General features: G+C 62.2%; 52 protein-coding genes and 1 riboswitch (1 of these 53 running past the window's edge). Of the genes, 25 read left to right on the plus strand and 27 right to left on the minus strand.

The features are described from left to right. A partial coding sequence (locus D0550_RS08725; RefSeq protein ID WP_206606165.1) for a patatin-like phospholipase family protein occupies window positions 1–1,071 on the minus strand: 1,071 nt, incomplete at its 3' end. Window positions 1,072–1,233: 162 nt separating this feature from the next. On the opposite strand from D0550_RS08725, the gene D0550_RS08730 reads away from it, so the two are divergent. After that, window positions 1,234–2,127: a hypothetical protein gene (locus D0550_RS08730; protein ID WP_116808739.1), complete on the plus strand. Its 894-nt coding sequence runs from the start codon at window positions 1,234–1,236 to the stop codon at window positions 2,125–2,127. Next, window positions 2,120–2,275, plus strand: a complete 156-nt coding sequence (locus D0550_RS34855; RefSeq protein ID WP_161965718.1) for a hypothetical protein — start codon at window positions 2,120–2,122, stop codon at window positions 2,273–2,275. Before D0550_RS08730 ends, D0550_RS34855 begins: the two co-directional genes overlap by 8 nt. On the opposite strand, the gene D0550_RS08735 is transcribed toward D0550_RS34855, so the two are convergent. The 7 genes from D0550_RS08735 to D0550_RS08765 form a co-directional block, all read right to left on the minus strand. Next, window positions 2,272–3,282 (minus strand): PstS family phosphate ABC transporter substrate-binding protein, encoded by a 1,011-nt coding sequence (locus D0550_RS08735; RefSeq protein ID WP_116808740.1) that lies wholly within the window; start codon window positions 3,280–3,282, stop codon window positions 2,272–2,274. The two genes, D0550_RS34855 and D0550_RS08735, sit on opposite strands and share 4 nt — an antisense overlap. Before the next feature lie 94 nt (window positions 3,283–3,376). Further along, entirely contained in the window at window positions 3,377–4,744 is a 1,368-nt protein-coding gene (locus tag D0550_RS08740) for an FGGY-family carbohydrate kinase (protein WP_116808741.1), read from the minus strand. Between the two features lie 2 nt (window positions 4,745–4,746). Continuing rightward, window positions 4,747–5,718, minus strand: coding sequence for an ABC transporter permease (locus tag D0550_RS08745; protein ID WP_116808742.1), 972 nt, complete (start codon window positions 5,716–5,718; stop codon window positions 4,747–4,749). Further along, window positions 5,715–6,689: an ABC transporter permease gene (locus tag D0550_RS08750; protein ID WP_116808856.1), complete on the minus strand. Its 975-nt coding sequence runs from the start codon at window positions 6,687–6,689 to the stop codon at window positions 5,715–5,717. The genes D0550_RS08745 and D0550_RS08750 overlap by 4 nt, the downstream gene beginning before the upstream one ends. Window positions 6,690–6,694: 5 nt before the next feature. Next, complete coding sequence (locus D0550_RS08755; RefSeq protein WP_116808743.1) at window positions 6,695–8,203, minus strand: sugar ABC transporter ATP-binding protein; 1,509 nt, start codon at window positions 8,201–8,203, stop codon at window positions 6,695–6,697. A 1-nt stretch (window position 8,204) separates the two neighbouring features. Further along, a complete protein-coding gene (gene rhaS, locus D0550_RS08760) occupies window positions 8,205–9,224 on the minus strand; it encodes a rhamnose ABC transporter substrate-binding protein (protein ID WP_116808744.1) in 1,020 nt (339 codons plus the stop codon). A 55-nt stretch (window positions 9,225–9,279) separates the two neighbouring features. Continuing rightward, complete coding sequence (locus D0550_RS08765; RefSeq protein WP_116808745.1) at window positions 9,280–10,083, minus strand: DeoR/GlpR family DNA-binding transcription regulator; 804 nt, start codon at window positions 10,081–10,083, stop codon at window positions 9,280–9,282. A 163-nt stretch (window positions 10,084–10,246) separates the two neighbouring features. On the opposite strand from D0550_RS08765, the gene D0550_RS08770 reads away from it, so the two are divergent. The 6 genes from D0550_RS08770 to D0550_RS08795 all read left to right on the plus strand — a co-directional run bounded on the left by D0550_RS08770 (window position 10,247) and on the right by D0550_RS08795 (window position 18,854). Continuing rightward, window positions 10,247–12,367: a bifunctional rhamnulose-1-phosphate aldolase/short-chain dehydrogenase gene (locus D0550_RS08770; protein WP_116808746.1), complete on the plus strand. Its 2,121-nt coding sequence runs from the start codon at window positions 10,247–10,249 to the stop codon at window positions 12,365–12,367. 25 nt (window positions 12,368–12,392) lie between these two features. Further along, complete coding sequence (gene rhaI / locus D0550_RS08775; protein WP_116808747.1) at window positions 12,393–13,697, plus strand: L-rhamnose catabolism isomerase; 1,305 nt, start codon at window positions 12,393–12,395, stop codon at window positions 13,695–13,697. Between the two features lie 132 nt (window positions 13,698–13,829). Continuing rightward, on the plus strand, window positions 13,830–14,606 hold the full coding sequence (locus tag D0550_RS08780) for a HipA family kinase (protein WP_116808857.1): 777 nt from the start codon (window positions 13,830–13,832) through the stop codon (window positions 14,604–14,606). Beyond that, complete coding sequence (locus D0550_RS08785) at window positions 14,584–14,970, plus strand: DUF3037 domain-containing protein (protein WP_116808748.1); 387 nt, start codon at window positions 14,584–14,586, stop codon at window positions 14,968–14,970. Before D0550_RS08780 ends, D0550_RS08785 begins: the two co-directional genes overlap by 23 nt. A gap of 138 nt (window positions 14,971–15,108) precedes the next feature. Further along, the gene (locus tag D0550_RS08790; protein WP_241520764.1) at window positions 15,109–17,394 is read left to right on the plus strand and encodes a DEAD/DEAH box helicase; all 2,286 of its coding nucleotides are present in this window, start codon (window positions 15,109–15,111) and stop codon (window positions 17,392–17,394) included. A gap of 461 nt (window positions 17,395–17,855) precedes the next feature. Beyond that, window positions 17,856–17,943: riboswitch (cyclic di-GMP riboswitch) on the plus strand. Window positions 17,944–17,963: 20 nt separating this feature from the next. Beyond that, the gene (locus D0550_RS08795) at window positions 17,964–18,854 is read left to right on the plus strand and encodes a fibronectin type III domain-containing protein (protein WP_153067096.1); all 891 of its coding nucleotides are present in this window, start codon (window positions 17,964–17,966) and stop codon (window positions 18,852–18,854) included. 47 nt (window positions 18,855–18,901) lie between these two features. On the opposite strand, the gene D0550_RS08800 is transcribed toward D0550_RS08795, so the two are convergent. Continuing rightward, entirely contained in the window at window positions 18,902–20,692 is a 1,791-nt protein-coding gene (locus D0550_RS08800) for a DUF885 domain-containing protein (RefSeq protein WP_161965719.1), read from the minus strand. A gap of 169 nt (window positions 20,693–20,861) precedes the next feature. Between D0550_RS08800 and D0550_RS08805 the strand changes: the two genes are divergently transcribed. From D0550_RS08805 to D0550_RS08845, 9 genes are all read left to right on the plus strand, one after another. Then, a complete protein-coding gene (locus D0550_RS08805) occupies window positions 20,862–21,746 on the plus strand; it encodes an RNA polymerase sigma-70 factor (protein WP_116808752.1) in 885 nt (294 codons plus the stop codon). Window positions 21,747–21,828: 82 nt separating this feature from the next. Continuing rightward, on the plus strand, window positions 21,829–22,317 hold the full coding sequence (locus tag D0550_RS08810) for a carboxymuconolactone decarboxylase family protein (RefSeq protein ID WP_116808753.1): 489 nt from the start codon (window positions 21,829–21,831) through the stop codon (window positions 22,315–22,317). A gap of 59 nt (window positions 22,318–22,376) precedes the next feature. Further along, window positions 22,377–23,474, plus strand: a complete 1,098-nt coding sequence (locus D0550_RS08815) for a sensor histidine kinase (protein ID WP_116808754.1) — start codon at window positions 22,377–22,379, stop codon at window positions 23,472–23,474. Next, on the plus strand, window positions 23,471–24,211 hold the full coding sequence (locus D0550_RS08820; RefSeq protein WP_116808755.1) for a LytR/AlgR family response regulator transcription factor: 741 nt from the start codon (window positions 23,471–23,473) through the stop codon (window positions 24,209–24,211). The genes D0550_RS08815 and D0550_RS08820 overlap by 4 nt, the downstream gene beginning before the upstream one ends. A 102-nt stretch (window positions 24,212–24,313) precedes the next feature. Continuing rightward, window positions 24,314–25,510: an acyltransferase family protein gene (locus tag D0550_RS08825; RefSeq protein WP_116808756.1), complete on the plus strand. Its 1,197-nt coding sequence runs from the start codon at window positions 24,314–24,316 to the stop codon at window positions 25,508–25,510. Between the two features lie 51 nt (window positions 25,511–25,561). Further along, window positions 25,562–26,443: a peptidylprolyl isomerase gene (locus D0550_RS08830; RefSeq protein WP_241520766.1), complete on the plus strand. Its 882-nt coding sequence runs from the start codon at window positions 25,562–25,564 to the stop codon at window positions 26,441–26,443. Window positions 26,444–26,456: 13 nt separating this feature from the next. Beyond that, on the plus strand, window positions 26,457–26,852 hold the full coding sequence (locus tag D0550_RS08835) for a hypothetical protein (protein ID WP_206606166.1): 396 nt from the start codon (window positions 26,457–26,459) through the stop codon (window positions 26,850–26,852). 10 nt (window positions 26,853–26,862) lie between these two features. After that, on the plus strand, window positions 26,863–27,342 hold the full coding sequence (locus D0550_RS08840; RefSeq protein WP_161965720.1) for a glutathione peroxidase: 480 nt from the start codon (window positions 26,863–26,865) through the stop codon (window positions 27,340–27,342). Then, on the plus strand, window positions 27,343–28,203 hold the full coding sequence (locus D0550_RS08845; RefSeq protein WP_116808758.1) for a MipA/OmpV family protein: 861 nt from the start codon (window positions 27,343–27,345) through the stop codon (window positions 28,201–28,203). It begins immediately after the preceding gene. Window positions 28,204–28,255: 52 nt separating this feature from the next. Here the strand turns inward: D0550_RS08845 and D0550_RS08850 are convergent, their stop codons facing one another. Continuing rightward, complete coding sequence (locus tag D0550_RS08850; protein WP_116808759.1) at window positions 28,256–28,702, minus strand: CBS domain-containing protein; 447 nt, start codon at window positions 28,700–28,702, stop codon at window positions 28,256–28,258. 129 nt (window positions 28,703–28,831) lie between these two features. Here D0550_RS08850 and D0550_RS08855 point away from each other — a divergent pair, with 129 nt between their 5' ends. After that, a complete protein-coding gene (locus D0550_RS08855; RefSeq protein WP_161965721.1) occupies window positions 28,832–32,182 on the plus strand; it encodes a GH36-type glycosyl hydrolase domain-containing protein in 3,351 nt (1,116 codons plus the stop codon). 91 nt (window positions 32,183–32,273) lie between these two features. Further along, window positions 32,274–33,692 carry a short-chain fatty acid transporter gene (locus tag D0550_RS08860; RefSeq protein WP_116808860.1) on the plus strand — a complete coding sequence of 473 codons (1,419 nt, stop codon included), beginning with the start codon at window positions 32,274–32,276 and terminating at the stop codon, window positions 33,690–33,692. Between the two features lie 9 nt (window positions 33,693–33,701). On the opposite strand, the gene D0550_RS08865 is transcribed toward D0550_RS08860, so the two are convergent. Together D0550_RS08865 and D0550_RS08870 are read right to left on the minus strand one after the other, a co-directional pair. After that, a complete protein-coding gene (locus tag D0550_RS08865; RefSeq protein ID WP_116808761.1) occupies window positions 33,702–34,502 on the minus strand; it encodes a tyrosine-protein phosphatase in 801 nt (266 codons plus the stop codon). A gap of 103 nt (window positions 34,503–34,605) precedes the next feature. Further along, the gene (locus D0550_RS08870; RefSeq protein ID WP_116808762.1) at window positions 34,606–35,049 is read right to left on the minus strand and encodes a hypothetical protein; all 444 of its coding nucleotides are present in this window, start codon (window positions 35,047–35,049) and stop codon (window positions 34,606–34,608) included. 108 nt (window positions 35,050–35,157) lie between these two features. Between D0550_RS08870 and D0550_RS08875 the strand changes: the two genes are divergently transcribed. Continuing rightward, on the plus strand, window positions 35,158–36,414 hold the full coding sequence (locus tag D0550_RS08875) for a CaiB/BaiF CoA transferase family protein (RefSeq protein ID WP_116808763.1): 1,257 nt from the start codon (window positions 35,158–35,160) through the stop codon (window positions 36,412–36,414). Window positions 36,415–36,469: 55 nt separating this feature from the next. Here the strand turns inward: D0550_RS08875 and D0550_RS08880 are convergent, their stop codons facing one another. Next, window positions 36,470–36,820, minus strand: coding sequence for an energy transducer TonB (locus D0550_RS08880; RefSeq protein ID WP_153067097.1), 351 nt, complete (start codon window positions 36,818–36,820; stop codon window positions 36,470–36,472). Window positions 36,821–36,987: 167 nt separating this feature from the next. Between D0550_RS08880 and D0550_RS08885 the strand changes: the two genes are divergently transcribed. After that, a complete protein-coding gene (locus D0550_RS08885) occupies window positions 36,988–37,605 on the plus strand; it encodes a TetR/AcrR family transcriptional regulator (protein WP_116808765.1) in 618 nt (205 codons plus the stop codon). A gap of 67 nt (window positions 37,606–37,672) precedes the next feature. Here D0550_RS08885 and D0550_RS08890 read toward each other — a convergent pair whose 3' ends face one another. The 3 genes from D0550_RS08890 to D0550_RS08900 form a co-directional block, all read right to left on the minus strand. Next, a complete protein-coding gene (locus D0550_RS08890) occupies window positions 37,673–39,586 on the minus strand; it encodes an ATP-binding cassette domain-containing protein (RefSeq protein WP_116808766.1) in 1,914 nt (637 codons plus the stop codon). Between the two features lie 50 nt (window positions 39,587–39,636). Beyond that, window positions 39,637–40,392, minus strand: coding sequence for an NYN domain-containing protein (locus D0550_RS08895; RefSeq protein ID WP_206606167.1), 756 nt, complete (start codon window positions 40,390–40,392; stop codon window positions 39,637–39,639). Between the two features lie 319 nt (window positions 40,393–40,711). Beyond that, the gene (locus tag D0550_RS08900) at window positions 40,712–43,102 is read right to left on the minus strand and encodes a putative bifunctional diguanylate cyclase/phosphodiesterase (protein WP_116808768.1); all 2,391 of its coding nucleotides are present in this window, start codon (window positions 43,100–43,102) and stop codon (window positions 40,712–40,714) included. Here D0550_RS08900 and D0550_RS08905 point away from each other — a divergent pair. Then, window positions 43,095–43,346: a hypothetical protein gene (locus tag D0550_RS08905; protein WP_116808769.1), complete on the plus strand. Its 252-nt coding sequence runs from the start codon at window positions 43,095–43,097 to the stop codon at window positions 43,344–43,346. The genes D0550_RS08900 and D0550_RS08905 overlap by 8 nt on opposite strands. Window positions 43,347–43,387: 41 nt before the next feature. Then, on the plus strand, window positions 43,388–44,065 hold the full coding sequence (locus tag D0550_RS08910; protein ID WP_116808770.1) for a M15 family metallopeptidase: 678 nt from the start codon (window positions 43,388–43,390) through the stop codon (window positions 44,063–44,065). On the opposite strand, the gene D0550_RS08915 is transcribed toward D0550_RS08910, so the two are convergent. The 7 genes from D0550_RS08915 to D0550_RS08945 form a co-directional block, all read right to left on the minus strand. After that, window positions 44,066–44,899 (minus strand): SDR family NAD(P)-dependent oxidoreductase, encoded by an 834-nt coding sequence (locus D0550_RS08915; RefSeq protein WP_116808771.1) that lies wholly within the window; start codon window positions 44,897–44,899, stop codon window positions 44,066–44,068. A gap of 19 nt (window positions 44,900–44,918) precedes the next feature. Next, window positions 44,919–46,181, minus strand: a complete 1,263-nt coding sequence (locus D0550_RS08920; RefSeq protein ID WP_116808772.1) for an MgtC/SapB family protein — start codon at window positions 46,179–46,181, stop codon at window positions 44,919–44,921. A gap of 44 nt (window positions 46,182–46,225) precedes the next feature. Then, the gene (locus tag D0550_RS08925; RefSeq protein WP_116808773.1) at window positions 46,226–47,224 is read right to left on the minus strand and encodes a hypothetical protein; all 999 of its coding nucleotides are present in this window, start codon (window positions 47,222–47,224) and stop codon (window positions 46,226–46,228) included. 291 nt (window positions 47,225–47,515) lie between these two features. Next, on the minus strand, window positions 47,516–47,698 hold the full coding sequence (locus D0550_RS08930) for an SRPBCC family protein (RefSeq protein WP_116808774.1): 183 nt from the start codon (window positions 47,696–47,698) through the stop codon (window positions 47,516–47,518). Window positions 47,699–47,932: 234 nt separating this feature from the next. Next, complete coding sequence (locus D0550_RS08935) at window positions 47,933–48,367, minus strand: hypothetical protein (protein ID WP_116808775.1); 435 nt, start codon at window positions 48,365–48,367, stop codon at window positions 47,933–47,935. A 46-nt stretch (window positions 48,368–48,413) separates the two neighbouring features. Then, the gene (locus tag D0550_RS08940; protein WP_116808776.1) at window positions 48,414–49,826 is read right to left on the minus strand and encodes a M16 family metallopeptidase; all 1,413 of its coding nucleotides are present in this window, start codon (window positions 49,824–49,826) and stop codon (window positions 48,414–48,416) included. Then, on the minus strand, window positions 49,823–51,193 hold the full coding sequence (locus D0550_RS08945) for a M16 family metallopeptidase (protein WP_116808777.1): 1,371 nt from the start codon (window positions 51,191–51,193) through the stop codon (window positions 49,823–49,825). The genes D0550_RS08940 and D0550_RS08945 overlap by 4 nt, the downstream gene beginning before the upstream one ends. 411 nt (window positions 51,194–51,604) lie before the next feature. Here D0550_RS08945 and D0550_RS08950 point away from each other — a divergent pair, with 411 nt between their 5' ends. Next, window positions 51,605–52,009: a bactofilin family protein gene (locus tag D0550_RS08950; RefSeq protein ID WP_161965722.1), complete on the plus strand. Its 405-nt coding sequence runs from the start codon at window positions 51,605–51,607 to the stop codon at window positions 52,007–52,009. A 5-nt stretch (window positions 52,010–52,014) separates the two neighbouring features. Here D0550_RS08950 and D0550_RS08955 read toward each other — a convergent pair whose 3' ends face one another. Next, window positions 52,015–54,222 (minus strand): PQQ-dependent sugar dehydrogenase, encoded by a 2,208-nt coding sequence (locus D0550_RS08955; protein ID WP_161965723.1) that lies wholly within the window; start codon window positions 54,220–54,222, stop codon window positions 52,015–52,017. 150 nt (window positions 54,223–54,372) lie between these two features. Between D0550_RS08955 and D0550_RS08960 the strand changes: the two genes are divergently transcribed. Continuing rightward, window positions 54,373–55,137, plus strand: coding sequence for a glycerophosphodiester phosphodiesterase family protein (locus D0550_RS08960; RefSeq protein ID WP_161965724.1), 765 nt, complete (start codon window positions 54,373–54,375; stop codon window positions 55,135–55,137). Between the two features lies 1 nt (window position 55,138). On the opposite strand, the gene D0550_RS08965 is transcribed toward D0550_RS08960, so the two are convergent. The 3 genes in view from D0550_RS08965 to D0550_RS08975 are tightly spaced (at most 37 nt apart) and all read right to left on the minus strand, a layout consistent with a single transcriptional unit that may run on beyond the window. Beyond that, window positions 55,139–56,194 (minus strand): YheT family hydrolase, encoded by a 1,056-nt coding sequence (locus D0550_RS08965; RefSeq protein ID WP_116808781.1) that lies wholly within the window; start codon window positions 56,192–56,194, stop codon window positions 55,139–55,141. Then, complete coding sequence (locus D0550_RS08970; protein WP_116808782.1) at window positions 56,191–57,255, minus strand: saccharopine dehydrogenase family protein; 1,065 nt, start codon at window positions 57,253–57,255, stop codon at window positions 56,191–56,193. The genes D0550_RS08965 and D0550_RS08970 overlap by 4 nt, the downstream gene beginning before the upstream one ends. A gap of 37 nt (window positions 57,256–57,292) precedes the next feature. Continuing rightward, a protein-coding gene (locus D0550_RS08975) for a response regulator (RefSeq protein ID WP_116808783.1) crosses the window boundary here: on the minus strand, window positions 57,293–57,359 show its 3' end. It continues 1,283 nt past the right edge of the window; 67 of the gene's 1,350 nt are visible here — the last part of the coding sequence; its start codon lies off the right edge, out of view; it ends in the stop codon at window positions 57,293–57,295.

The following is a 57,359-nucleotide window of genomic DNA, read 5'->3' on the forward strand; positions in this document are numbered from 1 at the left end:
GAGGCCGGAAATCAGCAACGCAGCCAACTCGAACTTGCCGGTGTGCACGCACTCGGACGGGATGTTGTGACGCAGCCGATACAACAGCTCGACCACGAGCCAGCCCGCCAAAGGAATCACCGTGCACCAAAGCACGGAGAACATCAGGATGGGATGGTTGCCCGCCGACCAAAACGGTGCATCGAGCACGACCGCTGGACCATTCGCGTAGCCGAGCCCGGTAAATGACAGCAACGCGGCCGCGGCGATCACGGGCAGTACGCACAACAATGAATAGCGCGACGAGGGCGTGTCTGGAGCGCGCACGAACCGACGGTGGTAATAAATAGAGAAGCTCGCCAACAACTCAACGATCACCGAGGCATACAACAGAGTTCTTCCCAGGCCAGGGCTGACCGTGCTCTGCACCAGCAGGTAAACCCCTTGAGGAATGACGACCAGCGCGGCCAGCAGCGGCAGTATCACCAGCCAGTTCAACAGCAGATTGCGCACGATGATGGCCGCGGCGGTCCACGTGTCGGCCGAGAAAAGACCGAGGCGCGGTGTCAGATAGTTGCTGAACTGACGCAAATGATCGAGCGGCTTCGGCTCGGGCGCGAGCGGATTGACCGGCTGCTCCGGCCGCCCGCCGAGATCCTGAAACACTTCCTGAGCGCTGCCGGTGTCCTGCTGTTGCCGATGGACCCAGGCTTGCAGCCAGCTGGCGATGTAGCCGCCGCCGGATACGCTGGACAGATAGTCGAACTCGGGCAGCAGCTTGTTCTTTGCCAGGGCCTGCAACACGCCCAGGTTGAACGTGGCGCTGCGGATGCCCCCGCCCGACAAGCACAGCGCGGACAACTGCGGTTGCGCCTTGGTGCTGTCGGTCTCGGCATCGAGCGTGCCAATCATCTGAAACAACTCTCGCAAGTTGTCCTGATAGCACGCATCGGTGCCAGCGTCCTCCGGCTGCTGCGGATCGAATTTTGCCGGTTCGAACGATTTCGACGCGCAGTACTCCGGGCGCAACGCCTGCAGCTCGCGCCATAACACTTCGTTGAATGATGCGCGCTCGGCATTCGGGTCTGGCATAGCGGGTTCCTTCGCTGCTTGCTTGTTTGTTTTGCTCTGCGGTGCAGACTGTATCACGCAGGTGCTTTTGCCCGTGCTCCGCATTTGCGTCGAAGCACGGCGGAGATCTATTTTATGCGAGCGCGATGGACGAGGCCCTGATTGACGCAGAAGGGGTGAGTCATGAGCGAACGCGGTGGCAGGCGGCGCATCAGCGACTGCGGCCTGTTTTTCATCACCATGGTGGTCACGGCCCTGTTGTGTGCCCTGTGGGTAGTAGCGTCCGCCGAGGCGGCCGATGCATGGCAGGTGCCTCGCACCGCCGATGGGCAGCCGGATCTGCAAGGGATCTGGACCAACGCGACCATCACGCCGCTGGAACGACCCAAGGAATTCGGCGACCGGCTGGTCATCAGCGCCGCGGAGGCCAGCGCCATCGAAGCGCAGAACCAACAATTCAATGACGAGGCCGATGCACCGACCGATCCCAATACCCGCACGCAGGATTTACCGAACAGCTGCGGCCTGGGATTCACCGGCGCCGACTGCGGCTACAACAATTTCTGGATCGATCGCGGCCGCAGTGTGGTCGAAGTGAATGGCGAACGGCGCAGCTCGCTGATCGTCGAGCCCAAGGACGGGCGGGTGCCGCTGACGCCGGAACGGCAGAAGCTGCTGACCGAGCGCTACATGACGATGCGGACCAATTTCGATGGCCCGGAGGTACGGCCGCTGGCCGAGCGGTGTCTGCTGGCGTTCGGCTCGAGCTCGGGGCCGCCGATGCTGCCGGTTCTTTATAACAACCATTATCAGATCGTGCAGAGCCGGGACTCGATCATGATCCTGGTGGAGATGGTGCATGACGCACGCATCATCCGGTTGAATGCCAGGCCGAGCGGCGTGCCGAAATGGATGGGCGATTCGGTCGGTCACTGGGGAAGGCGACACGCTGGTCGTCGAGACCAGCAACTTCACCGACAAGGAATCATTCCGCGGCTCGACGCCGAAGCTCAAGATCACCGAACGTTTCACGCGTGTCGGGCCGGACAAGATCGACTATCGAGTGACGTTGGATGATCCGGCTGCGTTCTCGCAGCCGTGGACCGCGGAATATCCGTTCTACGCGACCAACGAGCCGATCTACGAGTACGCCTGCCACGAAGGCAACTACGCGTTGCCCGGCATCCTTGCCGGGGCGCGTGAAGGCGAAAAAATGAAGGATTAGAGCTTGGCGTCCCGCTTGAGCAACTCTTCGATGGTGACGCCCACTTCCGGCACGCCGCCAAACACCGTGCCGACGCGGCCGTCGTTGAAATGCTTGAGCGCGGTCTGCGCCGCCTCCTCGGGGAGTGCCACGAAGCCGACCTGATTCGCCAGTTCCGGGCCTTCGGTGAGATAGAACTCGATCAGCTTGCGCACTTCGGGGCGCTGCGCCGACTTGTCGCTCACATAAATGAACAACGGTCGCGACAGCGGCTGATAGGTGCCGTCGACCACGGTCGCATTGCTCGGCAGCACTTGCGTGCCGTCGTCCCTCTCGATGGGTATCGGGCGCATCCGATCCTTGTGGCCGATGTAATAAGCGAAGCCGAAGTAGCCGAGCGCGTTCTTGTTGTTCTCTACGCCTTGCACCAGCACGTTGTCATCTTCGCTCGCGGTGTAATCGCCCCGGCTGGATTTGGCTTTGTGGGTCACGGCTTCGGTGAAGTAATCGAACGTGCCCGAATCCGCGCCGGGGCCGAACAGCATGAGCGGAGCATTCGGCCACTCGGGGCGTACCTGGTTCCAGGTCGTGATCTGGCCTTGTGCGGCCGGCTCCCACATCTTCTTCAGGTCGGCGACGGTGAGCGACTTCACCCAATCGTTCTTGGGATTGACCACGACGGTGATGGCATCGAACGCGACCGGCAGCTCGATGAAGTTGATGCCGGCTTTGCGACACATCTCCATCTCCTCGGTCAGGATGGGGCGAGACGCATTCGAGATATCGATATCGCCGCGACACAGCTTCTTGAAGCCACCGCCCGTGCCGGACAGGCCGACGGTCACCCGAACGGCACCGCGCTCACCGACCTGAAATTCTTCGGCGACCGCTTCGGCGATCGGGAACACCGTGCTCGAGCCGTCGATGCGGATCACCGGCGCGTCGCGCCCGCCTCCCTGCTTGCCACAGCCGGCCAATACGCCGAGCTGAGCGGCGAGCGCCAATACCGCCAGACGCCGTGCATTCATGGGAGGACCTCGTCATCGTAAAACCAGCGATTTTGCGGGAAAGGGGCGCCAAAGTCTTGCGGCCCGTGTCGTTGGCGCCAGCGTTGCGTCCTGGTCAGCCCAGAACCCGCTTGCGCCAGGCCTCGCGGTAGGCCGGCAATGATGTGAGCGTCACTGCAGCGGCCGGCGTCATCGCCTGACTCGGAGCCTCAAGAAAACCCGCGAGATAACAGGCTGCGCGCGTGTTTCCACCATCTCCAGAGCTCAGCTCGACTGAGCGTGACGGCAGCAGTGCGCCGAGAATCGCGCCAAACAGCGGATTCGTCGCGAGCGGGCCATCGATCAACACCGTACCGTCCGCGCCCAGCATTTCGATCAGCAGCTCGCACATCAGCGCGAGGTATAGCGTCGCAACGCTGGCTCGCTCCGATCCAGACAGGCTGTCGGCGTTGACCAGGCGCCCCTCGCGTCCGGCAAACGGGCCGCCGCTCGCAAACGCTGGCAATGCCATCGATTGCCGCTCGATCACATTGAGTAGGGCAGGCAGATTCGGGCGGGCTTCCGTCCCTGCGATCGCTTCGTACTCGCGACCGCCCATGAATCTTGCTGTTGCGACGGGTGAGCCAAACGCGTCCACGCTGGCGAGCATGTCGCGATCTTCTCGGAGTCGTGAAAGATCGGCGCGATTCGCCATGACGACGGTCCACGTGCCGCTGGAGATGACGGTGAACGGCTCGTCACGGCTGCGCGTGATCAGAAACTTCAGGTATGACGCGTTCGAGTCGTGAATGCCGCAAGTGACCTGACATTGCGGATCCAGACCGGTCGCTGCGGCGACCTCCGCTGAGATCGGGCCGAGCACGTCGCTGGCGAGCTTGCTCGCGGGAAAGAGCTTGTTCCAGCCGCGCGCCTGCGCCAGCTTCGAGAAAGTCTGCTCGCGCGGTAGCCAAAGATCAGAGTGACAACCCAGCGATGTCACTTCGCTGGCCATCACGCCACTCAAACGCCATGCCCAGAACTGTGGATACAACAGTGCATGCGCGACGCGCGAGAACAGCCGCGGTTGAGCTTCCTGCAAGAAGAACAGCTGACGCCCCAGGTTCAACCCGAGCGGCAAGTCCGGCGAGTAAGTGCTCTGATAAGCGTCGCGCTGATGACGATATTCGGCATTGACTCGCTCGAAACATGCATCTTCATAATCCGGAGCAGCGACCACGCAATTGTCGTGATCGATCATGACCGCAGCTGCGCCGTGAGCGACAGGCACGAGTGTGCGGATACGGTCTCGGTGTGGCGCGTCCCGTAACGCGTCCAGCAACCATTGGCTGATCGCGTCAACGTCCAGTTCGCGCAGCGCCGAACCTTGAACCACAGCATTGGCTCGCCGGCTGCCGCGAATCTCGGCGCCCGACTGTGGATCGATCACGGACACCTTGGCGTGGGTCTTACCGATATCGATCAGTGCGATCAGCGGATGCGTCATTGTTACGACCGGAGACGCGCGGGCCGGCCCCACCAACGCTCGGCGAGCACTGGGATGGCGACCACGGTAATGAGCAACGCACCGACGATGATGGACATCACTATGCCGGGCACGTTCAACAACCCGAGCCCGAAGTTCACGAAGCCCAGCACCACGGCCGCGAGCAGCACGCCCGGAATCGTGCCTTTGCCACCCCACACCGATACGCCGCCGAGGATCACCATGCTGATGATTTCCAATTCCCAGCCCTGCGCGATCGACGGACGCGTCGAGCCGAGGCGCGAGGTGAGCAGCACCGCCGCCAGCCCACTACACAGTCCCGTCACTGCGAACAAGGCAAAGCGATAGCGGTCGACGGGCACGCCCGACCATTTCGCCGCGATGGGATTCGCTCCCAGCGCATAGATGGTGCGACCCCAGCGCGTCACGTGCAGAAACAATCCGAACACTACGGCGAGCACGATCAGGAGGCTCAGCTCGATGGATAACGCCCCGACCGCATAACCTTGGCCGAACATCGAGAACGATTGCGGATAGTCCTTCAGCACGCGATCGCCCAGCACCGCATACGCGACGCCGCGAAACAGTGTCATCGTGCCGATCGTCGCGACGATCGACGGCACCCGACCCAAAGTCACCAGCGCGCCATTGACCATGCCCGCTGCGAGCCCAGTGCTTAGCCCAACTGCGACCAAACCGGGTGTTTGAATGCCGGCCGCCGCCGCCAAGCCCATTGCCACGGACGACAGCGCGATGATGGCCGCGACGGAAATGTCGATCTCGCCCGCAATGATCAGCAGCGCGAGCGGCAGAGCGATGATGGCGCGCTCGGTGAAGTTGAACGTGGCGTCCGACAGTGTCCACACATCGAGAAAGTACGGCGACAGACTGGCGAAGCTGACGAACTCGATGACCAGCACCAACGCGAGCATCGACTCCCAGCGCAACAGGCCTTTGAACGTTTGCGTGCTCATGCCGCTTGTGTTTCCAGGATGGCGCGTTTCTCTTCGCGTCTTCGTGCGCTCAGCACAGCGGCCACCACGATGACCAGTCCGTTGATGCCCATCTGCCAGAACGGCGAGATGCCGATCAGCGGCAAGGCATTTCTAATGATGCCGATGAACAGGCAGCCGAGCACCACGCCTGCGACTGTGCCGATGCCGCCTGCGATCGCGACTCCGCCGATCAAGCATGCGGCAATCACTTGCAACTCGAAGCCCAGCGCGATGTCGGTGTACGCGACCGCGAAGCGCGCCACCCACAAATAGCCGCACAGGCCGGCGATGGCGCCACAGATCGTGTACGCGACGCATTGCATGTGGCCGGGATCGATGCCGGTGTATGCCGCGGCGGAAGGATTGCCGCCGGCCGCGTAGAGATTTCGGCCGAGCACGGTGTAGCGCATCGACACTGCAAAGATTGCAACGCCGATGATGGCCAGCCATGAAAGCAGCGTCAGGCCCAGCAGCTCGTAGCGAATGAAGCCGAGAAACTGCGGCGACATCTGGTTATCGTTTACCCAGGTGCCGCCGGACAGCAAATAAATCAGGCCGCGATACACCGACATCGTGCCCAGCGTGACAACGATGGGCGGCAGCTTGAGCCGCCACACGAGCAGGCCGTTGATTGCGCCGAGCAGCGCGCCGCTGACAATGGCGATCAACAGCACGGGCGCGACACCCAAGCCTGGATAGTGCTTGTTCAACAGCGCGACCAGCATTCCCGACAGCGCCAGATTGGCTGCGATCGACAGATCGATGCCGCGCGTGAGGATGACCAGCATCTGTCCCAGCGCAAGCAGGATCAGAATGGCGCTGTCGTCGAGAATTTCAGCGAGATTGCCGGGACGCGCGAACTGCGGGAACGCTGCGGTCACCGCAGCGAGCAACAGCACGACAATGACACCGAGTGCGAGATCGCGCCGGGCGGCGGAGGTTTGCATCATGCCAATCACGCGTCGGTCGCCGCTTGAACGACGTTTTCCGCCGTCGCTTCACTTCTATCCAGCAAGGCACGCACGCGACCGCGCCGCATGACCAGGATGCGGTCGGACATGCCGAGGATCTCAGGCAGTTCCGACGAAATCATCACGACCGCGTTGCCTCGCTGCGCAAATGCGCTGGTCACGGCATGCACCGCCGATTTCGCGCCTACATCGATACCTTTGGTCGGCTCGTCGAGAATCAGTACGCGCGGCGAGCGTGCCAGCCATTTCGCGATTACGACTTTCTGCTGATTGCCGCCGGACAAGTCGCCGACATTCTGCTCCGGACCGGTCGCCTTGATGCCAAGCGCCGAGATCCAATGAGTCGCCAGCTCCGACTCGCGTTGTCGGCTGCAGATGCCATTGGGAGCAAGCGACTGCAGATTCGTGAGCGAAACGTTGGCCGCAATGGAAAACGGCAGAATTGCGCCTTGCTGCTGACGATCTTCTGGAACGTACGCCAACCCGTGACGGACCGCGTCCGCTGGATTGGCCATCGAAACCGGCTTGCCGCTCACCTGAATCGACCCCGAATCCGGCGCCGTCAGGCCGAACAAACATTGCGCCAGCTCGGTCCGGCCCGCGCCGACCAGGCCATAGATGCCGAGCGTCTCGCCCTGCCGCACCGAGAACGAGATCCGGTCGAACTCGTGCGCACGCGACAGGTTCTCCACCCGCAGCAGTTCCTCGCCGAGCGTCGTTGCCAGTTTCGGGAACAGTTGCTCGACCGAACGACCGACCATCAGTCGGATCAGCTGCTCGCTGCCTGTGCCGGCAATCATGCCGTTGCCCACCGAGGCGCCATCGCGAAACACCACGTAGCGGTCCGCCAGAGCGAAGATCTCTTCGAACTTGTGACTGATGAAGAGCAGGGCACAGCCGGTCTCCCGCAGTCGCCGCACGATGCGGAATAAATCGTCAGCCTCGCGATGGGACAACGCTGCGGTCGGCTCATCCAAAATCAGAACGCGTGCCTCGCTGGTCAATGCGCGAGCGATTTGTACGATGTGCTTCTGAGCGACGCTGAGCTGACCGGCCGGCAGGTCCGGCGAGAATGAAACATCGAGCTGGCGCAGAATTTCGGCCGCACGCGTCCGCATCTCGCGCCAGGCGACGAAACGTCCGATCCTGGGACGCGAGCTGACGAAGATGTTCTCGGCGACCGTCAGGTTGTCGAACACCACGCATTCTTGATGCACGACGTTGATGCCGAGCTGTCGCGCATGCTCCGGATCGCGCACGCGGATCGGCCGACCGTCGAGCATCAGCTCGCCGCCATCCGGCTGATGGATGCCGCAAAGGATCTTGACCAGCGTCGACTTGCCCGCGCCGTTCTCGCCGATCAGCGCGGTCACCTGGCCCGGATACAAATCGAGATTGGCATCGCGCAGCGCGTGTGCGCCGCCGAAGGATTTCTTCACCTGCGTCAGCGTGAGGATGGGCTGCGCCGGTGCCTGCTGGATCGCCGCCGCCATGTCAGAAGATCGCTGCGAATTGCTCGACGTTGCTCTGGTCGTAGATGAACGGCTTGGCCATGGCACCGACGCCATCGGCGTCGAAGCTCACGCTGCCAATCCGTTCGAGTGAAATCGGTTGGCCGTTCTCAGGTGTTTCGCCGCGCGCCAGACGGGCTGCGACCTGCGTGGTGGCATAGCCGAGATCGATCGGATTCCAGATCGCGAACTTCGGCACGACGCCTTTGCGCACATAGCCGACCAATTCCGATGGCAGCCCCAGCCCGGTGACTTTCACCTTGCCTGTGAGGCCTTGATCTTCGATCGCCTTGGCCGCCGCCACGATGCCGACCGAGCTCAGCGAAACGACGACCGACAGATCCGGATGCTGCTTCACCAGCGCCACGGTCTCGCGATATGACTTGTCCGCGACATCGTCACCATAGACGACGCCGACGAACTGCAGGCCCGGATACTGCGGCAGTGCCTGCTTCATCTGTGCGAGCCAGGAATTCTGATTGGTCGAAGTCGGCGTCGCCGAGATCACCGCGATCTTGCCTTTGCCTTCGGGGGCCAGCTCGGAGGCGAGCTGCGCGACTGTCTGGCCGATCAACTCGTCCGACGAAGGTGCGAGATGCACTGCGCGCCCCGGCCTGGCGACGGCGGAATCATAAGAAATGACTTTGATGCCTCGTTGCATCGCTCGCTGCAGCGTCGGTACGACCGCATCGGGATCGTTCGCCGAGATCGCGATGGCATCGACGCGCTGGGCGATCAGCGCGTTCAATGTTTCTATTTGTCCTTCCGCGGTCGGGGTGGTCGGGCCGGTGAAAATGATCTCGGCGCCGAGGGTCGCGGCGGCTTCATCTGCGCCCTTGTGAACGGCATCGAAGAAGCCGCTGCCCAGATTCTTTGCGACGATGCCGATGCGCAGCTTGTCGCTGCCTTTGCCGTCACTAGAAGACTGCGGACGCTCGCCGCAGCCTGCGATCACGACGGCGGCCAGCGAGACCGCGCCCACGAGCATTGCTCTTCTAAGCATTCACATCCCCCCGTTGAGGCGACCGGCCTTATTGGCCGTGCCGCCGCCCCTCAACTCACGCGAGCTTCTGCAACTCGTCGTCCTCGGTCACCGAGGCGACGATCACTTTGATGCCCGCCGCCTTGAATACGTCCAACTCTTCGGGTTTGGCGCCGTCGTCGGTGATGATGGTGGAGATCCGCTCCAGCCCCGTGACGATCATTGCCGACTTCTGCCGCAGCTTGCTGCTGTCGGCCATCACGATCACATCCTCAGTGCGCTTCAGCAGCTTGGTCTGCGCCTGCACGATCAACGGATCGGCTTCCATGATGCCGAAGCGGTTCAGGCCGTAGCAGCCGGTGAACAGCTTGTTGCCCCAGAAGTTTTCGATGGTGTCGTTGTCGAACGGGCTGAGCACGATGTTCTGCTCACGGAAGATGGTGCCGCCCGGCAGGGTGATGCGATTGCGGCTGGTGGCCAGCAGCTTGGCCGCGATCGGAAATGAATTCGTCAGGATGTCCAGATCATGGTCGGCGAGAAATTCCACCAGCGCGAAGGTGGTGGTACCGCCGTTGATGATGATGCTCTCGCCGGCCGTGATGAGCTCCGCTGCAGCGCGAGCGATGGCGCGCTTCTGCGGGACACTGATGTCCTGACTCAATGAAAACGGCATGCCCACGAGGTGGGGCTGATGCCGGGGGCGCACCGCTTCGGCGCCACCGCGAATGCGTTTGACCTCGCCGCGCTCGGCCAGCGTGTTGATGTCGCGGCGAATGGTCGCCTCGGATGCGCCGAGCAAATCCAACAGGTCGCCCACGCTCACGATGGAGCGCTCTTCGACGAGCTTCAGAATCAGGCTATGGCGCTCACGTTCCAGCATGGAACCTCCTAAAAGCAGTTTCGATCAGCGCCGTCACAGTGCTGATCGATTATGCTCGCATCTGATTGTATATGATCGATTCGTGTGGTAAACAGTCATTTCATCGCGTTCGTCACGATTTTTTATGCCCGAACGCGATCAATCCGACCCTGGGGGAGATTAGATGAGTGTGGTTCAGCCGGCGCAAGCCGAGTTGTCTTCGTTGCTGGTCGAAAACCGCTGGAACGATACGCTCGCCGCCGAAATGACCCCGGCGCAGCTGCTGCTGTATCGCTCCAATCTGCTCGGCTCCGACAAGCGCATCACCAACTTCGGTGGCGGCAACACGTCGGCCAAGGTCGTCGAAAAAGATCCGCTCACCGCCCAGGAAGTGCGGGTGCTGTGGGTGAAGGGCTCGGGCGGCGACCTGGGCACCATGAAGCTGGACGGCTTCGCCACCTTATATATGGACAAGTTCCTGTCGCTGGAGCCGTTCTACCGGGGCAAGGACAGCGACAGTGTGCTGGTGCCACTGTATTCGCACTGCACATTCAATCTGAATCCGCGGGCCGCGAGTATCGATACTCCGCTGCACGGTCTGGTCGATCGCGCGCACGTCGATCACATGCATCCGGACGCTTTGATCGCCATCGCGGCGTCTGCCGACAGCAAGGCGCTCACCGAAGAAATCTATGGCGATGACATCGGCTGGTTGCCCTGGATTCGTCCGGGATACGAGCTGGGTCTGGCGCTGCGCAAGTTCACGCGTGAAAACCCCAAGGCGCGAGGTGTGGTGCTCGAAGCGCATGGGGTTTTCACGTGGGCCGACACGGCGAAGGCGTGCTACGAGAACACGCTCGATGTGATCAATCGTGCCACGCTGTGGCTGGCGCAGAAGAGCCGTGGCAAGCAACCGTTCGGTGCCGCCAAGGCGCAAATGCTGCCGGTGGAAAAGCGTCGTGAAGTTGCGGCTGCCATCATGCCGCGCATTCGTGGCCTGATTTCAGGCACGACACGCAAGGTCGGTCACTTCGACGACAGCGCGGCGGTGCTGGAATTCGTGGGCAGCGAGCAATTGCAGTCGCTCGCCGATCTCGGTACGTCGTGCCCCGATCATTTCCTGCGCACGAAGATCTGGCCGCTGGTGTTGCCGTTCGATGCTGCGAACGAGTCGGTCGAGCAGTTTGCCCGGCGGGTGCAGCCGGCAATCGAGCAATATCGCGAGCGTTACGCGGCTTATTACGAGCGTTGCAAGCGGCCCGGCTCGCCGAGAATGCGCGATCCAAACGCCGTCGTTTATCTCGTGCCGGGCGTCGGCATGATTACGTTCGCCGCGGATAAAGCTACCGCGCGCATCGCCGGCGAGTTCTATATCAACGCGATCAACGTAATGCGTGGCGCGGCCGCGGTGTCGACGTATCGTGGCCTGCCGGAGCAGGAAGCGTTCGATATCGAATATTGGGATCTGGAAGAGGCCAAGCTGCAGCGCATGCCGAAGCCGAAACCGCTGGCTGGCCGCGTCGCGCTCATTACGGGCGGTGCGGGTGGCATCGGTCTGGCGACCGCTCGGCGGTTGATGGATGAAGGCGCCTGCGTCGTGCTCTGTGACATCGACCACGATGCGCTGAGCGAAGCGGAAGCGGACTTGAAGAAACAATATGGCAACGACGTCGTCGCCAGCAGCTGGGTCGATGTAACGCGTGAAGACGCGGTTGTCGCCACCTTTCGCGACAGCGCGTGGCGGTTCGGCGGCCTCGACATTTGTATTTCCAACGCCGGGATCGCGTCGGCCTCGCCGGTCGACCAAACCAGTCTCGCGACCTGGCAGAAGAACATGGACATTCTGTCCACGGGCTATTTCCTGGTCTCGCGCCAGGCGTTCCAGATGCTGAAGACGCAGAACATCGGCGGCTCCATCGTGTTCATCGGCTCCAAGAACGCGCTGGCCGCATCGCCGGGCGCTGCTGCTTACTGCACGGCCAAGGCTGCTGAGTTGCACCTGGCTCGCTGTCTGGCTTTGGAAGGTGCGCCGGTCGGCATTCGCGTGAATGTCGTGAATCCGGACGCCGTGTTGCGTGGCTCGCGCATCTGGCAGGGCGAGTGGGCCCAGCAGCGCGCCGAGCAGTACAAGACCAGCACCGACGAGCTCGAGTCCATCTATCGCGAGCGCAGCTTGCTCAAGCGCAGCGTGTATCCGGAAGACGTGGCCGAAGCCGTGGCTTTCTTCGCGTCCGAGCGCGCGTCGAAGTCGACTGGGAATATCATCAACGTCGACGCCGGTAACGCCGCCGCCTTCACTCGATAATGGCGCGCTCGGACAGGGGGACAGGATGACTGGCAAGTTCACCGATCCGCGCGATCAATCGTTCATCGCCGACGGCAATGCCAAGCTGACGAAGGATCTCGATGCCGATTACGCCGCCCTGGACGCGATCCTGAGCCGTCGAGGCCTCGACATCGACGCGGTCACCGCGACCGTCGCGAGCTTTGGCGTGGCCATTCCCTCCTGGGGCGTCGGCACCGGCGGCACTCGCTTTGCCCGTTTCCCCGGTAAAGGCGAGCCTCGCAATGTGTTCGAGAAGCTCGAGGACTGCGCGGTCATTCATAGCCTGACGGGCGCCACGCCCACAGTGTCCCTGCATCTGCCCTGGGATCACACCGATGACATGGCGGCGCTGCGCCAACGGGCAACTGCGCTCGGTCTGCGCTTCGATGCGGTCAATTCGAATACGTTCCAGGATCGCCCCGGTCAGAAGCTTTCCTATAAGTTCGGCAGCCTCACGCACACCGACGCCGCCGTGCGCGCCCAGGCCGTCGAGCACAACGTAGAGTGCATTCGCATCGGCCAGTTGCTCGGCTCGAAGGCGTTGACCGTCTGGATCGGCGATGGCGCGAACTTTCCCGGTCAGCAACATCTGGGACGCGCGTTCGAGCGCTATATCGAGTCGACGCGGCAGATCTACACGGCCTTGCCGGCGGACTGGCGCATGCTCATCGAGCACAAGATGTATGAGCCGGCGTTCTATGCGACCGTGATTCAGGATTGGGGCAGCTCGCTGCTCGCCGCGCAGACACTGGGTCCGAAAGCATTCTGCCTGGTCGATCTCGGCCACCATGCACCGAATGTGAACATCGAAATGATCGTATCGCGCCTGGTGCATGCCCGCCGCCTGGGCGGTTTCCATTTCAACGATTCCAAGTACGGCGACGACGATCTGGATGCCGGCTCGATCGAGCCCTATCGCCTGTTCCTGGTGTTCAACGAGCTGGTCGATGCGCAGTGGCGCCAGGTGCCGGACTTCCATCCGGCGCACATGCTGGACCAGTCCCACAATGTCACCGATCCCATCGAGAGCCTGATGACCAGCGCCATCGAGCTGCAGCGGGCCTACGCTCAGGCGCTGCTGGTCGATCGGCAGATGCTTGCCGATTATCAGCAGGAGAACGACGCGCTGATGGCGTCGCAGACCTTGAAGCGCGCCTTCACCACCGACGTGCAGCCCATCCTGGCTCGCGCCCGGCTACAGCAGGGGGCGGCAATCGATCCCGTAGCGGCTTATCGTCGTAGTCATTATCGGCTCGAATGCGCCGTCAAACGTCCGGCGAGCCAGAGTTTTGGCGGCGGCATTGTGTGATTGTCAGGCTTGCTCGCCGGCCGAGCGCGTATGGCGCGCGCTGCCAGCGGCAATTTCCTCGCCTTAGCTGCTCCCAACCATCTGAATCTGGGCTATATACTGCCGCCGCCGAAGCAGTGTGGATCCCAACGCTTGCGAACCGTCGTCGTCACCCGCTACGTCACGCCTCTGCGCGAAGGTGGTTCCGTGCCGGCCATCGTCGAAGCCGACGATGAAGGCATGTATGTCATCAAGTGGCGTGGCGCCGGACAGGGGCCGAAAGCACTGATCGCCGAACTGGTGGCAGGCGAGATCGGCCGCGCCGCCGGCTTGCCCGTGCCCGAGATCGTGTTGATCGAGCTCGATCCGGATCTGGCGCGCACCGAACCCGATGTCGAGATTCAGGAATTGATCCGCGCCAGCGCCGGGTGCAACGTGGCGCTCGATTATCTGCCGGGTGCGATCACGTTCGACCCCGTGGTGTTCCAGCCGGACGCGGCACTCGCCTCGAAAATCGTCTGGTTCGACGCGTTTGTGACCAACGTCGATCGCACGGCGCGCAACACCAACATGCTGATGTGGCATCGACAGCTGCGCCTCATCGATCACGGCGCGGCTTTGTATTTTCATCACTCCTGGACGCAATATCTGGAGCGCAGCCAGGATGCGTTTCCGATGATTCGCGATCATGTGTTGCTGCCGTTTGCGAATGCGCTCGACGAAGCGCACGAGTTCATGCTCGCGCGACTCACGCCGGACGTCATTCGCGACATCGTCGCGTTGATTCCGGATGCGTTGTTGCGGGGTGATGCAACTTTCTCCAGCGCGGCCGAGTATCGAAATGCGTACGCCGAATATCTGTTGCGGCGGTTGCAGCTGCCGCATCTGTTTTTCACGGAGGTGAAGCGTGCGCGCTCCGTGCTCGTATGACTACGCCATCATTCGCGTCGTCCCTCGGGTCGAACGCGAAGAGTTCATGAATGTCGGCGTGATCGTCTCCTGTCCGGCGCTGGAATATCTGGCGGCGCGCATCGAGCTGGATGAAGGTCGCTTGCTGGCACTTGCACCGGGAGTCGATCTCGACCTGGTTCGTGAAAATCTCGCCAGCATTCCGGCCATCTGCGCCGGCTCGGGGCCCATCGGCCGGCTGACGCTGCGAGAGCGTTTTCACTGGCTGGTCGCCCCTCGCAGCACGATGATCCAGACTTCAGCGGTGCATACGGGCCGCAGCGATGACCCCTCGCTGCTGCTGGAGCAGTTGCTGCGGAAGATGGTTCGTAGCGGCGGTCGCTGACGAATCTACGGATTGGTCATAAGCGGGCTGAAGGGCCTAAAATCCCTGTAAATTCATTGTTTCCTGCGGTTTCACCGCCGGATGTGTAAACTCGCGCGCCTTTATCGCAGTCCGCGCCCGCGAAGTCCGAGGTTTTCCTTGCCCGCTCCTTCCGATCAGACCCCGGGCGAAAGCCCCTCTTTCAGTGACCTGGCCCTGGGCGATGCTGTGCTCAGAGCCTTGCAGGACGTGGGTTACGAGTCGCCTTCGCCCATCCAGGCCGCGACCATTCCTCATCTGCTCGCGGGCCGCGACGTGGTCGGCCAGGCCCAGACCGGCACCGGCAAGACCGCGGCGTTCGCGCTCCCCATTCTCTCCAAGATCGACACTCGCGAGACCGTGCCTCAGGCGCTGGTGCTCGTGCCGACGCGCGAGCTTGCGATCCAGGTCGCGGAGGCGTTTCAGAAATACGCCACCTACATGAAGGGATTTCACGTACTCCCGGTGTACGGCGGACAGAGCTATACGCCTCAGCTTCAGAGCCTTCGTCGCGGTGTGCAGGTGGTCGTCGCGACGCCGGGTCGCGCGATGGATCACATCAAGCGCGGCACGCTCGATCTGTCATCGCTGAAGCATCTCGTGCTCGACGAGGCGGATGAGATGCTGCGCATGGGATTCATCGACGATGTCGAATGGATTCTGGAGCAGATTCCTGCCGAACGGCAGATCGCGCTGTTCTCGGCGACCATGCCGACGCAGGTACGGCGGATCGCGCAACAACACTTGAGTGAACCTGCCGAAGTCACCATCAAGAGCAAGACGACCACTGCCAGTCAGATCCGTCAGCGCTATTGGATCGTCAGCGGCTTGCACAAGCTCGATGCACTGACGCGCATTCTCGAAGCCGAGCCGTTCGACGCGATGATCGTGTTCGCTCGAACGAAGATCGCGACGGAGGACCTGGCGGCGCGGTTGTCGGCGCGTGGCTTTGCGGTCGAGGCGCTCAATGGCGATATCGCTCAGGTGCAGCGTGAGCGCACGATTGCGCGGTTGAAGTCGGGGCAGATCGATATCGTCGTCGCGACGGATGTGGCCGCGCGCGGCCTGGACGTCGAGCGCGTCAGCCATGTCGTGAATTACGACGTTCCCTACGATCCCGAGTCGTACGTGCATCGCATTGGACGCACCGGGCGGGCCGGACGCAGTGGCGAGGCGATTCTTTTCATCGCGCCTCGTGAAAGAAACATGCTGCGGATCATCGAGCGCACGACCCGGCAGACCGTTCAGCAGATGCAGCTGCCGTCCATCGAGGATGTGAACGAGCGGCGGGTCGCGAAGTTCAATGAGAAATTGACGGCGGCGATCGCGGCGAATGCAGGTCAGCAGTTCATGTCGCTGATCGAGAGTTACGAGCGCGACAACAATATTCCTGCCGTCGAGATCGCGGCTGCACTCGCCAGCATCGCTCAGGGCGCCACGCCGCTGTTGATGGAGGCTCAGGGGCGCAGAGGCGAAGGCTCGTCCGATGCGCCGTGGTCACAGTCGAGTGACGCCCCCGCCCCTCGTCGCGAACGCGCACCGCGTTCGGATCGCGCGGCAGCGCGTTCAAGCTGGGCGGAGGCAGACGATGCAGGCGCCCGCCGAGAGCGAGCTCCGCGTTCGGAATGGTCCAGGTCGGAGCGCTCTGAGAAGCCTGCGTGGCAGGGTCGTGCGACTCATTCCGAGCAGGCTGCCAACGTCGAGAGTGCGTCGACCGAGGTCGATCAAGGGCCGAAGCCGCTGAACCGTCGCGAGCGTCGAGCGCTGGAACGCGCCGAGCGCGAGCGGCTCGCAGCCGGCGGCGAAGGTGCGGCTGAGGGTGTCAGCGAGCGTGTCAGCGAGAATGAAAGTGGCAGCGGCCACGAGCCAGCGGTCGAGAGAACGAACGTTGAATTCGACGCTGCCGGCCAGGAAGCCGCGGCTCCTCGCTCAGCAAAGCGCGCCAGGTCTCCTGGCTTCGACGAAGGCGAGCGGCCACGCAAGCGCGCTGAATCGCGCGACTTTGGCGACGATGATCGCCCGCGTGAGCGGCCCCGGCGGGGTGGCGACGAGGACGTCGAAACCTATCGCATCGAAGTCGGGCATGCGCACGGCGTAAAACCAGGGAATATCGTAGGCGCGATTGCGAACGAAGTCGGACTCGAAGGTCGTCACATCGGTCGCGTGCTGATTCGCGACGATCACAGCTTCGTTGATTTGCCCGCCGGCATGCCCAAGGATGTGTTCCATCAGCTGCAGAAAGTCCGCGTCGCCGGACAGCCGCTGCAGATCAGTCGTGCCCTGAAAACACATGTCGAAAAGCTCCGACGTGACCGTCCAGCCGGTCCGAAATTTCGCCGACCGAGCGATTCGAAAGGGGCGAAGTTCAAAGCTCGCGGCCCGCGAGACAGTCATCGGCGCCGCTGAGACCGGCGCCTTTAAAAGCATCCGCAAGCCACAAAAAAGCCTGTAAATACAGGCTCTGGCGCATCCTGTGAAACGCCCAGCGGAGTGTGAGGAAACTCACATTCTGCTGCCGGGCGGCACATAAGAAACATCGGCAAATGTTTGTTCTGCAGGCGTGGGACGTCTGGGTACAGCGACGTTGCCGCTATTCGCCGACAGGATTGAGCATTTGCCGGGGGGGGTTATGCTCCATCCCGCGTCGAGACATTGGGTGCCTCTCCGATGGGTAAGGAGCCGCGCAAGCGCGAAACTGGCCTCCAGTGATCAATTAATAGGGTTTGCAGGGAATGCGAACGCCGCAGCGGGTCGAGGAAGTTCAAGCCTTCTCGTCTAACTGAAATCTTGTGACAGCCGTGCCGGCGGCGTGCGTATGCACGCGGTCATCGGCAGTCACAACCTCGGATGGAGCAATCGAGGCTCGCTACCGTCAAGGGCAAACCCGTCGAAAGTCGGGGACGCAAAGCAACCGGTCTACAAGGGCTCACGCCCGACGACAGCGGGGCTGCCAAATTAGCGAGAGCAAAACGTGCGTGACAAGCACGACTGTTCTATGTGTACGCGAGTACACCGTTGATTGGTTTGGTCGCGATCGAGCGACCGCGTCGCCCTTGGAAATTCACGTCGAGCGCGCAAGCGCCGGCAGAAGTATCAAGGGTTATCAGATGCAGAAGGCGATTGTCGGTAAGTGGGTGCAGCGTAGCGGACTGCTTGCGGTGGTGATGACAGGCATCATCGCTGCTGGTTGTGGCGGCGGCGGCGGTGGTGGTGGCGATAGCGCCAGCACGCCTGCAAGCGGCAACAGCGCCAGCAACAGCTCCGCGCCAACGATCAGCGGCACGCCGGCCACTCAGGCCACCGTCGGCAGCGCGTACACCGCGACTCCGCAGGCCAAAGGTAGCGGCTCGCTCGCGTTCTCGATTCAGAACAAGCCAGCCTGGGCGCAGTTCAACACCACCACGGGTCAGCTGACGGGCACGCCGACGGCAGCCGGCACGTTCGCCAACATCGTGATCAGCGTGAGCGATGGTAAGGCGAGCGCCTCGTTGCCCGCGTTCGCGATCACTGTGGCCGCCGCTTCCAGTGCCGGTTCGGGCTCCGGTTCTGGTTCCGGCTCCGGCTCCGGTAGCAGCACGACGCCTCCGCCGGCTTCCGCCTCCGGCCCGAATGTCGCGTTGTCGTGGAACGTGCCGACGCAGACGGTCGATGGCCAGACGTTGCAGAACCTGGCCGGTTACCGCATTCACTACGGCACGAATCAGAATGCGCTGGTGAATTCCATCGAAGTACAGAGCGCAGGCTCGAACAGCTACACGGTTCAGAACCTGAAGGCGGGCACCACTTACTATTTCGCGGTGCGTGCGGTTACGTCGGATGGTGATGAGAGCGAGATTTCGAACGTCGTCTCTCGCGTAATCGGCTAAGCATCGTCAGCCGACGAGCTGCGGACTGGCGTCGACCCCGACGCCACTCAGTTCGCAGTGGCTCCGGCCACGTAGCGATCGACTTCACGGCCGAGCAAGTCCATCGGCACGCTGCCCGTCTGCAGCACGACGTTGTGGAATTGCTGAGGCGAGAACTTATCGCCGAGCGCGGCACGGGCGCGATCTCGCATCTCGAGAATCTGCAGCTGGCCAATCATGTACGCGCACGCCTGTCCCGGATTCACGACGTAACGCTCCACTTCGCTGGCTTCCAGGCCGTACTCGACGGCCTGCTCACGCGTCCATTTCTTGGCGTGCAGGCCAGTGTCCACCACCAGCCGGCGGGCGCGGAACAACTGCGCGTCGAGCATGCCGAGCAAACCTTCCGGATCCCCGTTGTACCAGCCGTTGTCGGCGACCAGGCGTTCCGCATAGAGCGCCCAGCCTTCGGACAATGCGGAAATGCCGCCGAGCACACGCGCCTGCCGGAATTTGGGTAGAGCGGTGTTTTCCTGCTCCAGCGCGATCTGGAAGTGATGGCCCGGCACGGTCTCGTGATACACCAGGGTGCGCAGGCCGAACTTGGTCATGCGTTGCGGCCGCAGCGGCATCTGGAAGATCGCCGAGCGCGAGCCGTCGAGCGGCGCGCGATTGTAGTTTGCGGCGGCGCTCGCCTCACGGAAGCGAGGGAAGGGTTGCGCGACGACCGGTGCCTTCGGCTGCAAATCGAACAGCGCCGGGCTGCGCTTGAGCGCGTCGGCAATCATGCCGTCGATGTCTTTCATGATGGCGGCGCGGCTCGAATCCGAAGTCGGATCCGGATACGCCAGGTCCTGGCGCAGCTTCGCGGCCCGCGCTGCTATCGTGCCTTCAGTGCGGCCCAGCTTGCGAAAGATCGCATCCATCTCACCTTCGATACGCGCCACCTGCTGCAAGCCGATCTGATGGATCTCTTCGGCCGTGAGCTTGGTGGTCGTAAAGCGGCCGAGCGCGTACGCATAGGCCTGGTCGCCACCTTCGAAGCGCCACAGGCCGGCGTCGTTGCTGGTCTGGGGCAGAATGCTTTCGAGCAGGGCGATGGCGCGATGCCAGGACGGATACACCTGCTCGGTAACGATCCGAACGGCCTGCTGTTGCAGCTCCGAGCGTTGCGCCGAGCTGAGCCCCTCGATGTTTTGAATGCGCTGGGCGAACGCGGTGACCAGCGGGTTCTGCACCGGCGCCACATCGCTGAAGCTGCGCATCTGGGTGAGCGTCGTCTGCACGATGAAACGAGGCGGCAGCATCTTTTTGGCGACCAGGCGGCGGGCTTCGGACACCGACTCATCCATGCGCGTGCCAATCTGTTTCATGCGCAGCACGTAGTTGGATGCATCCGCCGGCTTCACCAGCGGATGACGCAGCGTGAGCGCCTCGACCAGTCCGACGTTGGCGCCGTTGAATTGATCGAGCGGAAAGTCGAAGTCGAGGAATGCCTCGCTGGCGGCTACCTGCTCGAGTTGCCACTGCATCAGATCGGCGGATACGCGCTGCGACTCGTTCATCTTGCTGCGATCGAATTTGGCGAGGTCGGCCAGACCTTTCCTGGCGCGCTTGATGCGATCGAGCGTATAGGCGCGGGTGCGGGGCGTGAGCTGTTGTTCGAGCTGGCCTTGCTCGGCGCCGGAGAAATAGCGGACGCCGGTGGCGAGATCGGGATCGGCGCGGACCCATTCATCGGTGAAGCGGTCGAAGAACGCATCGACCGTGGAGCGGCCGGCCTGATTGGCCTGGGCGAATGCCAGGCAGGGCAGTAGCAAGGTGTATGCAAGGACGATGAGCAGTTTGGCTCTCTGCATTTTTTTCCCCTTCAGGTGAGATCGGCGCCTCACGGCGGTCGTATTGCCGACGCGAACTTCAGCAGCGCTGACCCGAAAAATCGCTGGCCACGATGCCATAATGAGCTGGCCTTGTCACAACCGCAGAGCGTGACCCGTCTAATACGGTCTGGCTGCGTCTGTGTGAATCATGAGTGCCAATCCAACTACCACCGCCACTGCTTTCGCCGCCGAGCGCACGCGACTGCTCGGCATTGCCTATCGCATGCTCGGTTCGCGAGCCGACGCCGAGGATGTGTTGCAGGACGCGTGGTTGCGCTGGAACGAATCGGACCCTGCCGATGTGCGCTCGACCCAGGCCTGGCTGACCACGATCGTGACCCGGCTGTCGATCGACCGGCTGCGTTCAGCGAAAGCGCGGCGCGAGGTATACATCGGGCCGTGGTTGCCCGAGCCGCTGGCCGACATCGATCCGGTCACTCCCGAATCGAAGGCGGAGCTGGCGAGTGAGCTGTCGCTGGCGTTTCTGAGCCTGCTCGAGCGGCTCGGTCACGAAGAGCGCGCGGCGTTCGTATTGCACGACGCATTCGACTGCGACTACGACGATATCGCCGAAGTGCTCGGCAAGAGTGTGGCCGCATGCCGGCAACTGGTGCATCGGGCGCGCGAGCGGGTCATGGCCGAGCGCCGGCGTTTCCAGGTCGATGAGCCGGCGCGCCGGCGCATGCTCGAACGTTTCATCGAGGTCGCCAATGCCGGCGACTTGCCGGCGATAAAGGCGCTGTTCGCCAGCGACGCGCATCTGGTCTCCGATGGCGGCGGCAAGGCCATCGCTGCGCGTCGCATTCTGCATGGCGCCGAGCGCATCTCTTTGTTGTTCCAGTCGATCTTCCTGCGCCATGCCCAGGGGATCGAACGGCGCATCGTGCGCATCAATGGCGAGCTGGGCCTGGCTACCTCGTTCTGGGGCAAGCTGTACTCAGTCACCACCATCGATACCGACGGCGAGCGCATCTATGCCTACTACTCGGTGGTCAATCCCGACAAGCTCGGCGGGTTTCTCCCAGCCGCCTGAAAGTTTCTGTTCCGGGCTGTCACAGCCTGCAGGGCTGACTCGTCAAGGGGCGGTAACACCCCTTTATCGACAGGAGCACGCGATGAGTCAGCAGCGGTCGTTCAACATCATGAAGCATCAGGACGTCTTCAAGGCCATGCTGGGCCTGGACGCCGCCTTCGCGCATTCCACCCTGGAGCATTCCCTGATCGAGCTGGTGAAGCTGCGGGGCTCGCAGATCAATGGCTGCGGTTTCTGTGTGGATATGCACTCCAAGGATGCCCGTTTGGAAGGCGAGACCGAGCAACGGCTGTATCTGCTGAGCGTGTGGCGGGAAGCGCCGGGCCTGTACACCGACCGCGAGCGCGCGGCGTTGGCCTGGACCGAGGCTGTGACCAAGCTGGAAAACCAGCATGTGCCGGACGCGGTTTACGATCAGGCCCGGGCGCAGTTCAGCGACGAAGAGCTGGCACGGCTGACGTTGGCCGTCGTCGCCATCAATGGCTGGAATCGTTTCAACATTGCATTCAACTTACCGGCCGGCAGTTACCAGGCCGGCAGTCTCAAAGCGCTGCGCGCCCAAGCGTCCTGATCGGTCCCGCTCACCCCAAAAGGGGCGCCCGGCAGCCATGGCGCGACTAAACTCGCGGCATGGCTGTCGTTTCCACGTCCGCGCCGGTAACTGGCCGTTTGCTCGCGGTGACTTCACCCGGGCGCATGCTGCTTTGGCTATGGGTCGCGTTCTGCCTGATCCTGATCCTGGTCGCTATCCAGGATCAGATGCACAACCCCTATATCGCGTGGTGGGAGCCGCTGCTTTGGGAAGGGTCGTCGTGCGCCGGTGCCACGGTGGGGCTGCTCTTCCAGCGGCGCCATAAGCACCGTTTTGCACCCTATCTGGATCAGCCGCTGCAGTGGTTCGGGCGGCATCTGGTGTGGTGGCCGCTGTTCAGCATCACGTTCATCGGCTTGGTCTATGGGGTGCGCCATGCGGTGTATGCGCTGCTCGGCGGCGCCTACACGCACGAGTCGTGGCTGTTCGTGATCGGCTACGAATCGCTGAAGCTGCTGCTGTTTTCGGGTCTGTGGCTGGGGATCATTTTCGGCTTCGATTCTTTCGAGCAATGGCAGGCACAGCGGCGGCATCTGCTGGAGCTGCAGAAATCATTGGCCGAGGCGCAGCTGTCGCAGCTCAAGACGCAGTTGCGGCCGCACTTCTTTTTCAATGCGTTGAATACCATCTCGGCGCTCATGCACGTGGATGTGGAGCGTGCCGATCGGATGCTCGCCCGGCTCGGCGATCTGCTGCGCATCAGCTTGCAGATCAACGATCGGGAAATGACCACGCTGCGCGAAGAGATGCGCACGTTGGAGCTGTTCGCGCAGATCATGCAGGAGCGCTTCGCGGATCGCGTCGCTCTCAGTTGGAACATCGATCCAGACATGCTCGACACGCAGGTACCGATGCTGCTGTTGCAGCCGTTGCTCGAGAATGCGTTCAAGCATGGCGTGGAGCGGAGCGTCGGACCGGTGAGCATCGGGATCGCTGCGCGCCGCGAGGTTGATCGGATCGTGCTGGAGATCCATAACACCGGATCGGCGCTGCCGGCCGAGCACCGCGAAGGCGTCGGACTGCGCAACTGTCGTGAGCGCCTGAAAGTCATTTACGGAAACGAGGCGACGCTGCAGCTGATGAGCGACGGCGATTCAGTGGTCGCGACAGTCGCCTTGCCGGAGCGGCGCGCGTGATTCGCGTCCTCATCGCGGACGATGAATCGCCCGCACGAGACAAGCTGCAGCGCTGGCTCGGTGAGCTGAGCGATATCGAAGTCGTGGCGGGCGCCGAGGATGGGCTGCAAGCCGCTGGCTGTATCGATCAGCAGCGGCCGGACGTGGTGTTTCTGGATATTCAGATGCCCGGTCTCAATGGACTCGAAGTCGCCGCGCAGCTGGAGCAGGCTGCGGCGCCACTGATCGTATTCGTCACTGCATACGATGAGCATGCGGTGAAAGCGTTCGAGTTGAACGCCGTCGACTATTTGCTCAAGCCCTATGACAAGGATCGCTTTCTCAAGGCCGTTGCCCGAGTGCGCGAGCGCTTGGGAGATCGGCAGTCACGTGCTCCGGCAGTGGCCACTGCTCGGGCTCAAACGGGATCGAGCGAGCGGTTGCTCGTGCCCGCAGGCGAGCGGCTGCAATTGATCGACAGTGGCTGCATCGATTGGCTGGAGGCAGACGACAACTACGTTCACGTGCACACCCCGAACCGCAAGTATCTGTTGCGCCGGACGCTACAGGATCTGCTGCTACAGCTCGGCGAGCAGCGCTTCGCTCGTATCCACAAATCGGCAGCGGTCAATGTGGCCGCGATCGCGTCGCTCACGCCTTTATTCAAAGGCGACTACGAGATAGCGCTCCGCACTGGCGTGGTCCTGCGCTTGAGTCGTCGCTACAAGGACGCACTGTTCGCCCGCATGGGCCGCTGAAATCCCGCTCGCCCCTCGAGCAATACCGCTTGCCACGCAGTTGCTGTGGCGGCGGGTCATGCTCATCAGGATCTCGCCATCGCCCCGCGCTGGAGAGGTCTCATGGAACAGGCTGCCCTTAACCAACAACCAAGCTCCTTGCCCAGCACGGCCGCGGGTAGCGAGCGTTATGATTTCCTGGATTGGCTGCGGGTCATCGCCATCCTCGTACTGCTGTTCTATCACACGGGCATGATCTTCGTCGGCTGGGGCTGGCACGTCATGAACGAACAGCGCATCGATGCGCTCGTGGCCCCGATGGACATCTCGCATCGCCTGCGCATGCCGCTGTTGTTCGTCATCGCCGGCGCCGGCATGTGGTTTGCGCTTCAGCGGCGCACCGGTGCTCAGCTGTTCCGGGAGAGAACCGTGCGGCTGCTGCTGCCCCTGGTCATCGGCATGTTCGTGATCGTCCCGCCGCAGGTGTTTTACGAGCGGTTGTTTCAGGATCGCTGGCAGGGCGGCTTCCTGCAATTCCTATGGGAGCGGACCTTGCAGTTGCGCCCGTATCCAGAAGGCGATTTCAGCTGGCATCACCTGTGGTTCATCGCTTACCTGTACGTGTACGTGCCGCTGCTTCTGCCGTTGATGATCTGGTGGCGCCGGAGCGCCAGGAAGCTACAGGCGGGCGCATGGATGTACACACTGGCGTTGCCCCTGGCCATCAACGAAGCAGTGCTCAAGCCGCTGTTTCCGGAAACGCACAACCTCGTGCGGGACTGGTACATCTTCAACCATTACTTGTTGTTGACGGTTTACGGCTATTTGCTCGCCTCGATGCCGGGAGTCTGGCAGTGGTTCGCTATGCGCCGACATCAGTTCGCCATCGGCGGCGTGAGTGTGTATCTCGTCGCTATGTGGCTGTTCGCTCAGGGGGTCATTCATCGCAGTACGCCAGCCGATGCATTCGTGGGCAACGTGTTCACCTGGCTATGGCTGATGGCCTTCCTGGGCTACGGCTATCGCCATCTGTCCTTCTGCAACCCGCTGCTGCGCTGGGCGCGCGATGCGAGCTATCCCATCTATATCCTGCACCAGACCCTCATCGTCGCCATCGGCTATTACGTGGTGCAGACGTCCTGGAGCCCATGGACCAAGTATTGGGGGGTGCTGCTGGCAACGTTGGTAAGCTGCGTTCTGCTCTACCAGCTCATCGTGCGACGTTTCGGTTTCACCCGCTTCGTTTTTGGAATGAAACGCGGCCGCGCCACGGATGCGCCGTCGGCAATGGCCTCGGAGCGAGGTTCGGCGGCGGTTTGATTTGGGCACGGCGCGGATGCATAGTCGCGGCCACCTATCAAGGAACTGGCTGTGATCAAATCCGCCCGCGCCGTGGCTCTCGTCGCCTTACCTTTATTGATTGCGACGCTGCCGTCGCAGGCTGCCGGCCGCACCATGGCCGACGTGCTGGCCGCATCCAAACCCTCCGACTGGCGGCCGCTCGATCCCAACAACACTTTGTATATGGATCTGCCGGGCGGGCGGGTGATCATCGAGCTGCAACCCGAGTTCGCTCCCAGGCACGCCGCCAATCTGCGGGCACTGGCGCGCGCCAGGTATTTCGATGGTCTGGCGATCACGCGCTCGCAGGAAAACTATGTGGTGCAGTGGGGCGAGTCGGATGCAAAGAAGCCTATGGGTGACGCGCACAAAGCCCTGGCACCCGAGTTCACCCGGTCGGCCTCCGGGCTGCAGTTCACTGCATTGCCGGATCGCGATACCTACGCAGCCCAAACAGGGTTTGTGAATGGCTTTCCTGCGGCTCGCGATGCCGCGAATGGCTCTGCCTGGATGGTTCATTGTTACGGCATGGTCGGCGCAGGTCGCGACAACGACGTAGACAGCGGCAGCGGCGCCGAGTTGTATGTGGTCACAGGAAATGCGCCGCGACAGCTCGATCGAAACATCACCCTGGTCGGTCGCGTGCTGCAGGGCATGGATATCCTCTCGACCATGCCCCGCGGCAAAGGCGTGATGGGCTTTTATCAGAAGCCCGAAGAGCGCACGCCGATCACGCAGATCCGCCTCGCAGCGGACGTGCCCGAAGCGCAGCGCGCCCGCTTGGAGGTGCTCAGGACGGATACGCAAACGTTCGCCGATCTGGTGGAGTCGCGGCGTAATCGGCAGGATGAGTGGTACAAAGTCCCGGCCGGTCACATCGACGTTTGCAACGTGCCACTGCCGATCAGATAAGGAGCAACGCTACATGGCCGACGACTTCTCTTCCCGCCGTCCGCGCCGCTGGCTGAAGCTTCTGGTGATCTGGGGCCTGGTGCTGGTCATCGTACTGGGCAGCGCGTGGACCTGGTTCACCCTGAACTGGGCTTACTCCGAAGGCGAGCGCGCCGGCGTCCTGCAAAAATTCTCGCGCAAGGGCTGGCTCTGCAAGACCTTCGAAGGCGAACTGGCGTTGTATATCGTCGGCGGCGTGGCGCCGCAGATCTGGCATTTCAGCACTCGCGATCCGAAGCTGGCCGAGGAGCTGACCAGGAATGTCGGCCAGGACATGCGGCTGCAATACACGGAGCATCGCGGCGTGCCCACCAACTGTTTTGCCGAGACGCCTTACTTCGCAACCGGCTTTACGGTGATCCAACGTTAGGAGGATGGTCATGAGCACCGTTTATGAGTTCACGGCCAACAGTCTCGATGGCAAGCCGGTCCAGTTGCGCGATTACGCCGGCCAGGTGCTGCTGGTGGTGAATACCGCCAGTAAGTGCGGCTTCACGCCGCAATACGAAGGACTGGAGGCGCTTTACGAACAGTATCGGGATCGTGGCCTGACCGTGCTGGGATTTCCCTGCAATCAGTTCGGCGCCCAGGAGCCGGGCAGCGCCGAGCAGATCGGGGCCTTCTGCCAAAAGAACTATGGCGTCAGCTTCCCCATGTTCGAGAAAATCGACGTGAATGGCGCTACAGCCCATCCGCTGTATCGCTGGCTGAAGAGTAACGCCAAGGGCCTGCTCGGCAGCGAAGCTATCAAATGGAACTTCACCAAGTTCCTGATCGACCGCAACGGACAGGTGGTCGAGCGCTTCGCTCCGACCACCAAGCCTGAGGACCTGAAGTCCAAAGTCGAGGAACTGTTGTAGATGAGTCCGATCCGGAAAGTGGCGACGCCCTGGCTGGCGGCGCTGGTCGTCAGCGTGGTGCCCATTGCAGCGCAGGCCGAGGAGAAGCCGCTGTGGGAATTTGGGATGGGTGTCGGAGCGATGGTGTTTCCGGACTATCGCGGCTCCGATGAAGTCAATGTCTATCCGTTGCCGCTGCCGTATTTCGTGTATCGCGGCCAGTTCCTGAAGGCCGATCGCGAAGGACTGCGCGGCGAGCTGTTCGATAAGCGCTATCTGGAATTGAGCTTCAGCATGGGCGCCACCATTCCGGTGAGCAGCGAAGACAACGATGCGCGCGAGGGGATGCCGAATCTCCGGCCGACGCTCGAGCTCGGCCCGTCGCTGGACGTGCACCTGTGGCGTTCGGACGATAGCGGCATGAAGCTGGATCTGGTAATGCCGCTGCGTGTGCCGATCACATTGGAAAGCTCGCCGAAGGCACTGGGCTGGAGTTTTTCGCCGCGCCTGAATCTGGACATCGAGAATGTCGGCGGCCACGAGGGATGGAACTTCGGCGTCGGCGCCGGTCCGCTGTTCGGCGCTCCCAAGTATCACGAATATTTCTATTCAGTCGCGCCGCGCTACGCGACCGCCGAACGTCCCGCCTACGAGGCTCGCGGTGGTTACTCCGGCATGCATTTCATCGCCGCCATCTCGAAGCGCTTCCCGGGTTACTGGGTGGGTGCGTATATGCGCTACGACAATCTTCGCAATGCTGTGTTTGAAGATAGCCCGCTGGTGCGGCAGCAGAACTATCTCACGGGCGGCATCGGCATCGCCTGGATGATCACTCAATCCAAGCGCATGGTCGAAGTGCAGCCGGGCGCAGTCGCCGAATAAAGATGTGCTCACCCTCCGAGCGGCGGAGGGTGAGCGACAGAATGACCATCGACTAGTGACGCTGGGCCGTCTGCGAATGCTGCCCGCCAGGGCGTGAAATGCCACAGAGCGCTTCGCTCGCGTCATCCTGAGTGCTGCCTTCGCGAGCCAGATCGCCCAACGCCAGAATGCCGACCAGACGCTTGTCACGATTCATCACGGGCAAGCGGCGCAGGCGCAGGTCGCCCATATTGCGTGTGACGTCTTCGACGTCCTGATCCTCATAGCAATACTTGATCTCTGCGGTCATCACTTCTCGAATCTGGGTGTCAGGGCTCTTGCCCTCGGCGATCGCGCGCACGGCGATGTCGCGATCCGTGATAATGCCCACCAGCCGGTCGTTTTCCTGCACCGGCAGCGCGCCGATGTCGAGCTCGGCCATCATGTGAGCGGCATCGCGAATGGTCTGGTCCGGACGGACCATGCAAACGTCTCGAGTCATGGCATCGCGAATTTTCATGGCGGTCTCCTAGCGGCGGGCTATCAAGGCAACTCGTCAGTACCGCTGCGGTTCCGCGCCCGGAAGCGCATGCACTACACTGCGAGCACTACATTTCACTGCTGTTTGCACGCACCAGGAAAGTCGCAGATGCCGCTATCACCCGCCCGCCTTGAAAGTCCCGCCGGATTGTCGGCCGAGCTGCTGGCGAACGGCGCCGTGCGGCGTATGAATCACGGCGACACCATAATCAACCTGTTCATTGGCAACGAGTTGGAAGGCGGTGTGGCCAATTTGTACCTGCGCCGGCTGAACGCCGACGCGTTGCAGTACATCGAACTGCTCGGGCCGCGCAGCCCGACTCGATTCAGTCGCTGCGGCGAGGGCTGGACGGGCAGTGGCGAATGGTTCGGTATTCGCTACACGGTACAGCTGCGGCTCGCGGCGACGGCGCCGGTGTGGTTCTGGCATGTGAGCCTGGAAAATTCTGCAGATTCGACTCAACAGATCGATGTCATCTACGTGCAGGACATCGCGCTGTCGCCGTACGGCACGGTGCGGTTGAACGAGTTCTACGTCAGCCAATACGTCGATCACACGCCGTTGAAGCATCCGAAGAACGGCCATGTGATTGCATCTCGTCAGAACCTGGCCGCGGGCGGGCGCAATCCCTGGTGTGTCATTGGCTCCTTGCGCCGGGCTCAGAGCTTTGCCACTGACGCTATGCAAGTGCATGGACTCGCAACTCGCGGCGGCGAGCTACCTGTCGGCATCGTGCAGGGACTGCCTGGGCGGCGGCTACAGCATGAGCATTCGATGGTCGCAATTCAGGACGAGCCGCTGGAGATCAAGCCGGGCGAGCGCGTCAGCACCGGATTCTTTGGCAGCTTCAGCGCGGATCATCCGGCAGCTACGGCGCTGGGGGATCTCGATGCGGTCGATCACGCGCTCGATCTGCCCGAGGCCGCGTTGTCAGAGCTCGCTGCTGCAGGCGGTGATGATTCGAACAACGTTACGCTGTTCAGTCAGTCGCCTTTGCTCGATGCAATCGACCTGCAGCGCGATGAGTTGAACACGCTGTTCGGCTCGCAGCGCCGACACGAGGAGGTGGACGAGCAGGGCTCTGTGCTTTCGTTCTTCTACGACGCGGACCGGCACGTCGTGTTGAAAGCCAAGGAGAGGCGCGTATTGCGCCCGCACGGACATGTGTTGCGCTCCGGGTGGCATGCTACGCCCGATGAGCTCGCGCTCACGTCGACGGTGTGGATGGACGGCGTGTTTCACTCGATGCTCACGCAAGGGCACGTGAGCTTCAATCGCCTGTTGTCGACGGTGCACAGCTATCTGGGTTTGTTTCGGTCTCACGGTCTGCGCGTGTTTGTCGAATCGGAGGGTAAGTGGCGCCTGCTCGATCTGCCTTCGGCGTTCGAGATTCAGCCCGAGGCTTGTCGCTGGCTCTACAAACATGCGGGCGGATTGATCGAGGTTCGTAGCGAAGCACATGCCGAGCATGAGCTGACGTTGCGCGTCGAAGTGCTGTCGGGTGCGCCGGTGCGCTGGTTTGTTGCCAGTCATGTGGCGCTCAATGGTGATGATGGCAGTGTGTCGGGCGCGGCGAACTGGCGTCAGGAGAACGGCGTCATTGTCATTCAGCCCGCGGAAGGCAGTGAACTTGCTCAGCGATTCCCGCAGGGAAACTTCACGATCGCTCCGCATGAAGGCACGCAGTTGGAGCGCGTTGGTGGCGATGAGCTGCTGTTTCAGGATGAGCGTTCGCGTCAGCAGCCGTTCGTGTGCTCGATCATTTCGGCGAGCAAGTCTTTCGGGTTGACCGTTCGCGGCAACCTGGTTACCGAAAGTAGCGATGAGCCCAAGTCAAATGGCGAGCAACTGGTCGAGTTGCTCGGCCTCGACGCGCCGGCTGGCAGTCCACTCGCCGCGCAGGTCGCGCGTCTCGTCGAGATTCTGCCCTGGTTCAAGCACAACGCACTCGTGCATTACCTGGCGCCGCGCGGCCTCGAACAATACTCGGGCGGTGGCTGGGGCACGCGCGATGTGACGCAAGGGCCGGTCGAGATGCTGCTGGCCTTGGGTAACTTCACGGCCATTCGCGACCTGTTGATCCGCGTCATGAAGGCCCAGACGTCCGACGGCGACTGGCCGCAGTGGTTCATGTTCTTCGAGCGTGAGCGTGATATTCGGGCCGGCGATTCGCACGGCGATATCGTGTTCTGGCCGGTGCTCGCGCTGGCGCAGTACTTGATTGCCTCCGGTGACAGCTCGATTCTCGACGAGCCCGTGCCGTTCTTCTCCTCGGGCCACACGAAGCCGTCGGTTCCGCTGTGGAAACATGTGGAGCGCGCGTTGAAAGTCATCGAGCGCAGGATCGTCTCGGGGACTGCGCTGGCGGCCTATGGCCACGGCGATTGGAATGACGCGCTACAGCCGGCAGATCCGGCAATGCGTGAGCGCATGTGCAGTGCCTGGACGGTCACGCTTCATCATCAAGTGTTGACGACTCTCGCACACGCTTTGCGGAGCATCGGCCGAGAGCACGAAGCAGTGCGCTTCGAAGCGTGGGCCGCAAACGTCAAGCGCGATTTTCAGCAGGTGCTGCTGGTGGATGGCGTGCTCACCGGCTATGCGCTCTTCGAGGAAGAGGGCAAGGTGAGCTACCTGCTCCATCCGCGCGATGGCATCACCGGGGTGAAGTACAGCTCACTGGCGATGATTCATGCCATCCTGGAGGATCTGTTCGATGCCGAGCAGCTACAACAGCATCTGCGTCTGATCGATCTGCAACTCAGCGGGCCGGATGGCGTGCGATTGTTCGATCGTCCGATGAATTATCACGGTGGTCCGCAGCGCTTCTTTCAGCGAGCCGAGAGCGCGACGTTCTTCGGTCGCGAGATTGGCTTGATGTATATGCACGCGCATCTTCGCTACGCGCAGGCGCTTGCGAGAGTGGGTGAGACCGATCGTTTCTTCCGCGCGCTGTGTCAGGCCAATCCAATCGGCATTCAAAGTCTCGTGCCAAGTGCGACGTTGCGGCAGGCGAACTGCTATTACTCCAGCTCGGATGCGGCGTTCGAAGATCGCTATCAGGCCAGCGCCGAGTACGATCGTGTGGCCCAAGGCACCGTGCCGCTCGACGGTGGCTGGCGTGTGTACTCGAGTGGTGCCGGTATTGGGTTGGGGTTGATCATTCGGCGCTTCCTCGGGCTTGGCATCGAAGCGCGCGATGTCACATTGGATCCGGTGATTCCCGCAACGCTGAACGGCTTGCGGGTACGGTTCTCGCTGTTCGGTAAGCCAGTGACCCTGATCTACGAGATCGACGGTGCCGGTCACGGCGTGAGCGCGGTGAGCGTCAATGGACATGTTTTGCCGCTGACTCACGATGCCAATCCCTATCGCAAGGGTGCCGCGCGCATCGAGCGGGGACTGTTGGTCGCCAAGCTCGATCAGCCGGACAATACCCTGCAAATCAAGGTAGGCTAAGCCTGCACGCATAAAAGGGGACAGATTCAATTTTCCACTGGACGGGAAAATAAATCTGTCCCCTTTTATGCTCGTCTGCGCCGTCACACTCATGAATAAACAAATCGGCTGGTTGGAACGAATCTCACTGCGCTGCTGCGCCTGGTCGGAACGCTGGATTCCGGACGCTTACGTGTTCGCCGTGCTGGGCGTGATCGTCGTCGCTGTCGCGGCCATCGCGCTCGGCTCGCCGCTGACGCAGACGGCCAAGGCGTTTGGCGACGGTTTCTGGAGCCTGATTCCCTTCACCATGCAGATGAGCTTCATCATCATCGGCGGGTACGTGGTGGCCAGCTCGCCTCCGGCCGCTCGATTGATCGACAAGCTCGCCGCGGTTCCTCGGTCGGGTCGAGGCGCGGTGTGTTGGGTGTCTGTCATCAGCATGCTGTTCTCGCTGCTCCATTGGGGCTTGAGCATGATCCTCGGCAGTCTGTTGGTGCGCGCTCTATCTCGCCGGGATGATCTCGACATGGATCTGCGCGCGGCAGCAGCAGCTGCTTACCTGGGCATGGGATCGGTGTGGGCGATGGGATTGTCGTCGTCAGCGGCGCAACTGCAAGCCAACCCGGCCAGCATGCCGCCGGCGCTGTTGCAGGTGACGGGTGTCATTCCGTTCACCGAGACGATCTTCCTGTGGCAATCGATCGCGCTGACGGCAATTCTCATCGTCGTGACATTATCGATTGCATGGCTGACGGCGCCGCGCGGGGACAATGCGCAAACAGCGCGGCGCCTCGGCATGGTCGTCGACGCGCCGCCCGACACAGCGCCGGTGACGCAAGCGAATCGACCTGGCGAATGGCTCGAACACAGTCCTTTGCTCAATGTGCTGATCGCGGCATTGGGCGCGGCCTGGCTCTTTCAGGAGTTTGCAACGAAGGGCGCGGCGCTCGCGATTTCCAACCTCAACACTTACAACTTCCTGTTTGTGATGCTCGGCCTGTTGTTGTGCTGGCGACCGCGTGTGTTCCTCGATGCAGTGTCCAGGAGCGTATCGGGCGTGAGCGGTGTGTTGATCCAGTTCCCGTTCTACGGCGGCATCGCCGCGATTCTCACGTCCGCAGTTGGCAGTGACGGCCAGAGCATCGCGCATCATTTATCGACCTTCTTCGCGCAATCCGCGACGCGCGAGACATTCCCGGTCGTGATGGGCATTTACTCGGCGGTGCTGGGATTCTTTGTGCCGTCGGGCGGCGGCAAATGGATCATCGAAGCGCCGTATGTAATGCAGGCGGCCAACGAGCTGAAGGTGCACCTCGGCTGGGCGGTGCAGGTTTACAACGCGGCCGAGGCGTTACCGAACTTGATCAATCCGTTCTGGATGTTGCCGCTGCTGGGCATTTTGAAGCTGCGAGCTCGCGACGTCATTGGCTTCACGATGATTCAATTCATCGTGCACGTGCCAGTGGTGCTCCTGCTGCTGTGGGCGTTCGGGCTGACGCTCGACTACAAGCCGCCCGTGATGCCGTGAGTCAGCTCGTCACTCGAGCAGCGCCGCCCGAACCTTGTCCTGCATGGCCGGCGTGACACCCGCCGTCGTCGCGAGATAGGCCTCGATGTCGCCGATTTGCTCGAACGCAGCCTGCAGAAACGCCGCGTCGGCGCTGAACAACACGCGCCGCATCTCTTCCGGCATCGACAACAGCGGGCTGTGCGTGTCGGTCACGCCAAGCTGCGCCTGGTGCCGCGAGCGAATGAATTCTTCGAAGTTGCCGGACGTATTGGTCAGCAGATAATCCTGGATCGCTGTTTCTTCCGGCACTCCCAACGATCGCAGCAACAGGGCCACGGCGATGCCCGTACGATCCTTGCCTGCGGCGCAGTGAACGACCATCGGCACGTCGCCATTGGCGATCGCCGAGAACATACCGCCGATGCGCGGGCCCATCCACTCCGGCAGCGCTCGATACAGTGCGATCATGGTGTCAAACATTCCCGCCGCGGTCTTTGGCCGGTCCGCAGACAGGGCGCGAATCGTTGGGGTCACGATGCCGTCATCCCAGGAGAGCGCATTGACATTCGTATGCGGCCAGCGCGTCGGCTCTCGCTCGCGTTCTTCCGCTCGTCGCAGATCGCAAATCGCACGCACCTGGAGTCTGGTCAGCGGGGCGTGATCGTCCTCGGTGAAATACGTGAGCACGCCGGTGCGAAACACCTTGCCCCAGCGAGTGCTGGCGCCTTGCTGAGTGCGATAACCGCCGACGTCGCGAAAATTACAGCCGCCTTGAAACGAGAGCACACGTTCGCGCTCGGCGCGAACGGCCGAAGCCGATGAAGTCATGGACACGCCTTACCAGGAATTGAGCCGCAGTGTCTCATAGACACGGTTACGGTTCGACCCGTGGCGGGCCCGTGTCTGGAATCAAGCGGCTGATGAGTGCGTGTCAGTGAGCGAAAGGAGACGGTACGCCTGCGGGTTCAAGCACATACGCGTCGAGCGCGTTCGCAAACGTCCAATCGCGGGTTTGGTCCGGCGGCAGTGGGGCAAAGATACGCCAGGATTGAGCGGGATTCAGCACAGCCCAGAAGGGCGCGGCGATGCCGGGCCACACGTTCGGAGTATTGGGCTGCCGCACGCGACCGCTTTCCACCTGCACCTCTTCGATGTCTTCACGAATGTACGAATTGGCTACGATGCGATTCAGCTCTTCGCGCGAGTACAGCTCCGTGATCGAGGGTGCGCGCAGATCCAGCGGCTTGGTCGGGGGCGCGGTCTTCGAGGCGATGGCTGCAGTCGGCGCCGTTTCTTGAGCCAGCCCAGGGCCGCTGAGTAACGCGCCGGCAAGGACCATCGAGACCATCAAACCAGAGCGGCTGTACGTGATCATGGTGCGGCACCGGTATCTACTGGTGATCCAAATGTCCTTGATTCAAAAGGCCGGCTGCGATTAGTTTGCGCGGGCACGCTCAAGGACCATGCAAGTTTAAGAAGCAGTATGACGCTCGAAAGTTCCAGCTCCAATAGCTCGTCGCCTCGCGCGGGCGCTCTGTCACATATTCGCGTGCTCGACATGAGTCGCGTACTGGCTGGCCCCTGGTGCGGGCAGATCCTCGCGGATCTGGGTGCTGAAGTGATCAAGATCGAACGACCGCGCGTCGGCGACGATACACGTAGCTGGGGACCTCCATACTTAAAGGATCGTGACGGCAACGACACTCGCGAATCCGCGTATTTTCTAGGCGCAAATCGCGGTAAGAAGTCGGTGACGCTCGATATCTCCAAGCCCGAGGGCCAGGAGGTTGCTCGCAGGCTGGCCGCGCGCGCCGACGTATTGATCGAGAACTACAAGGCTGGCGATCTGGCGCGTTACAACCTGGGCTACGAGCAATTGCAGGCCATCAATCCGGGCCTCATCTATTGCTCCATCACCGGCTTCGGTCAGACCGGCCCGATGCGGCAGGTCGCGGGTTATGACTTCATCATCCAGGCCATGGGTGGCCTGATGAGCATCACCGGTGAGAAGGATGATGCGCCGGGCGGCGGTCCGCAGAAAGTCGGCGTCGCAGTCGCCGATATCACCACCGGTATGTACTCGACCGTGGCGATTCTCGCCGCAATCGTGCATCGGTCGCTGACTGGGCAAGGTCAGTACATCGACATGGCGTTGCTCGATTCGCAGGTCGCCATGATCGCCAACATGAACATGAATTATCTGATCGGCGGCAAGGCGCCGAAGCGGATGGGCAATGCGCACGCGAACATCGTGCCGTATCAGGTGTTCGACGCGTCTGACGGCCAGTTCGTCGTTGCCGTGGGGAACGACGGACAGTTCGCGAAGCTCTGTGAGGCTGCGGGCCAGGCGTTCCATCGGGATCCACGCTTCCTGCGCAACGACGATCGAGTGCGCAATCGCGACGTGCTCATTCCGCTGCTGGCGGCGGTGCTGAAGCAGCGGACCGTGTCGGAGTGGATCTCGCTGTTCGAGCCGCTGGGCATTCCGGTAGGCGGTATCAACAACCTGGCGCAGGTGTTCGATCACGCGCAGGTGCGCAGCCGTGACATGCGAATCGATCTGCCGCATCCGCAGGCGGGCACGGTGCCGATGGTGGCGAATCCGATCAAGATGTCGGGAACACCGCTGAGTTATCAGTCGGCGCCGCCGTTGCTCGGACAGCACACCCAGGAAGTGTTGGCGGATGCCGGACTGACTGCGGCCGAGATCGAGCAGCTGCAGGCGTCCGGCATCGTCTAAGCGACTGAAAAAATTCTGCCATCCCGGTGGGGCGGGATGGCAGACAAGGGATGCTTTACTGATACTCCTCGTTGCGATATTCCACTGCGACCTGATGAGTCGCCGGGAACGTGTGGGTGCAATGGGACACATCGAATTGCCATTTCTCGAGCACGCTGCGCTTGGCGGCGAGGTCGAGCAACAGATGACCGCTCGAGCGTTCCACGTCGGCGCGCGTGACGTGTCCGTCGGCGTCGAGGGTCACATTGATCAGGACCGTTCCCTTTTGGCCGCGCAATTGGGCGCGCTCGGGAAAGTCGGTGTCGCTATGGACCACGCGCATTCCGCAGGACGCGGAGATCGCCGTGGCGACAGGGATTGCAGTGGTCGCGGCCAGGATCGCGAGGCCAGTCGTGAGCATGTTCATTGCCGTCTCCGGGGGCACCGCAGGGTGGTTGGACAGGCCGACGGCCACATAGAGAGCTTCGATTGCACTGGCCGGGTGCCGAGGCTACCGTAAGTGACGCTACAGACCTGTCTGTTCTCATGCTACGTACAGGTCTGTAGCGCTGTCAAGCTGAAGTGAGGAGGCCTATGAGTCCAAGTGCCAAACCGCGCGCCGGGAATGAAGGGACGGCTGCGCCCACGGAAAGCGTCCGGGACCGGATTCTGAACACGGCCCGGGACTTGTTTTACAAGGAAGGGGCCCGTGCGGTCGGGGTCGACACCGTGGTGGCGCGCTCCGGCGTGGCGAAGACCAGTCTCTATCGCTGGTTCCCCTCCAAGGACGCGCTGATCGTCGCGGTGCTGGAGCAGGAGCAAAAGGATCGCTGGGCCGGCTGGGACCGGACAGCTGCGCAGAGCGACCCGGAGCCGCGCGCCCGACTGCGCGCTCACCTCAATGGCATCGCCCGGTTCGTGAGCAGCTCACATTTCCGTGGCTGTCCTTTTATGAATATCACGGTCGAGTTCGCCGATCCTCAGCATCCGGCACGCGTGCTCGCGACTGAAGAGATGCAGGAGCTGCGCCGCCGTCTGCGCGGGCTGGTCGACAACATCGAGGGGGTGAGTAGTCCGGAAGAGCTCACCGAGCAACTGTTGTTGCTCGTCGATGGCGCCTTCTCTTCGGCGCAGGCGTTGGGCAAGAGCGGTCCACAGCAGTTCCTGGTGGCTGCGGCCGACGCGCTGATCGATGCGCAGCTCAAGAAATAAACCGACGATAACAGTCATCACGCACACGATGACCGGGTACCACAGCCCGGAATAGATATCGCCCGTGTCAGTTTCCAGCAGACAGCTCAGCCTCGAGCTTCTCGCTGGCGGTGAGCCATTCGCTCTCGACATTGGAGATATCGCGCTTGAGCTGCGTCTGTTTTTGCAGCAGCTCCTGCAGCTTTTGCTTGGAGCTGGGATTGTAGATGTCGGGCTCGGCGAGCGCGCTCTCGACGGTGGTTCGTTCCTGCTCCAGCTTCGCCAGCTGCTTTTCCAAACGGGCAATGTCGGCCTTGAGCGGGCTGAGTCGATTGCGCCGCTCGGCCTGTTCGCGCTTGCGTTGTTTCTTTTGATCGGCGCTGAGTACGGCGGGCGTATCTTCCGTCGCGGTCTCGGCTTCCTCGCGCGTTTGAAACCATTTGGCGTAGTCGTCCAGATCGCCATCGAATACCTGTGCCCGTCCTTGATCGACGAGGATCAGCTCGTCAGCGACCGCGCGCAGCAAATGACGATCGTGCGAGACGAGCACCACGGCCGCTTCGTAATCCTGCAAGGCCATTGCCAGTGCCTGACGCATTTCCAGGTCGAGATGGTTGGTGGGCTCGTCGAGCAACAACAGGTTCGGTCGCAAGTAGCTGGTCAGCGCCAGCACCAGACGCGCTTTCTCGCCGCCGGAAAATGGACCCACCGGCTCGAAGACGCGATCGCCGCTGAAGCCGAAACTGCCGAGGAAGCCGCGCAATTCCTGTTCAGTCGCTTTCGCCGCGGCTTCGCCGCCCAGGCGCTTCAGGTGGCCGAGCGGGGAGTCGTCGACGCAGAGTTGCTCCAGCTGATGCTGGGCGAAGTAACCGATTTTCAGATCGCGCGCTTCGGTGCGCTTGCCATCAAACGCCGTGAGCTCGCCGGCGAGCAACTTCATCAGCGTCGATTTGCCGGCGCCGTTGCGACCGAGCAGCGCGATGCGGCTGCCGGGCGCGATGGTCATGCCGATGTTTTCCAGGACCACGCGCTCGCCGTAACCGACCGATTGTTTCTCCAGCGCCAGCAGCGGCCTGGGCAGCTTTTGCGGCGCCAGGAACGTGAACTCGAACTGTGAGTCGACATGCGCGGGCGCGATCTTCTCCATGCGCTCCAGCGCTTTGACCCTGCTCTGCGCTTGCTTGGCCTTGCTCGCCTTTGCCTTGAAGCGCTCGATGAAGCTCATCATGTGCTTGATCTCGCGCTGCTGCCGCTCGTACATGGATTGCTGTTGCGCGAGCTGCGAGGCACGCTGGTCTTCGAACGCGGAGTAGTTGCCGGTGTAGATCTTCGCGGCGCCGTTTTCGATGTGCACGATGCGACCGACGGTGCGATCCAGGAACTCGCGATCGTGCGCGATCATCAGCAAGGTGCCGGGATAGTTACGCAGCCACTGCTCGAGCCAGATCACCGCGTCGAGATCGAGGTGGTTGGTGGGCTCGTCGAGCAGCAGCAGATCGGATCGGCACATCAGCGCCTGTGCGACGTTCAGTCGCACCCGCCAACCGCCGGAGAACGCGCTCACCGCGCGGGTTTCATCGGCAGCCGAGAAGCCGAGGCCGTGCATCAGCTTGCCCGCCCGGCTGCGGGCGTCGTAGCCGCCGAGTGCGGCGTAGCGTGCGTGCAGTTCGCCTAGCTTTGCGCCAGCGTTGCTGGCCTCGGCCTGAGCGATCGCTGCTTCGGTTGCGCGCAGCTCTGCGTCGCCGTCCATCACGAACTCGATCGCCGGCCTGTCAGTCGCCTCCAGCTCCTGCGCGACATGCGCCACCACCAGCTGCGACGGATACTCCACACTGCCGGCGTCCGGCTGCAGCTCTCCGAGCACCAGCGACAGCAAGCTCGACTTGCCACACCCATTGGCGCCCACGATGCCCACCTTCTCGCCGCGATAGACGGTAAAGGACGCATCCGAAATCAACAGGCGCGTACCGCGCCGGAGGGCGAGGGAGGAGAAGGAGAGCATGGACAGGTCAAAGTCGTGCCGAAACCGGGGCGGAATCGTAGCAGATCGAGCTAGCCGCTCCGTGCCTCGTGGACTGCCGATACAGGGTTCTCCGAGTCACGACGCAACCGAGGCTGATTTTTCAGCGCCTTATGCCCCAACCGTACGCGCGGGGAGATTTCGTGCCCGCGGCCGTCCCGTTTGACCCAGAAGCATTTCAGGCCATCGATGTGCTCATGAAGGCTGTGTGCGATGTGGTTCCACAACGGGTCCAGCACAACGTCCAAGCCTTCGCGCCGCGCCAGCTTGGCGGCCGGGACGAAGTCGGAATCGCCGGTGATGAGGACGATTCTCTCGACCAGCCTTTTATATGCAAGCGACGCGATGTCGATCCCGAACTTGATGTCGACTCCCTTCTGGGTGACGTGATAGCGCAGGTCATCTTCAGTGAGGTCGTCGAGAATGATTTCTTTCCGCAGCAGACGCCTGAGAGAGTCGGGACGAATGATCCATCGCGAATCCTGCGCCAGCTCGCCGAGGCGCAGCGCAACCTTGCGCATACAAACCAGTTCGCGATGCAAATCGTTGCGAAACGTGAATAGCGGTGTTCGAGAGAAATCGATCGCTTTGCCGGTGATGGGATGGTGGGCTTTCTTGTCGAGCGGCTTGCAGTCGTAGACGAATATTCGGTAGAGCTGTTCGCCATGCTCTCTGGCGACATGGCGCTCGGCTGTTCTGAATAGCGTTGTTGCGACTTGTTTCGCGGTGTGACTTGGATTTGCGTCGCCTTCGATCAGCGTACGATAACGCGGCAGGAAAAATCCCAAGTCGACGAGAATGGCGACCCTGCTCATCGGGTGGCCAAAAAAGAAAAGCCCCTGGGTTCGACGATTCCAGGATTTGGGCGGAATCGTTTACTGCCAAGGGCGCTATGGGGGAGGACTGTAGCCCAAGCCTGCTGGCAGGGCAATGGGTGCCTTGGCGTTGCTTTGATCACGTCACATCCTTGTTCGTGAAACTGCCGCATTAGTACTCGGAGCGCATCGCATCAAGCAACTGAAATTGTTTCCAATTGCTGATGCTGATCCGAGGGATGTGCGCGGAGAGAATGCCGAGGGAACACGCGCGGCGAGGTGTCGTGGAACGTTACGACGCGAACAGCTCGCTAACCTTGGCTCGCCCGCTTTCCTGCGTCAGCACCAGCGACAGGAATTCATCGGCGCTCATGGCGTCGCCAAACAGGCGGCCCTGGCCGTAGTGGCAGCCGCGGTTGCGGAGGAAGTTGAATTGTTCTTCGGTCTCGACGCCTTCGGCGACGACTTCGACTTCGAGGGCCTTGCCCATATCGATGATGGTGCGAACGATGGTGGCGTCGTCGCTGTTGATGGCGGCGTCGCGCACGAACGATTGGTCGATCTTCAACGTGCCGATCGGGAACTGCTGCAAGGCCGACAGCGACGAGTAGCCGGTGCCGAAGTCGTCGATGGACAGGTGCAGGCCCATGGCATACAGCTCATCGAGCAGCTTGATGGTGCGCTTCGGGTCGACCATCAGCGTGGTCTCGGTGATCTCCAGCTCGAAGCAGGTCGGCGACACTTCGTGACGACGGAACACCGACTTGCAGCGAGTGATGAAGCTCGCCTGGCGCAGCTGTTTCAACGACAGATTGATCGAGACGCGGCCCGGGTTCTTGATCTTGTCCTGCCAGCGGTGATAGTCGGCACAGACGCGGTTCAGCACCCACTCGCCGATGCCGAGGATCAAGTTGGTTTCTTCCGCCAGCGGAATGAACTGCGACGGCGGAATGTCACCGTGTCCCGGCAGGCGCCACCGCAACAGCGCTTCGGCGCCGACGATGCGGCCGTCACGCAGATCGACCTTCGGCTGATACAGCATCATCAGCTCGTCACGCTCGAGGGCGCGGCGCAGCTTGCTCTTCAGCATCAAGCGTTCCACCGCGGCCGCGTTCATGTCGGGCGAGTAGAACGCGAAGCTGTTGCCGCCGTTTTGTTTGGAGTGATACATCGCCGCGTCGGCGTTACGGATCAGATCGATCACGTTCTCGGCGTCCTTCGGGCAGAACGCGATACCGACGCTGGCGGTCAGGAACACTTCCTGCTGATCGACGTAATACGCTTTGCAGACCTCGGCGAGCACCATGCGCGCGAGGTTCGCGGCCTGCGTGCGCTCATCTTCAGAATCCGCGAAGCCTTCGATGAACAAGCCGAATTCGTCGCCTGCCAGACGGCCGACCACGGCTTCACGCGGCAGGATGCGAATCAGGCGCTCGCTGAGCACTTCGAGCGTGCGGTCGCCGGCGGCGTGACCGAAGGTGTCGTTGATCTCTTTGAACCGATCCATGTCCAGATACAGCAGCACGATGCCGCGATCGTTGCGCCGTGCGCGTGCGATCGCCTGCTGCAGCATGTGCTGGAACTGCATGCGGTTCGGCACTTTGGTGAGCGCGTCGTAACGAGCGAGGTAGCGAATGCGGCGCTCGGCCCGCTTGCGATCGGTGATGTTACGGACGACGAAGATCGTGCCCTGGAACTGCGGATCGTCGCCGGCGATCGGCGCGCCCGACAGCGACACCGGAATCGTCTGACCGCTGTGCGTGGCGATCACTGTCTCGCGCGTCTCGACGCCTGCCGCTTCGAGCGAAAAGTTTTCACGCTCGTTCTCGGCAATCAGGTTGATGAACGGCTGACCGGCGATCTCTTCTTCGTTGTAACCGAACAGCCGCACCGCCGCGTCATTGATCTTGCGCACCATGCCGTCCGGCGAGGTCACCAGCACGGCGTCGTTCATGCTGTTGAGGACGATGGTCAGATAGTTCTTGGTAATGGTGGTCTGACGCAGGTTCTGGCGCATGCGATCCAGCGCCATTTCCAGCTCGGCGATCTCATCGTTGCTGGTGACCTTGTGTGGACGAGTGTAATCGCCCTCGCCGATGCGCTCGGCCGAGCGGATCAGCTCGACGATGGGGCGCTCCAGGCGCTGCGCCAGCATCCAGGCGACCAGCGTCAACAAACCGGTGATGAGCACGCCGACGCCGGCCACGATCCAGATGCGGCGCTCGAAGTCGCGCTGTTGAACACGCTCCAGTTGCGTCCTCAAGGCATGCGCAGTGTCGGCGAGCCCGGGGCGACCGACGACGATCTCCAGGGTGCCGAGCGATTCGACCCCACCCAGGCCGCGACGGATGGTGCGCTTGTCCTGATCGGTGATCTGCTGGATCCATTGATCCTGCCGGACGATCTCGTAGACCACCGAGCTGTCGGGCGCCAGCACGCGCGCCGCAATCGAATAAGGGTTGTTCAGCAGCGAGGCGACGATTTTTTCGAGAGTGCGGTTGTCATGGGCGCGCAGGGCCGATTCGAGGGCCTGGGCGCCGGCCGCTGCCATGTCGCTGGCCAGCAGGTCCAGCCGTTGGGTTTCAGCGTTCAGCAGCGAGCGCTCGCCGTGCTTGACCAGCACCTCGCTCGACTTGCGATAGTCGATGTATTCGAGCAGGAACAGGGTCGCGGCAATGGCCATACCCGCCGCGATGGCGACGGACAGCAATCTGATTTTGAGGCCCCGCGATCTCAACCCATACTCCGGACTTGCTTACTTTGTGCTGCCGAAGTGCCTCGGCTTCGGCACGCTGGCACTACCGCTTCGTTCCGGCATGATACTCGTGTTTTTCGCGGTGGCGAGACGCCTGATTTACTTGTCGGTTTTTTTAACATACCAAACGATTAGAATGTTAAAAAGCGCGGCAAAACCCGCGCTTTTTTAACTATTTTCCGCATTGTTTTGTTGATCAGGACGCAGATTGTAATGAACGAGCTCGAGCTCACCGGACAGGCGCGCAGTCATGTCGTGGAACTCACCGACCCGCGCTGCATGCTTCACTATGAAGCAGTGGCATCTTTTCTCGCGATGAGGGACGCGGCACGCACCGATGGCATCGATCTCACGCCGCGCTCCAGCTTCCGGGATTTCCAGGCGCAGCTCGGCATCTGGAATCGCAAGTGGAGCGGCGAGCGGGCCATCTACGATCGTCAGGGCACCTTGCTCGATCGCAAGCAGCTGTCGGATTCGGCGGCGGTCGACGCGATTTTGTGCTGGTCGGCGATCCCGGGCGGCAGCCGGCATCATTGGGGCAGCGATGTCGACGTCATCGACGCCGCCGCAGTACCGCCGGGTTACACGGTCGAGTTGTTGCCTGGCGAATACGCGCCGCAGGGAATATTCGGCCGGCTGTCGCAGTGGCTCGATGCGAATATGCGACGCTTCGGTTTCTATCAGCCGTACCGCACCGATCGCGGCGGCGTGAGTCCCGAGCCCTGGCACCTGAGCTACGCACCGATTTCACAGCCGGCGCTCGAGTCGCTGAGCCTGTCGACTTTGCGTCGAGTGCTGGAGGCCAGCAATATCGAAGGCAAGGCCCATGTGCTGGCGCGCCTGCCCGAAATCTACACGCGCTTCCTGCTCTCGGTGGATACGCCGGTCTGATCAGCCGGCGGGTTGCCGCCGCGCGAAGTCCCTCACTCGATCGAGGAAACGCAGCGGCATCCAGCGCTTCATCCGCCACATCATGCGGGCCGATTTGGGTAGCACGATGTAGGTCTGGCCGTCGGCAGATTCTGTCAGCAAAGCACGCGCGGCCTGCTCTACCGAAAGTTCCGATCTTTGCGTCGCTCTATTGGCAAGCACGCGCGCATGTTCCGGACCGCGCAATGTTTCCAATAGCGAAGAACGAAAGAACGCCGGCATGACCACCGACACTTGAGTGCCGACCGGCTGCAATTCGTTCACCAGCGTTTCACTGATCGAGACCACCGCCGCCTTGGTGGCGTTGTACGAGATCATGCCCGGGGCGGAGGCGAACGCCGCGGCGCTGGCGATATTGATCAACAAGCCGCTGCCATTACGTTGCAGATGAGGAATGGCGGCGCGCGAGCCGTGCACGACGCCCATCACGTTGATGTCGATGATCCAGCGCCAGTCTTCCAGCGACACTTCCATCATCGAGCCGCCGCCCGCGACGCCGGCATTGTTGATCATCACGTCCAGGCCGTCGTGAGTGGCGGCGAACGAGTTCACCGCGACCGTGAGTTCGTCTGCTTGTGTGACATCGCCCGGATAGGCGACCAGCTGCACGCCGGCTTCGGCGAATTGCGCTTCGACGCGGGTGAGTCGTTCCAGATCGCGGTCGAACAGCCCGAGCGTCCAGCCGTCGCTGGCCAGCTGTTTGGCCAGTTCCAGACCCAGCCCGCTGCTGGCGCCTGTTATGAACACGCGCTTGTGCGGAAACCGGGCATTCAGCCGTGTGAACTGTTCACTCATCGGACGCAGTATGAAGTGCCTAAACGAAGAAAGCGCGAACCGACCACGCACCCCAGGCAGCCGCTGCCATCAGAACCAGGCCAGGCATCAGCTCGTAGGCGTAGCGTCGATCGCCAAGCGAAAATGCGACCACCGTCTTGCTGACGACGTTGGTCGAGAAGCCGACCAGTACCGCCAGTGCCGCGAACTCGGTCTGCGCACGACCGCTCGCGGCCAGCGATGCTGACGAAATGGCGGCCGCATGGGCATCGGTAAAACCAGCGACGCCGGCCGCGATCAACAGGCCGCGGTCGCCGAGCCACTGGGTCAGCAGGGCCGAGATCAGCAGGGTGATGCCGACCACCAGCACGAAGATGATGGCGGTCTTGGGTTCGAACGGCCTGCCTTTGGGCGCATCACCGGTCGCGCGCGTCTCACGGAAACTGCGTAGCGCGAAGATGCCGGCGTAGATCACGGCCGCGATTCCCGACGCGATCAGTGAAGGTGTGAGCATCAACAACGTGGGCGGGCTCACCAGGCCCACCACGATTGCAAGCTGAATCACTGTCGCAACCGACGATGCGGCCGCACCGGCGACCGCGCCTTCGCGCAATTCCGGTTGGCTCTTCGTTCGCGCGCCCATGGCGCCAATGGTCGCGGTGCTCGACACGAATCCGGACAGCAGGCCAGCGATTGCTAAACCGGTCTTGGCGCCGAGCGCACGGAGCGCAACGTAGCCGAGCGCATTGATTGCCATGACCAGCACGGCAAGCATCCACAGCTTGCGTGGCTGTACGACGCCCCACGGATCGATCGCTTCAGTAGGCGTGAGCGGCAGAATTACCAACGCCGCAGCGGCGAGCAGCAGACCGTCGCGGACTTCCTCATCGGTGAGAACGTTCTGGACCCAGTTGTGCGCGTAGCTGCGGAACGCGAGCAGGATGGCGACGATCACTGCCAATGCAGCGGCCAGGCGCGGTTCGCGTATGGCCAAACCACCAAGCAGCAATGTCACAACCATTGCGATTTCGGTGGTGAGTCCGGGATCGGTATCGCGCGTGCGGAGGTAGCCGACCGCGATGAGCACGCCGACGATGGCGCCCGTGGCGATGAATGCAGGGATGCCGCCGATCCAAAGACCGAGCGCGCCGGCGAGGGAAATGAGGGTGAAGGTGCGCAGCCCCGCGACCGCGCGGCCGGGGCCGCTGCCCTTGCTACGCTCGCGCTCGATCCCGATGAGGAATCCGATCGCGAGCGCGACGCCGAGGTTTATCCAGCCACTGTCTTGGGGATCGACTGTCATCCCGCCATGTTAACTCGGCGGGCGCATGCGAACGGCAGCTGGCGCTAGCCGCTCTTCCACACCTGCTTGAGGTGGCCGATGACCAGCGAGCGGATGTTCTGCACCGGGTTGCGTTCCCAGGTGAAGCACGGCGGATCGCGCCGGAGCATGGGCCAGCGGCCGGTGCGCAGCACCTCGCTGAGGTAGCTCAGGTTGGCCTCGATGGCTTCCATGTACGGGTTGCGGCCATTGAACAGCGATTCCAGATAACTGTAGGCGCTGCCGAATTCGCCATCCAGCCGCGAGCGGCGTACGTCTTCGATGAAGCCGGGCGTCTGCCGCAGCACATCCAGGCCGGAGCTGTATTTCACTGAGGTTTTGCCGCTCGAGTCGCTGGGCATGGCGATGCCGCCGAGCACGAACTCGGGATAGAGCCGGTCGCGGCATTTTTCCAGATAGCACCGATCCGACATCTGAGCGATCAGGTCGCCGGTGCCGATCAGGTGGCCGAGCTTGCGGTCGCGCGGGTCGTCCAGACGGATCTGGTCGAACTGCACTTCATAACCGGTGAAGTGCACGATCTTGGTTGCCACCGGCACCCACTCGGCCATGCCGATGGTGGGCAGGTAACGACCGATGAACTGGGCGCTGCGGCTGACGTGGCTGAGCGTGAACTCGGCGCCGTTGCGATGCGTCTGGTCGTCGGTCTGACGAATGTAACCAGCGTCATGAAACAAGGCGGTGACCACGCCGAGGATGGCGCGCTCGGGTCCGAGTCGCTCATCCGCCAGGTGCGTGCGATCGTAACTAACGATCAGGCGGGCGACGGCCAGCGTGCCGTCGAGCGAGTGCTGCAGATCGTGATAAACGGTGTCGCAGCCGTAATAACCGGGAAACTGACCGTTGAACAACCGTTCGAAGTCCCGGAACGCAGTTTCCACCCGGTCGAGCGGGTAGTGCGGCCAGCTCTGTCGATACAACTCGACCACAGCCCGACGGACCGCATCAGGTGAGCTCACCTGCACGGTGTTGGTGACATCGAAATCGCTGCGCCGATACTGCATTTAGCGGGAGACTCGTTGCGAGAAATTGCAAACGATGCCGCGAGTCTATTCGGCTTTCGGCGTTTGTCCATGTCGGAAAAATTGTCAGGATTTGGCGTCACCGGGTGTGCCGAAGCGGCTTTTTCAGCGGTTTTACGCAGACTTTCCGCCGCCCCCTGGGGCGCCGCCCGGTGCCGCATCGCCAACGAGTTGTTCGGCGTGTGACAAGCTTCACATAAATCGATGAGCTGAAAAGTCGCGCGGGCGACGTCTATGCGCAAAGTGGCTTGGACGATGCAATCGCGAGCTTTGCTAAGCCGCTTCCTGGGCGCGCTTTACGGCGGCGATTCCCGCTTCGATCATGGCCGCGATGGCCGGCTCCAGCTCGTTTGGCAGCAGATCGGAGAGCCAGGTGAATCGGCACGTGCCATCGTCCAGCGGCGTGACCTGCGCGGCGCCGGTCGGGCGCACGAGGCGAGGCAAACCGCGCCGCATCTCCAGTCACCAGCTGTTTGAATCGCATGGCCAAAGTCAGGCCGATTTCATCCAGGCCGAGACTGCCACCAATTCATAGCTGCGGCCGCGCGTGCGGCACCCGAAGCTGCCAGCGCACGTAGGAGATCGAGTGGCACTCAAAAAGCTCCGGGTACGACCGGTCATCCGGCCCGGCGTCGCATCGGTAATCGACTACCGAGATGCCGCCGCGGAGCAATGAATGCGTGACGGGCATCAGCCACGCTCGAGTGTTGGATAGCGCGTGTGCCAGAAACGTTCGTAGAAGATCGGTGCGATGGACGCGAAGCCGGCCTCGTAGGCGAGCGTGATCTTCTCGCCGTCGATCAGCTGCACTTCCGCGACTTCGATCTGCACCTGGCCTTCCTGTTTGAAGTCTCCCCAGATGTACTTGCGAACTTGCAGCGGCGAGAACTCGAAACGCGAGCCGCGGTAGATGCCGAATACCCGCATCGTGGTCATGACATACCAGCGCTGTCCGTCGATGAAACAACTCACCACGCACAGCTCATCCGGTTCCAGCTGAATCACGCGCGCCAGTGCGTCGTGCACCAGTTCCAGCTGCGTGAAGCGCCAGTTCGATTGCTTCACGTGACTGCGGATGTACTGCAGTACCGCAGCGTGGATGACTGAATGGGGCCAAACGCTCATACGAGAACCAGTTCCGTACGGGACTTCCGTGTGGACTTCCATTCACTCATGGCTGGACTCTGAACTCCGGATCCGACAGTTTCACCTCGGTGAGCGGGCCGTACTTGCGCAGGTCGTCGCGAATGGCGTCGGCCTTGCCGATGACGACCAGCACCACCTGCTGACTGGTAGGAATCACTTCGTCGATCACGTGCTTGGCGTCAGCGAGCGTCACGGCCGCGAGCTTGTTGCCGTAGTCGTCGATGTAACTGCGGTCGAGTCCGTAGAACTCGAGCGTTGCAAGTTGATACGCCCACTGCGACGCCGTTTCCAAGCCGAGCGGGTACTGCCCGAGCACATAGCTCTTGGCGGATTCGAGCTGCCCATCGTCGATGGATCCCGCGTGCAGCTTGTCGAGGGTCGCGAAGGCGAGATCGATGGCTTCGATGGTCTTCTCGGTGCGCGTGAACGAACCGAGCTCCCAGCTGCCGCCCTCGGCCATACGGTCGAAGCGCGAGTTCGCGCCGTAGCTCAGGCCGCTGCGAATGCGCAGCTCGGTATTGAGCATCGACGTGAAGCGTCCGCCGAACAGCGTGTTGACGATATCGAGCGAGGCGCGTCGCGGGTCGTTCTTGGCGACACTGACGTCTCCGCACCAGAAATACGATTGCACCGCATCGGGCGCATCGACCAGCAGCACGCGCCGTGCGGTGACTTCGGTTTGTTTCGGCACGGAAGGCAGCGGTTGCCCGGCTTTGTGCCAGTTCGAGAACGCGCGCGACAGCAACGACTTCAGCTGTGCCGTCTTGAAGTCGCCCGCCACCGCGATGATGACTCGATCGGCACCGAAGTTGTCCGCGTAGTACTGCCGCACGTCCGCATGCTTGATTGCCGCGAGGCTCGCTTCACTGCCTCCGACCGATCGGCCATACGGATGCGCACCGAACAAGCTGGCCGCGCCGTAGATCGGTGTGAGCGTCGAGCGATCCGAGTCCTTCGCGGCTCGAATGAACTCGATGGATCGGCCGCGCAGCGTCTCGAACTGCTCTTCTGCCAGACGCGGCCGCTGCAGGACATCGGCGAGCAGCTCGACCATCAGCTTCTGATCGCGCGCCAGAAACGATCCGCCCACCGAGATGCTTTCGGTACTGGTGCCGGTCTGGATCTGGCCACCCACCGACGCCACCGTTTCAGCGAACGTGTTTGCGTCCCGATTGCCAGCACCCTTCTCGAGCAAGCCGGCCAGCAGGCTGGCGGTGCCGAGTCGATCTGGCGGATCGGTCAGCGCCCCGCCGCGAACCACCGCGGTGAACGCGATCAGGGGCACATCGTGACGTTCCATCAGCAACAGCGTGGCGCCGTTGGCGAGCTTCACCTTCTCGAAGTTGGGTGTCTTCACGGTGCTGGCCGCGAACGCGACCGGCGCGGTCAGCGAGCAAACCGTCGCGGCGATGACGACGAATCGACGCAGCAGATTCATTGTGCACCTCCCGTCTTGGTCTGTGCGTCGTCCGGTTGAGGCGGTGATTTCAATACTCCCACGGTGCGGTTCGTCGAGCGCAGGAACTCGGCGGCAACCTTCTGAATGTCTTGCTGAGTGACGGCCTCGTACGCGCGCGGTTCATCGAACAGTTTCTTGTAACCGCCTTGCAGCACGGCGAACGAGCCGAGCGCCTGCGCTTTGCCGTCGATCGTCGCAAGGCCGCGCCAGAAATCGGCGAGCGCCTGGCTGCGAGCACGAGCCAGTTCGTCCGCGGTCACGCCGTTCTTGATGATGCGCTCGATCTGTCGAGTGAACTCGGCCTCGGCCTGTTTGGCATCGCCTTCGGCCGGCAACGACAGGAAGAACCACACCAGGCCGGGATCGAAGCCCGACGAGAAGTAGCTGTCGGCCGAGATCGCCAGCTTCTGTTCCTCGACCAGCGTGCGATGCAGTCGGGACGCATCGCCATCGGTCAGTACACGGGTGAGCAAGTCCATCGCCGGTCGGCGTGGATCCATTCCGGAGATGCCGTGATAAGCGAACTGCAGCAGTGGCGTCTGCGCATTGGCATCGACCGTGACGCGTCGCTCGCCGAGCTGATCCGGCTCCACTGTTTTCACCGGTCTTGGCGCCGGCTGCGCGGGAATGGGCTCGAAATATTTGCGGGCCAGCGCGAACACGGCCTCCGGCTCGACATCGCCGACCAGCACCAGCGTGCAGTTGTTCGGTGCGTAATAGGTCGAGAAGAATTGCTTCAGGTCATCGATGCTCCACGACCGGATGTCCGACGGCCAGCCGATCGTGGGAATGCCATACGGATGCGCGAGGAATGCGGTCGCCTGCACTTGTTCCTGCAGCCGGCCTTGATGGCTGTCGTCGACTCGCAGCCGCCGCTCCGAATAGACCACATCGCGCTCGCTCTCGACCACCTTGGGATCGAAGGCGAGATTCTGCAGGCGGTCCGCTTCCAGATCGAACACGGTTTCCAGCGCCGAGCGCGGGAACCAGTCCTGATAGACCGTCACGTCGTCGCTGGTGAATGCGTTGTTGCGCGCGCCGTTGGCCTCCAGCACTTGATCGAACTCGCCGGGCGTGCGCTTGCTGGTGCCGTTGAACATCATGTGCTCGAAGAAATGCGCCAGTCCGGTGATGCCGGGCGCCTCGTTGCGGCTGCCGACGTGCACCCAGTTGTAGAGCGCGACATTGGGGATGTCGTGGTCCGGCCAGACGATGATTTGCATGCCATTGGCCAGGGTCGTGGTGCGCACTTGGTCGGCGCCGGGCACTTGCTGCGCAAAGCCGATCGGCGCAACCAGCACCAGCCCCAACAACAGCATTCGAGACAGCCGCGATCTGGAGGCCATGAGAGCTCCTGTGATGAAGCCGGCATGATAACGATCCCCGGGCGCGCCGGGTGCTGCGGTACTGAGTCAAAAAAAACGCCGCCAGCGGGGAAGAACGCGTGGCGGCGTGAGTTCGAACTCAAGGGCTCGTTCGAGCTTGCTTGGAGGTTCAGCGCATAAATGCCAGCTGATCGTTGCAACCGCTGTGCCAGCAGCTGTAAAAATTCCATGATGTACTAGCCAGCTGACGAATCAGTCACTTATAAATGTCCGTATGACAGTCATTCAGCCCTCGCGGCTGACGCGAAGTGTCAGCTTCGGACCGCTTCGGTGACTTGCGTCACGGACTGACGCCATTCGCCGACTGCAACCTCACGTGGCTAGTGTCAGGGCGACGGTGAATAATCCGCGCTCGCTTTGTTGGAGATGTTCATGGCCGATTCCCCCCGCCGCCGCCTTGCCGATCGTGTGTCCAGCAGCCCGACGTTCATCGGCTCGGGCTCGCGTTTTACCGGTAACCTGGAATGCGCCAGCGACCTGGTGGTCGGCGGCAATGTGCACGGCGATGGAGATGTGCACGGCGCGCTGACGCTTTCCGAGGGCGGTCGTTGGGAAGGCGAGATTCGCGCCGGCAATGCGGTCATCGCGGGCGAGGTCGAAGGCTCGGTGACCATTGCGGAGAAGTTGGAGCTGCGCGCCACCGCTCGCATCAAGGGCTCGTTGAGGGCGCGCTCCATCGCGGTCGCCAAGGGCGCCATCATCGAAGGCGACATGGCTGTGACCAGCGGCAAGCCGGTCGTGCACTTCGAAGAGAAGCGCGGCGAGCCGGCTCAATAAGGTTGCTACTGGCAGCTCGACAGGCTGTCGATCCACTGCGAGACCAGCGACACGCCCGCGGCGTCGGCCGTGAGCGATGCCAATGGCGGCATGGCCGCCGAATCACGGCGGTTCATGCGATTGACCAGCACCGAATTGGCCGAGCTGCCCGGCGCAATCACGCGCGCATTCGATCCCAGTCCAACATCGCCGGCTTGAGGGACGGCGTTGCAGGCGTTGGTCGCGATCAACGGGGTCGTGTAGCGGAAGTCGAGGTTGGTCGGCGCGGTTGAGCCGGGTCGGTGGCACTGCGAGCAGTTGGTGTGCAGATAGGCTCGCGCGCGGTCGGAGATCGTGCCAGTGGTGCCCAAGGGATCGGGCAGTGCGGGCTGAGTCGATGGATCGGCAATGGTGGGCGTCAGCACGCCGATGTGGCTCAGCGTCGTCAGCTCATTCGCCGAGCGATTGGTCTGCGGATACGTCAACGAACGATTGAGCTGCGCCGTTTCCAATCCTAACGAGCGGCCCGCAGCCTGCGTGTGGCAGTCGAGACATTGCCCCTCGCTCGGAAACATCCAGCTGCGGCCGCCGCCGAGATCGCGCACAGCGCCGCCTTCCAGCAGGGTTGCCTGGGTCTGCTCCGCGTTCCATTCATAGCTGAAACCGCCCCACACGCCGTCGGGATGGCGCATGAACAAACGCGTCTCGATCAGGCGCGTGCCGATGCGGAAGTTCTTCATCAGCACCGTGCCGTTCGGGAAGCTCCAATCGCCGTCGTTTCCAGTAGATATGCGCTGGCCGTCGGGCAGCGCGATCCAGCGGTCCTTATCTGCACCGTCCGACCAGAACTGGGCATTGATGGCATAAGGAATGAGGCCCGTGGCAGGCTGCTTCGGATCGGCCGAGCTGACGCAGCCGGTGGCGCTCAGCTGTCGCGGCGCGGGGTTGGTGCCGACCACCGTCGCGAAATCGATTCGTTGCAGAGTGCCGCCGTAGTCGACCGCATACAGCTCGCCATCGTTGCCCTGGCCGAATGAAGCAATCGCGAAGTTGGTGTCGAGCAATTGCGTCGGCTCACGCGGTCGCGTGGCATTCTCGGCAATCCAGGCCCAGATGCGACCCGAGCCGAAATCGCCGAACAAATATCGTCCCAGCAGGCCGGTGTTTTGCGAGCCGCGATACACATAGCCGCCGGTGACCGCGATACCGAGTGTGTGGTCGTATTGGGCCACAGGATCGATGAGAGTGGCCGTGCTACAGCCAGGCGTGCCTGGAGTGTTGAAGTCATGGTCGCCTTCGCGGCAGCGCCAGCCGTAGTTGCCGCCGAGCGTGACCAGGTCTACCTCTTCCAGTTCCGATTGCCCGACGTCGCCGACCCACAGATCGCCGTTCTCGCGATCGAAACTCCAGCGCCACGGATTGCGGAAGCCGTACGCATATATTTCCGGGCATTCGCCGCTGGCGCGTCCGGCTGCTGGACACAGCGCGTTGCTGGCGTATGGATTCGTCGGCGGGATCGCGTAGGGCGCGGCGCCGTTCACATCGATGCGTAACATTTTGCCCAGCATGGTCGTGAGTCGCTGGCCATTGCCGCGATCGCCATGCCGATCGCCGCCGCCGCCGCCGTCGCCGACGCCGATATACAAATAGCCGTCGGGGCCGAATGCGATGTTGCCGCCGTTGTGATTGTCGAACGGCTTGTTGATGCTCAGCAGAATGGACTCGCTCGCCGGGCTCAACGTTGCACCACCATCGCTGCTGCTGAATGACGAGACGCGCAACACGATCGGAGTGCCGTGCGTGTAGGCCAGGAAGACCCGATTGTCGGCGGGATAGTTGGGATGAAACGCCATGCCCAACAGTCCGGCCTCGCCGCCGCCCACTTCGGAGCTTTGTCCGCTGATATCGATGAACGTGCTGGCGCTGGTCGGGTTGGTGCCGCTGAACTGCCGGACCAGGCCGTTTTGCTGAACCACGAACCAGCGTGAGCTGTCGTTCGGCGGCTGCAGCAGCGCGACCGGCATCGTGAACGACAGGTTGGTGAATCGACTCAGGAAAATATCGCTGCCTGCACTGGGGCGGGGCCAGGCGGTACAAGTAGCATTCGCGGGCCGCGCGTCGAGGCCTGACTGGCCAGCGGCAGGTGGCGGCGCCTGGCCGTCCTGATTGCTGGAGCCGCCACCACAGGCCTGTAGCCCTGCGAGCAGCAATAGTGTCTGCGCCAGTCGTGCCATGCGTCCGTTCATGAAGGGAGGCCTAGGTGAATGCGCCAGGAAGGTTTGTAGCTGTTCCAACGCTTGACCGGTCAATGCGGGTCCGTGGCACCAACCGAGTCCTGTTCTACGGTTAGTATAGTGGCCGAATCAATGGAACTGCGTGCCCGGATGAGTGCCAGCAGACTGTTATCGCCCCTGCCAGATTTGCTTGCTCAACGCGGCAACGCCGACGAATATCCTGAAAATACTCTGCCGGCGCTGCGCTCGGCGTTGGATCTGGGGGCGCGCCACGTGGCCTTCGATGTGCAGCTCAGCGCCGATCGGCAGCCGGTGTTGCTGAACGATGCCAATCTGAAGCGCATGGCCGGTCTGGATCGCAGCGCGCTGGAGCTGACCGGGCAGCAGCTGGCCGAGGTTGCGGTGACCGAGCCGGAGCGCTTCCAGCAAAAGTTCACGGACATCGGCGTGCCGACGCTCGCGCAGGCAGTGAGCCTGATTGCGACCCACCCTGCAGTGACCGCGTTCGTCGAGATCAAGCGGGCCAGCTTGCGAGCGTTTGGCGCAGACGTGGTCGTTCGCAAGATCTGCGAAGTGTTGAAGCCGATCGTGCGCCAATCCGTGCTCGTGTCGCGGGATCTGTCGGCCGTACATCACGCGCGACAGATTTCTTCATATCGAGTTGGCTGGATCCTCTCGGAATATTCCAATCTCTCGGCGCTGAAGAGCGAAGCTCTGGTGCCGGACTATCTGCTATGCGATCAGGAATTGCTCACTGACAGCAACGCGCAACTGTGGCGCGGGCCGTGGCGGTGGGTGATTCAAAACGTGAGCTCCCGCGAAGCGGCGGCGCAGCTGGCGGCGCGTGGCGCGAAGCTGGTCGCGACCACGTCTTACCGAAAGGTACTGCGAGAATTCAAGAACAGCGCGTCTTGATTCAGGCGGCGTCGCGCCTCTCAACCACCGACGACTGCTGGAACATGATGTTGGAGATCTGGCGATCTGCCCAGCTCGCGCCGTTGAACGTATCCATGAAGCCGCAGTGGCCGCCGTTGAGGATGCTTGTGACATGCAGGTTCGGCGAGCGCGCCAGGTTCTGCAGATCGTGCGCCGGGATGATGGGGTCATCCAGCGAAATCAGAATGTGACTGGGCACTTGCAGCTGCGCGAGCGCATCGCCAGTGATGGCGTAACCGTTGAGATACGCATCCAGGTCGGAGAACTCGCCGAAATTGCGCACCAGCAGCTCGGTCATGCTGCGAATGGTTCGCTGCTGGAGAATCTTGCTGAAGTCGTAGCGCTTCGGGAAGCACTGCTGCTTCCGGCGCAGCGAGCGCTTCCACTTGTTGATGAAGTACTGCTGATAGATGAACCAGCCGTTCTCCAGCACTTCCATCGTGCTGTGCGGCTTCAGTACCGGGCACACGGCCGCGGCGCGCGCCAGCTCGATGCCGGCTTGCGGCGCCTTGGCCGCGACGCGTAGCGCGAAATTGCCACCCAACGAGAAGCCCGCGATCGTAATGCGCTTGTTGGGCAGCGAGTTCTGCACGCTGCGGACTGCGCCGACCACTTCATCGAGCCGGCACGAATGGAAGATGTCCTCGTTCAGATGATGGCTGGGTCCGTGATCGCGCAGGTTCAGACGGAAAATGTCACAGCCCTGATTGAACAGATGGCTGCCCAGCGACAGCACATACACGGAGTCGGAGCTGCCTTCCCAGCCGTGCAACAGGATCGCGAGGTCGCGCGCCGGTGGCCGGCCAGCCGCTTCCTGACTGGAGTAGTGGCCGAGCAGCCGCACGCCGTCGCCGCAATCGATGATCTGAGTATCGGCGACCGCCAGCATTTGCCTGGCGCGCCCGGCCACGAACGGCCGGCGCAGGCTCAGGCTGGGTACGATGGACTGGAAATGGGCGTTGGCGAGCCAGCCAGTGGGAGCGAATTTGGCGACGAGCGGGTCAGCGGAAGTCGGAAAGTCAGCGGAGTCGATCATGGGTCAATACGAATCGTGGACGAGCCTGGCAAGGTGCTGACAAAGTCGGCGCCAACCAAGAAGCTTGGGGTCGTGAAGCCCGGGTTGCAAGCACGGCTTAACACTTCGCCCAGAATTCCCAAGGCCGCATGCACCGTCAGCGAGTAGCCATTGGCGGTGCGCAGTCTTGCGGTTTTCACTTCACCGGCAGCGTTGCGCGCTTCGCCCCATACATGAGTGGGGTTGTTTTCACGTTCGGTTTTACCCGGCGGCGTAATGCGTCGCTGCGCGCTGAATTTCACCAGTTCCCGGATCCAGCGTTGCCGCAGCAGCGGACGAAGCAGATTGGCGCGCCGCATGCTGTCGACCGACTTCTGCGAGGTCGCGGTGTACACCTCGATGTTGCCGATTGCGGTCGTGTAATACGCCGTACTTACATCGCCCCAGGGAATGCTGACAGCGAGTTTCTCGCCGGCGCCAAAGTCGATGCGACGGGTGCGCGCTGCCAGCCGCTCAGTGACCAACCGGCCATCGATGCGCACGCATGATCCCTTGCCCGCCGACTCGATCGCGGTCTTGGCAGTGCCTTTGCTCAGACCGGCGCGGCTGTCGAAGCCCAGTGCAAGATGGGTCGCATCCGGCATCACCTCTTTCAAGCGGGCGGCCACGCAATCGGTCGGCACGACATCGAAGCCGACGCCCGGACACAGCACGATGCCGGATCGCTGCGCTTTCTCGTGCACGCTCGCGGCCAATTCGAACACGTCGATCTCGCCCGTGATGTCCAGATAGTGGACGTGAGTCGCGAGACAGCCCTGCATCATCGACGCCGCGGTCTGCGAGAACGGACCGGCGCAATGAAGGACAGCGGCAACTTGTGAGAGCGTCGCACACAGCGCGGTGTGATCGTCGAGATCGAACACGGCGCTGGGGCAATCGAGCTCGGCGGCGAGCCTGGCGATTTTCTGTTTGGAGCGCCCGGCGAGCACGGGTTTCATGCCGCGCGCGACCGCCTCACGCGCGATCAGTTCGCCGGTGTAGCCATTGGCACCATAGAGCAGCCAGGGAGTCGACGTCGACATGAAACCCTCTGATAGCGTCCGTGACGAGGGCTTCAACTCACGAGCCGGCCGGCTGGGTTGCGAATTCCACCCGATTGTTTTGGGCGGCAATTCGATTCCACTCG

This window comes from Steroidobacter cummioxidans, assembly GCF_003104955.1.

Excerpts from the sequence above, each read along its gene's own strand:
- D0550_RS08730 (WP_116808739.1), top strand. The coding sequence starts at position 1,234 with ATGAGCGAACGCGGTGGCAGGCGGCGCATCAGCGACTGCGGCCTGTTT.
- D0550_RS08735 (WP_116808740.1), bottom strand. The coding sequence starts at position 3,282 with ATGAATGCACGGCGTCTGGCGGTATTGGCGCTCGCCGCTCAGCTCGGC.
- D0550_RS08740 (WP_116808741.1), bottom strand. The coding sequence starts at position 4,744 with ATGACGCATCCGCTGATCGCACTGATCGATATCGGTAAGACCCACGCC.
- D0550_RS08745 (WP_116808742.1), bottom strand. The coding sequence starts at position 5,718 with ATGAGCACGCAAACGTTCAAAGGCCTGTTGCGCTGGGAGTCGATGCTC.
- D0550_RS08750 (WP_116808856.1), bottom strand. The coding sequence starts at position 6,689 with ATGATGCAAACCTCCGCCGCCCGGCGCGATCTCGCACTCGGTGTCATT.
- D0550_RS08755 (WP_116808743.1), bottom strand. The coding sequence starts at position 8,203 with ATGGCGGCGGCGATCCAGCAGGCACCGGCGCAGCCCATCCTCACGCTG.
- rhaS (WP_116808744.1), bottom strand. The coding sequence starts at position 9,224 with ATGCTTAGAAGAGCAATGCTCGTGGGCGCGGTCTCGCTGGCCGCCGTC.
- D0550_RS08765 (WP_116808745.1), bottom strand. The coding sequence starts at position 10,083 with ATGCTGGAACGTGAGCGCCATAGCCTGATTCTGAAGCTCGTCGAAGAG.
- D0550_RS08770 (WP_116808746.1), top strand. The coding sequence starts at position 10,247 with ATGAGTGTGGTTCAGCCGGCGCAAGCCGAGTTGTCTTCGTTGCTGGTC.
- rhaI (WP_116808747.1), top strand. The coding sequence starts at position 12,393 with ATGACTGGCAAGTTCACCGATCCGCGCGATCAATCGTTCATCGCCGAC.
- D0550_RS08800 (WP_161965719.1), bottom strand. The coding sequence starts at position 20,692 with ATGCAGAGAGCCAAACTGCTCATCGTCCTTGCATACACCTTGCTACTG.
- D0550_RS08805 (WP_116808752.1), top strand. The coding sequence starts at position 20,862 with ATGAGTGCCAATCCAACTACCACCGCCACTGCTTTCGCCGCCGAGCGC.
- D0550_RS08810 (WP_116808753.1), top strand. The coding sequence starts at position 21,829 with ATGAGTCAGCAGCGGTCGTTCAACATCATGAAGCATCAGGACGTCTTC.
- D0550_RS08815 (WP_116808754.1), top strand. The coding sequence starts at position 22,377 with ATGGCTGTCGTTTCCACGTCCGCGCCGGTAACTGGCCGTTTGCTCGCG.
- D0550_RS08825 (WP_116808756.1), top strand. The coding sequence starts at position 24,314 with ATGGAACAGGCTGCCCTTAACCAACAACCAAGCTCCTTGCCCAGCACG.
- D0550_RS08835 (WP_206606166.1), top strand. The coding sequence starts at position 26,457 with ATGGCCGACGACTTCTCTTCCCGCCGTCCGCGCCGCTGGCTGAAGCTT.
- D0550_RS08840 (WP_161965720.1), top strand. The coding sequence starts at position 26,863 with ATGAGCACCGTTTATGAGTTCACGGCCAACAGTCTCGATGGCAAGCCG.
- D0550_RS08845 (WP_116808758.1), top strand. The coding sequence starts at position 27,343 with ATGAGTCCGATCCGGAAAGTGGCGACGCCCTGGCTGGCGGCGCTGGTC.
- D0550_RS08850 (WP_116808759.1), bottom strand. The coding sequence starts at position 28,702 with ATGAAAATTCGCGATGCCATGACTCGAGACGTTTGCATGGTCCGTCCG.
- D0550_RS08855 (WP_161965721.1), top strand. The coding sequence starts at position 28,832 with ATGCCGCTATCACCCGCCCGCCTTGAAAGTCCCGCCGGATTGTCGGCC.
- D0550_RS08860 (WP_116808860.1), top strand. The coding sequence starts at position 32,274 with ATGAATAAACAAATCGGCTGGTTGGAACGAATCTCACTGCGCTGCTGC.
- D0550_RS08865 (WP_116808761.1), bottom strand. The coding sequence starts at position 34,502 with ATGACTTCATCGGCTTCGGCCGTTCGCGCCGAGCGCGAACGTGTGCTC.
- D0550_RS08870 (WP_116808762.1), bottom strand. The coding sequence starts at position 35,049 with ATGATCACGTACAGCCGCTCTGGTTTGATGGTCTCGATGGTCCTTGCC.
- D0550_RS08875 (WP_116808763.1), top strand. The coding sequence starts at position 35,158 with ATGACGCTCGAAAGTTCCAGCTCCAATAGCTCGTCGCCTCGCGCGGGC.
- D0550_RS08880 (WP_153067097.1), bottom strand. The coding sequence starts at position 36,820 with ATGAACATGCTCACGACTGGCCTCGCGATCCTGGCCGCGACCACTGCA.
- D0550_RS08885 (WP_116808765.1), top strand. The coding sequence starts at position 36,988 with ATGAGTCCAAGTGCCAAACCGCGCGCCGGGAATGAAGGGACGGCTGCG.
- D0550_RS08890 (WP_116808766.1), bottom strand. The coding sequence starts at position 39,586 with ATGCTCTCCTTCTCCTCCCTCGCCCTCCGGCGCGGTACGCGCCTGTTG.
- D0550_RS08905 (WP_116808769.1), top strand. The coding sequence starts at position 43,095 with ATGGCCATACCCGCCGCGATGGCGACGGACAGCAATCTGATTTTGAGG.
- D0550_RS08900 (WP_116808768.1), bottom strand. The coding sequence starts at position 43,102 with ATGGCCATTGCCGCGACCCTGTTCCTGCTCGAATACATCGACTATCGC.
- D0550_RS08910 (WP_116808770.1), top strand. The coding sequence starts at position 43,388 with ATGAACGAGCTCGAGCTCACCGGACAGGCGCGCAGTCATGTCGTGGAA.
- D0550_RS08915 (WP_116808771.1), bottom strand. The coding sequence starts at position 44,899 with ATGAGTGAACAGTTCACACGGCTGAATGCCCGGTTTCCGCACAAGCGC.
- D0550_RS08920 (WP_116808772.1), bottom strand. The coding sequence starts at position 46,181 with ATGACAGTCGATCCCCAAGACAGTGGCTGGATAAACCTCGGCGTCGCG.
- D0550_RS08925 (WP_116808773.1), bottom strand. The coding sequence starts at position 47,224 with ATGCAGTATCGGCGCAGCGATTTCGATGTCACCAACACCGTGCAGGTG.
- D0550_RS08930 (WP_116808774.1), bottom strand. The coding sequence starts at position 47,698 with ATGCGGCGCGGTTTGCCTCGCCTCGTGCGCCCGACCGGCGCCGCGCAG.
- D0550_RS08935 (WP_116808775.1), bottom strand. The coding sequence starts at position 48,367 with ATGAGCGTTTGGCCCCATTCAGTCATCCACGCTGCGGTACTGCAGTAC.
- D0550_RS08940 (WP_116808776.1), bottom strand. The coding sequence starts at position 49,826 with ATGAATCTGCTGCGTCGATTCGTCGTCATCGCCGCGACGGTTTGCTCG.
- D0550_RS08945 (WP_116808777.1), bottom strand. The coding sequence starts at position 51,193 with ATGGCCTCCAGATCGCGGCTGTCTCGAATGCTGTTGTTGGGGCTGGTG.
- D0550_RS08950 (WP_161965722.1), top strand. The coding sequence starts at position 51,605 with ATGGCCGATTCCCCCCGCCGCCGCCTTGCCGATCGTGTGTCCAGCAGC.
- D0550_RS08955 (WP_161965723.1), bottom strand. The coding sequence starts at position 54,222 with ATGGCACGACTGGCGCAGACACTATTGCTGCTCGCAGGGCTACAGGCC.
- D0550_RS08960 (WP_161965724.1), top strand. The coding sequence starts at position 54,373 with ATGAGTGCCAGCAGACTGTTATCGCCCCTGCCAGATTTGCTTGCTCAA.
- D0550_RS08965 (WP_116808781.1), bottom strand. The coding sequence starts at position 56,194 with ATGATCGACTCCGCTGACTTTCCGACTTCCGCTGACCCGCTCGTCGCC.
- D0550_RS08970 (WP_116808782.1), bottom strand. The coding sequence starts at position 57,255 with ATGTCGACGTCGACTCCCTGGCTGCTCTATGGTGCCAATGGCTACACC.